The sequence below is a fragment of the uncultured Thiodictyon sp. genome (assembly GCF_903946935.1).
Classification (GTDB): Bacteria; Pseudomonadota; Gammaproteobacteria; order Chromatiales; family Chromatiaceae; genus Thiodictyon.
Map to the genome: position 1 here is coordinate 1 of NZ_CAJAXH010000083.1, position 57,671 is coordinate 57,671.

General features: G+C 65.4%; 51 protein-coding genes, 1 other RNA gene and 1 pseudogene. 27 read left to right on the forward strand and 26 right to left on the reverse strand.

Annotation, left to right across the window (positions count from 1 at the left end; genetic code table 11):
* Window positions 1-714: 714 nt before the first annotated feature.
* The 14 genes from QZX93_RS07265 (at window position 715) to ptsP (ending at window position 11,943) form a co-directional block, all read left to right on the forward strand.
* Window positions 715-1,170 carry a hypothetical protein gene (locus tag QZX93_RS07265; RefSeq protein WP_295385210.1) on the forward strand — a complete coding sequence of 152 codons (456 nt, stop codon included), beginning with the start codon at window positions 715-717 and terminating at the stop codon, window positions 1,168-1,170.
* A gap of 193 nt (window positions 1,171-1,363) precedes the next feature.
* On the forward strand, window positions 1,364-2,383 hold the full coding sequence (locus tag QZX93_RS07270) for a KpsF/GutQ family sugar-phosphate isomerase (RefSeq protein WP_295385212.1): 1,020 nt from the start codon (window positions 1,364-1,366) through the stop codon (window positions 2,381-2,383).
* 51 nt (window positions 2,384-2,434) lie between these two features.
* Entirely contained in the window at window positions 2,435-2,956 is a 522-nt protein-coding gene (gene kdsC, locus QZX93_RS07275) for a 3-deoxy-manno-octulosonate-8-phosphatase KdsC (RefSeq protein ID WP_295385214.1), read from the forward strand.
* A 49-nt stretch (window positions 2,957-3,005) separates the two neighbouring features.
* A complete protein-coding gene (lptC, locus tag QZX93_RS07280; protein WP_295385216.1) occupies window positions 3,006-3,608 on the forward strand; it encodes an LPS export ABC transporter periplasmic protein LptC in 603 nt (200 codons plus the stop codon).
* Window positions 3,605-4,207, forward strand: coding sequence for a lipopolysaccharide transport periplasmic protein LptA (lptA, locus tag QZX93_RS07285; protein WP_295385218.1), 603 nt, complete (start codon window positions 3,605-3,607; stop codon window positions 4,205-4,207). The genes lptC and lptA overlap by 4 nt, the downstream gene beginning before the upstream one ends.
* The gene (gene lptB, locus QZX93_RS07290) at window positions 4,204-4,929 is read left to right on the forward strand and encodes an LPS export ABC transporter ATP-binding protein (protein ID WP_295385220.1); all 726 of its coding nucleotides are present in this window, start codon (window positions 4,204-4,206) and stop codon (window positions 4,927-4,929) included. Before lptA ends, lptB begins: the two co-directional genes overlap by 4 nt.
* Before the next feature lie 118 nt (window positions 4,930-5,047).
* Complete coding sequence (locus QZX93_RS07295) at window positions 5,048-6,535, forward strand: RNA polymerase factor sigma-54 (RefSeq protein ID WP_295385222.1); 1,488 nt, start codon at window positions 5,048-5,050, stop codon at window positions 6,533-6,535.
* Between the two features lie 34 nt (window positions 6,536-6,569).
* Entirely contained in the window at window positions 6,570-6,902 is a 333-nt protein-coding gene (gene raiA, locus QZX93_RS07300) for a ribosome-associated translation inhibitor RaiA (RefSeq protein WP_295385224.1), read from the forward strand.
* A 242-nt stretch (window positions 6,903-7,144) separates the two neighbouring features.
* Entirely contained in the window at window positions 7,145-7,594 is a 450-nt protein-coding gene (locus QZX93_RS07305) for a PTS sugar transporter subunit IIA (protein ID WP_295385226.1), read from the forward strand.
* Between the two features lie 29 nt (window positions 7,595-7,623).
* Window positions 7,624-8,604, forward strand: a complete 981-nt coding sequence (gene hprK / locus QZX93_RS07310; protein WP_295385228.1) for an HPr(Ser) kinase/phosphatase — start codon at window positions 7,624-7,626, stop codon at window positions 8,602-8,604.
* A 54-nt stretch (window positions 8,605-8,658) separates the two neighbouring features.
* Complete coding sequence (gene rapZ / locus QZX93_RS07315; RefSeq protein ID WP_295385230.1) at window positions 8,659-9,516, forward strand: RNase adapter RapZ; 858 nt, start codon at window positions 8,659-8,661, stop codon at window positions 9,514-9,516.
* Window positions 9,513-9,920 carry a PTS fructose transporter subunit IIA gene (locus QZX93_RS07320; protein WP_295385232.1) on the forward strand — a complete coding sequence of 136 codons (408 nt, stop codon included), beginning with the start codon at window positions 9,513-9,515 and terminating at the stop codon, window positions 9,918-9,920. The genes rapZ and QZX93_RS07320 overlap by 4 nt, the downstream gene beginning before the upstream one ends.
* 5 nt (window positions 9,921-9,925) lie before the next feature.
* The gene (locus tag QZX93_RS07325; RefSeq protein WP_295385234.1) at window positions 9,926-10,195 is read left to right on the forward strand and encodes an HPr family phosphocarrier protein; all 270 of its coding nucleotides are present in this window, start codon (window positions 9,926-9,928) and stop codon (window positions 10,193-10,195) included.
* Complete coding sequence (ptsP, locus tag QZX93_RS07330) at window positions 10,192-11,943, forward strand: phosphoenolpyruvate--protein phosphotransferase (RefSeq protein WP_295385236.1); 1,752 nt, start codon at window positions 10,192-10,194, stop codon at window positions 11,941-11,943. The genes QZX93_RS07325 and ptsP overlap by 4 nt, the downstream gene beginning before the upstream one ends.
* A 247-nt stretch (window positions 11,944-12,190) precedes the next feature.
* Here the strand turns inward: ptsP and QZX93_RS07335 are convergent, their stop codons facing one another.
* The 5 genes from QZX93_RS07335 to QZX93_RS07355 form a co-directional block, all read right to left on the reverse strand.
* Window positions 12,191-13,327 carry a hypothetical protein gene (locus QZX93_RS07335; RefSeq protein ID WP_295385238.1) on the reverse strand — a complete coding sequence of 379 codons (1,137 nt, stop codon included), beginning with the start codon at window positions 13,325-13,327 and terminating at the stop codon, window positions 12,191-12,193.
* Between the two features lie 8 nt (window positions 13,328-13,335).
* Window positions 13,336-14,349, reverse strand: coding sequence for a hypothetical protein (locus tag QZX93_RS07340; RefSeq protein WP_295385240.1), 1,014 nt, complete (start codon window positions 14,347-14,349; stop codon window positions 13,336-13,338).
* A 27-nt stretch (window positions 14,350-14,376) separates the two neighbouring features.
* A complete protein-coding gene (locus QZX93_RS07345; protein WP_295385242.1) occupies window positions 14,377-14,601 on the reverse strand; it encodes a hypothetical protein in 225 nt (74 codons plus the stop codon).
* Window positions 14,602-16,527 (reverse strand): site-specific DNA-methyltransferase, encoded by a 1,926-nt coding sequence (locus tag QZX93_RS07350; RefSeq protein WP_295385244.1) that lies wholly within the window; start codon window positions 16,525-16,527, stop codon window positions 14,602-14,604.
* A gap of 140 nt (window positions 16,528-16,667) precedes the next feature.
* Window positions 16,668-17,606, reverse strand: a complete 939-nt coding sequence (locus tag QZX93_RS07355) for a M23 family metallopeptidase (protein WP_295385246.1) — start codon at window positions 17,604-17,606, stop codon at window positions 16,668-16,670.
* Window positions 17,607-17,799: 193 nt separating this feature from the next.
* Here QZX93_RS07355 and QZX93_RS07360 point away from each other — a divergent pair, with 193 nt between their 5' ends.
* Window positions 17,800-18,222 (forward strand): DciA family protein, encoded by a 423-nt coding sequence (locus tag QZX93_RS07360; RefSeq protein WP_295385248.1) that lies wholly within the window; start codon window positions 17,800-17,802, stop codon window positions 18,220-18,222.
* Between the two features lie 143 nt (window positions 18,223-18,365).
* Here the strand turns inward: QZX93_RS07360 and lpxC are convergent, their stop codons facing one another.
* The 16 genes from lpxC to rnpB all read right to left on the reverse strand — a co-directional run bounded on the left by lpxC (window position 18,366) and on the right by rnpB (window position 35,964).
* The gene (gene lpxC / locus QZX93_RS07365; RefSeq protein WP_295385250.1) at window positions 18,366-19,277 is read right to left on the reverse strand and encodes a UDP-3-O-acyl-N-acetylglucosamine deacetylase; all 912 of its coding nucleotides are present in this window, start codon (window positions 19,275-19,277) and stop codon (window positions 18,366-18,368) included.
* A 323-nt stretch (window positions 19,278-19,600) separates the two neighbouring features.
* The gene (gene ftsZ, locus QZX93_RS07370) at window positions 19,601-20,770 is read right to left on the reverse strand and encodes a cell division protein FtsZ (RefSeq protein WP_295385252.1); all 1,170 of its coding nucleotides are present in this window, start codon (window positions 20,768-20,770) and stop codon (window positions 19,601-19,603) included.
* A gap of 157 nt (window positions 20,771-20,927) precedes the next feature.
* Window positions 20,928-22,163, reverse strand: a complete 1,236-nt coding sequence (gene ftsA, locus QZX93_RS07375; RefSeq protein WP_295385254.1) for a cell division protein FtsA — start codon at window positions 22,161-22,163, stop codon at window positions 20,928-20,930.
* A 46-nt stretch (window positions 22,164-22,209) separates the two neighbouring features.
* Window positions 22,210-23,286, reverse strand: a complete 1,077-nt coding sequence (locus tag QZX93_RS07380; protein WP_295385256.1) for a cell division protein FtsQ/DivIB — start codon at window positions 23,284-23,286, stop codon at window positions 22,210-22,212.
* Window positions 23,279-24,217, reverse strand: a complete 939-nt coding sequence (locus QZX93_RS07385) for a D-alanine--D-alanine ligase (RefSeq protein WP_295385259.1) — start codon at window positions 24,215-24,217, stop codon at window positions 23,279-23,281. Before QZX93_RS07385 ends, QZX93_RS07380 begins: the two co-directional genes overlap by 8 nt.
* Window positions 24,218-24,319: 102 nt before the next feature.
* The gene (gene murC, locus QZX93_RS07390; protein ID WP_295385261.1) at window positions 24,320-25,750 is read right to left on the reverse strand and encodes a UDP-N-acetylmuramate--L-alanine ligase; all 1,431 of its coding nucleotides are present in this window, start codon (window positions 25,748-25,750) and stop codon (window positions 24,320-24,322) included.
* Window positions 25,747-26,826, reverse strand: coding sequence for an undecaprenyldiphospho-muramoylpentapeptide beta-N-acetylglucosaminyltransferase (gene murG / locus QZX93_RS07395; RefSeq protein ID WP_295385263.1), 1,080 nt, complete (start codon window positions 26,824-26,826; stop codon window positions 25,747-25,749). The genes murC and murG overlap by 4 nt, the downstream gene beginning before the upstream one ends.
* The gene (gene ftsW, locus QZX93_RS07400) at window positions 26,811-28,019 is read right to left on the reverse strand and encodes a putative lipid II flippase FtsW (protein WP_295385265.1); all 1,209 of its coding nucleotides are present in this window, start codon (window positions 28,017-28,019) and stop codon (window positions 26,811-26,813) included. Before ftsW ends, murG begins: the two co-directional genes overlap by 16 nt.
* Window positions 28,016-29,368, reverse strand: coding sequence for a UDP-N-acetylmuramoyl-L-alanine--D-glutamate ligase (murD, locus tag QZX93_RS07405; protein ID WP_295385269.1), 1,353 nt, complete (start codon window positions 29,366-29,368; stop codon window positions 28,016-28,018). Before murD ends, ftsW begins: the two co-directional genes overlap by 4 nt.
* Window positions 29,368-30,450 (reverse strand): phospho-N-acetylmuramoyl-pentapeptide-transferase, encoded by a 1,083-nt coding sequence (gene mraY / locus QZX93_RS07410; RefSeq protein ID WP_295385271.1) that lies wholly within the window; start codon window positions 30,448-30,450, stop codon window positions 29,368-29,370. Before mraY ends, murD begins: the two co-directional genes overlap by 1 nt.
* Window positions 30,451-30,506: 56 nt before the next feature.
* Window positions 30,507-31,859, reverse strand: coding sequence for a UDP-N-acetylmuramoyl-tripeptide--D-alanyl-D-alanine ligase (murF, locus tag QZX93_RS07415; RefSeq protein ID WP_295385328.1), 1,353 nt, complete (start codon window positions 31,857-31,859; stop codon window positions 30,507-30,509).
* Entirely contained in the window at window positions 31,859-33,610 is a 1,752-nt protein-coding gene (locus QZX93_RS07420) for a penicillin-binding protein 2 (protein WP_295385274.1), read from the reverse strand. The genes murF and QZX93_RS07420 overlap by 1 nt, the downstream gene beginning before the upstream one ends.
* Window positions 33,597-33,887, reverse strand: a complete 291-nt coding sequence (gene ftsL, locus QZX93_RS07425) for a cell division protein FtsL (protein WP_295385276.1) — start codon at window positions 33,885-33,887, stop codon at window positions 33,597-33,599. Before ftsL ends, QZX93_RS07420 begins: the two co-directional genes overlap by 14 nt.
* The gene (rsmH, locus tag QZX93_RS07430; protein ID WP_295385278.1) at window positions 33,884-34,816 is read right to left on the reverse strand and encodes a 16S rRNA (cytosine(1402)-N(4))-methyltransferase RsmH; all 933 of its coding nucleotides are present in this window, start codon (window positions 34,814-34,816) and stop codon (window positions 33,884-33,886) included. The genes ftsL and rsmH overlap by 4 nt, the downstream gene beginning before the upstream one ends.
* A gap of 7 nt (window positions 34,817-34,823) precedes the next feature.
* Entirely contained in the window at window positions 34,824-35,279 is a 456-nt protein-coding gene (gene mraZ / locus QZX93_RS07435) for a division/cell wall cluster transcriptional repressor MraZ (RefSeq protein ID WP_295385280.1), read from the reverse strand.
* A gap of 301 nt (window positions 35,280-35,580) precedes the next feature.
* Window positions 35,581-35,964: RNase P RNA component class A (rnpB, locus tag QZX93_RS07440), an RNA gene on the reverse strand.
* A gap of 76 nt (window positions 35,965-36,040) precedes the next feature.
* Here rnpB and QZX93_RS07445 point away from each other — a divergent pair.
* Both QZX93_RS07445 and QZX93_RS07450 read left to right on the forward strand, forming a co-directional pair.
* On the forward strand, window positions 36,041-36,466 hold the full coding sequence (locus QZX93_RS07445; RefSeq protein WP_295385283.1) for an acyl-CoA thioesterase: 426 nt from the start codon (window positions 36,041-36,043) through the stop codon (window positions 36,464-36,466).
* Between the two features lie 208 nt (window positions 36,467-36,674).
* Window positions 36,675-37,880: an ammonium transporter gene (locus QZX93_RS07450; RefSeq protein WP_295385285.1), complete on the forward strand. Its 1,206-nt coding sequence runs from the start codon at window positions 36,675-36,677 to the stop codon at window positions 37,878-37,880.
* 240 nt (window positions 37,881-38,120) lie between these two features.
* On the opposite strand, the gene QZX93_RS07455 is transcribed toward QZX93_RS07450, so the two are convergent.
* Entirely contained in the window at window positions 38,121-40,799 is a 2,679-nt protein-coding gene (locus QZX93_RS07455; protein ID WP_295385287.1) for a bifunctional acetate--CoA ligase family protein/GNAT family N-acetyltransferase, read from the reverse strand.
* Between the two features lie 148 nt (window positions 40,800-40,947).
* Between QZX93_RS07455 and QZX93_RS07460 the strand changes: the two genes are divergently transcribed.
* The gene (locus QZX93_RS07460; protein WP_295385290.1) at window positions 40,948-41,877 is read left to right on the forward strand and encodes a histone deacetylase family protein; all 930 of its coding nucleotides are present in this window, start codon (window positions 40,948-40,950) and stop codon (window positions 41,875-41,877) included.
* Window positions 41,878-42,178: 301 nt separating this feature from the next.
* Here the strand turns inward: QZX93_RS07460 and QZX93_RS07465 are convergent, their stop codons facing one another.
* The 4 genes from QZX93_RS07465 to QZX93_RS07480 all read right to left on the reverse strand — a co-directional run bounded on the left by QZX93_RS07465 (window position 42,179) and on the right by QZX93_RS07480 (window position 46,565).
* The gene (locus QZX93_RS07465) at window positions 42,179-43,030 is read right to left on the reverse strand and encodes an ion transporter (RefSeq protein ID WP_295385291.1); all 852 of its coding nucleotides are present in this window, start codon (window positions 43,028-43,030) and stop codon (window positions 42,179-42,181) included.
* A gap of 188 nt (window positions 43,031-43,218) precedes the next feature.
* Window positions 43,219-43,962, reverse strand: coding sequence for a Crp/Fnr family transcriptional regulator (locus tag QZX93_RS07470; RefSeq protein ID WP_295385293.1), 744 nt, complete (start codon window positions 43,960-43,962; stop codon window positions 43,219-43,221).
* 6 nt (window positions 43,963-43,968) lie between these two features.
* Window positions 43,969-44,817, reverse strand: coding sequence for a response regulator (locus QZX93_RS07475; protein ID WP_295385295.1), 849 nt, complete (start codon window positions 44,815-44,817; stop codon window positions 43,969-43,971).
* Window positions 44,814-46,565, reverse strand: a complete 1,752-nt coding sequence (locus tag QZX93_RS07480) for an ATP-binding protein (RefSeq protein ID WP_295385296.1) — start codon at window positions 46,563-46,565, stop codon at window positions 44,814-44,816. Before QZX93_RS07480 ends, QZX93_RS07475 begins: the two co-directional genes overlap by 4 nt.
* Window positions 46,566-47,147: 582 nt before the next feature.
* On the opposite strand from QZX93_RS07480, the gene QZX93_RS07485 reads away from it, so the two are divergent.
* From QZX93_RS07485 to QZX93_RS07525, 9 genes and pseudogenes are all read left to right on the forward strand, one after another.
* Window positions 47,148-47,579, forward strand: a complete 432-nt coding sequence (locus QZX93_RS07485; RefSeq protein ID WP_295385298.1) for a hypothetical protein — start codon at window positions 47,148-47,150, stop codon at window positions 47,577-47,579.
* Window positions 47,580-47,582: 3 nt separating this feature from the next.
* On the forward strand, window positions 47,583-48,812 hold the full coding sequence (locus QZX93_RS07490; protein WP_295385300.1) for a biotin/lipoyl-binding protein: 1,230 nt from the start codon (window positions 47,583-47,585) through the stop codon (window positions 48,810-48,812).
* A gap of 63 nt (window positions 48,813-48,875) precedes the next feature.
* Window positions 48,876-49,739 carry a polyphosphate kinase 2 gene (gene ppk2 / locus QZX93_RS07495; RefSeq protein ID WP_295385302.1) on the forward strand — a complete coding sequence of 288 codons (864 nt, stop codon included), beginning with the start codon at window positions 48,876-48,878 and terminating at the stop codon, window positions 49,737-49,739.
* Window positions 49,740-49,883: 144 nt separating this feature from the next.
* On the forward strand, window positions 49,884-51,377 hold the full coding sequence (locus tag QZX93_RS07500) for a DUF1254 domain-containing protein (RefSeq protein ID WP_295385304.1): 1,494 nt from the start codon (window positions 49,884-49,886) through the stop codon (window positions 51,375-51,377).
* 137 nt (window positions 51,378-51,514) lie between these two features.
* Window positions 51,515-52,603 (forward strand): AraC family transcriptional regulator, encoded by a 1,089-nt coding sequence (locus tag QZX93_RS07505; protein WP_295385308.1) that lies wholly within the window; start codon window positions 51,515-51,517, stop codon window positions 52,601-52,603.
* 223 nt (window positions 52,604-52,826) lie between these two features.
* Window positions 52,827-53,675, forward strand: coding sequence for a hypothetical protein (locus QZX93_RS07510; RefSeq protein ID WP_295385311.1), 849 nt, complete (start codon window positions 52,827-52,829; stop codon window positions 53,673-53,675).
* 54 nt (window positions 53,676-53,729) lie between these two features.
* Window positions 53,730-54,266 (forward strand): hypothetical protein, encoded by a 537-nt coding sequence (locus QZX93_RS07515; protein ID WP_295385315.1) that lies wholly within the window; start codon window positions 53,730-53,732, stop codon window positions 54,264-54,266.
* A gap of 141 nt (window positions 54,267-54,407) precedes the next feature.
* A complete protein-coding gene (locus tag QZX93_RS07520) occupies window positions 54,408-56,843 on the forward strand; it encodes a mechanosensitive ion channel domain-containing protein (protein WP_295385318.1) in 2,436 nt (811 codons plus the stop codon).
* A 665-nt stretch (window positions 56,844-57,508) separates the two neighbouring features.
* Window positions 57,509-57,667, forward strand: a pseudogene (locus QZX93_RS07525) (transposase); the annotation flags it as partial.
* Window positions 57,668-57,671 lie beyond the last annotated feature (4 nt).

Below are 57,671 nucleotides of genomic sequence, written 5' to 3' on the forward strand. Positions count from 1 at the left end.
ATGGCCGTATTACGTCCGCAGTAAGGGGATAACCGAGGAAAACTGCGTTTTTAGCCGAAAATCGCCTCTTTTTTTGCCAAAAAAAGCCATCCAACGGCCTCAGGCGGTGGTGACGGTGGCTAAGTCCGACAGGCTGCTAGCACGCTCATCGCCCGCACCCGGCCTCGCTGCCTGTTCGTGTTCCTACGGTCGTGTCGCCGCGTAGCCCTTCTTTCAGCCTGGCCTCGCGGCTTCCACCTTGGGTTTCGCTACGCTTCTTGTCACTCGATGCGGTTACCTCCTTTCAGGTAACAAGTACCTGCCCATGCCGGGCACACTAGGGTCCGCTGCGCGGACCTTCGCCGGTTGGGTTCGCGCGGGGCTTCGGTCCGCACAGCGGACCCTACCCGGTCGCGCAGCGGTGCGGGCGGCGGCGATTCATCCTCAATCCGGCAGTTGCTCACGCCAAGGCGCCAAACTCGCGGCGAGCACTCGGAAGGCCTCGGGTCCGGCGTTGGGATAGAGCGTCTTTCCGACGCTTCGTGGTCGGTCCCCGATGACCGCCGTCCCCGATTAGCGCCGTGGTATCTTGGGCAACCGAAAACCCCTGGTCTGCCTCAATGGTTCCACTAATTTCCCAAGATTTTCCAAAGGGTGTTCCCGCGGTACGTCCCCCATTTCCCTTCTCGAATGAGACCGCCTATACCGTCCCTGTCGTCTCCGGAGACCCTATTGATGACCATGCCAACCCGTCTAGCGGACAAGATCGAGCAACTGAAGACCCTGCTCGTCAATGCCGAGGATTTTTCAGTCATCATGAATTATTTTCTCGACGACCTGGTGCCGGATCCGGCCTTCCGGGCGAAAGGCAAGCCGCTGAAGGACAAAACCATCGAACAGCGGTTTCGGGGGGTACTCGGAATCCTGCAAGAGCGGTTGGCGATCCAGTCCGCGGGTCCGGCACAGATGATGGCCGCGCTATGGCTCAAGGATTTCGCGCTTGCCCATGGCGCCTTCGCGTTGGGCAACCGGTTGGGCATGGTCTTTTATTTCCGCGATTTGGATATGGGGCTCTGCGCGCTCGGCGCACTGGACGGCTCGATGGAGGTCATGTTCTCGCGCTTCTCGGTCTACGATGGCGTCGATCCCTCGAAAAGCTTCCATATCGATCGATCCAAGCGCCGCCATTGAGATCGCCACCGGCTAAGTAGAGGGCCTGCCGCCCCGGTGACGAGGGCACAATTGGCGCACCGGGGCTGATGATCGCGCCGGCACGCCGGGTCAGCCACCACGTCCAAGCAAGATTTCACCCGGCTCTTGGTGTAAGGTTGCGCCGGGCCTAAGCTGGCGCCCACCGACCACCCCGTCGAGCGAGAATTTTCAGATGACCGAACCCCGCCGACTCGGCACCCGCAAGCACGCTCTGGCCGCCGGCCAGGAGACGCGCATCCGTGACCTGGGCCGCGCCGTGATCGCGACCGAGGCCGCGGCCGTCGCCGCCTTGAGCGAGCGCATCGATGCCGCCTTCGTGGAGGCGTGCCGATACCTGCTGGCGTGTGAAGGGCGCATCGTGGTGCTGGGCATGGGCAAGTCCGGGCACATCGGCGGCAAGATTGCCGCCACCTTGGCCAGCACCGGCAGCCCGGCCTTTTTCGTCCACCCCGGGGAGGCGAGCCACGGCGACCTGGGGATGATCACCCCCAGGGACGCGGTCCTGGCCCTGTCCAACTCCGGGGAGACGGCGGAGTTGCTGACCATCCTGCCGATCATCAAGCGCCTGGGCGTGCCCTTGATTACCATGACCGGGCGCCCCGACTCGACCCTGGCCCGGGAGGCCGACATCAACCTGGACGTTAGCGTCGCGCGCGAGGCCTGTCCGCTCGGTCTGGCGCCGACCTCCAGCACCACGGCCACACTGGTTATGGGCGACGCCCTGGCGATCGCGCTGCTGGAGAGCCGCGGCTTCACCGCCGCGGACTTTGCCCGCTCGCATCCGGCGGGCGCCCTGGGCCGACGCCTGCTGCTGCACGTCGGGGATATCATGCACCGCGGCGACCGGATACCGCAGGTCCCCCTGGGCAGCACGCTGATGGCGACCCTGGAGGAGATGTCGCACAAGGGGCTGGGGATGAGTGCGGTGGTCGATGGGCAGGGGCGGCTCGTCGGGGTCTTCACCGACGGCGACCTGCGCCGCGCACTCGACCACGGGGTCGATGTCCACCACACCGCAATCGACACGGTGATGACCCGCGCCGGGATCACCGTCGCCCCGCAGATGCTGGCGGCCGAGGCCTTGGGGCTGATGGAGTCGCGCTCGATCAACGGGTTATTGGTGATCGACACCGAGGGCCGGCCGATCGGTGCCTTGAATATGCACGATCTGCTACGCTCCGGGGTGGTATAACGGATGCGCCACACGCGCCATGTTAGACACCGGACTTAAGGTTAACGGCTGATGCAAGACATTCTCGAACGCGCCGCCCGGGTGCGCCTGGTCATCTTCGACGTTGACGGGGTGTTGACCGACGGACGCCTCTATCTCGGCGATCACGGGCAGGAATTCAAGGTATTCAATGCACGCGACGGTCACGGCATGGTGATGTTGCAGGAGACCGGCGTACCGCTGGCGGTCATCTCAGGGCGCCGCTCGGAGGCCGTGCAGACGCGGATGCAGGACCTGGGGGTCGCCCATGTTTACCAGGGGCAGCGCGAGAAGCTGCCGGCCTACGAGGAACTGAAACAGACCCTGGGACTGACGGATGCGGACATCGCCTACCTGGGCGACGATGTCATCGATCTGCCGATCATGCGCCGCGTGGGCCTGGCGATCGCCGTGGCGGACGCCCACCCGGTGGTGCGTCGGCACGCCCATTGGTGTACCGCCGCCCCCGGCGGCCGGGGCGCGGCCCGGGAACTGTGCGAGTTGATCATGGCGGCCCAGTGTACCCTGGACCCCATGATCGACCGCTACTTGTAGACCCGGCTCCCGAGCAGGTCCCCGAGGATGAGCAGCGAGGTGACGAACCGTGTGGACGACACGACAGGGCCGGCTGGCGATCCTCTTCGCGGTGCTGGCAACCCTGACCTGGTGGGTGCTGCATAACATGATCGAGCAACCGGCCCAGCGGGTACGTGAGCGCACCCCCAAATACATCGTCTCGGACTTCACCGCCGTCGAGACCGACGCCACCGGACGGCCGGCGCGGCGCCTGGCCGCGCGGCAACTGCGCGAGTATGTCGAGGAGGACCTGGGCGAACTCGACCTGCCGCGACTGACCCTGTTCGACCGCGACGGCGGCCCGCCCTGGGAGATCAGCGCGCAACTGGGGTTCTTGTTGAACCACAACGAGGAGATACATCTGCTCGAGCACGTCAAGGTGGACCGGGTCGGCACCGCCACGTCCCGCTCCTTCCGGCTCACCAGCAGCGAAATGCGCGTCTGGCCCAAACGTGAATATGCCCAGGGCGACCAGCCGGTGCGCCTCACGAGCGACCGCGATTGGCTCACCGCCCCCGGCATGCGCCTGTGGTATGCCCACCCGTCCCGGGCCGAATTTCCCGGGCGGGCCCACATCTTGATCGCCCCAACGCCACCGGCGGCGGGGCATTCCCCGGAGACCACCCGATGAGCGCCCGGCCGACGACCGCCGCCCTAACCTTGCTGGTCGAACTCGGCCTGAATCTGGGGCTCGGCTTGGCGCTGGGCCTGACCGCGCTGGGCGCCGCGGCGCTGCAAAGCGACAGCCAACAACCCATGCTGATCGAGGCCGACAAGGTCGAGGTCGACGAGGCGCAGGGCACCAGCCTCTATTTGGGTCAGGTCCAGGTGGACCAGGGGACCACGCGCCTGTTGGCCAATCAGGTGACGGTCCACCACCGTAAAGACCACAGCATCAAGTACATCATCGCCCGCGGCGAGCCGGCTTCGTACCAGCAATTGATGGACGGCGACAAGCACGAGGAGATGCTGGCCTTTGCCAAGCGCATGGATTACGACGCCGACCGGGACGAACTGGTGTTGACCGGTGAGGCCTTAGTGATTCAAGGCACCGACCGGGTGGCCAGCGAGCGCATCGTCTGGGATCGGGCCAACAACCGGATGCAAGCCGGCGGCACCAGCCGGGCGAAGATCGTGTTCACACCAGGGGAACAGAAGAACGGCCAACCGAAGGCCGCGGCGCCAGCGCCCCCCAAGACGCCCCCGCCAGCGACCAAGAAGGGCCCATGAGCACACTGCGCGCCACCCATCTGCGCAAGCGCTACCGCAGCCGCGAGGTGCTGCGGGACGTGAGCGTGGAGGTCAACGCCGGCGAGGTGGTCGGGCTGCTCGGGCCGAACGGCGCCGGCAAGACCACCTGCTTTTATCTTATCGTCGGGCTGATCCCGAGCGATCATGGTCGGATCGAACTCAACGGCCGCGACCTCACGCAATTGCCGATGCACGCCCGGGCGCGGGCGGGCTTGAGCTATCTGGCGCAGGAGGCGTCGGTGTTCCGCAAACTCTCGGCGCGCGACAACATCCGGGCGATCCTGGAGACCCGCCGCGATCTCGATCCCGACCAACAACGCGAGCGCTGCGAACAACTGCTCCAAGAACTGGGGATCGCCCATGTCGCGGCGTCCCAGGCGTTGAACTTGTCCGGCGGCGAGCGCCGCCGCCTGGAGATCGCCCGGGCGCTGGCCGTCGACCCGGTGGTGATGTTGCTCGATGAACCCTTCGCCGGGGTCGACCCGATCGCGGTCGGCGACATCAAGGCCATCGTCTCGCACCTGCGCGAGCGTAACATCGGCGTCCTGATTACCGACCATAACGTGCGTGAGACCCTCGACATCTGTGACCGCGGCTATATCATCAGCGGCGGGACAGTGATCGCCGCCGGCACCCCGGCCGAGCTGCTCGCCGACCAGCAGGTGCGCGAGGTCTACCTCGGCACCGACTTCTCGATGTGAGACGCATGCACGGTGTTGGGCCCGAATCCATTCCGCCACGGCGCCCGGATAGGCTAGAATCAAATCAGGCACTCAATTTGCTAGCCCCGACCGATCCACACCAGGCGCAGCCCCCTCAATGAAGCAGTCCATCCAGCTTCGACTCGGCCAGCATCTCTCGATGACGCCCCAGCTGCAGCAGGCCATCAAGCTGCTGCAACTCTCCAGCCTGGAACTCCAACAGGAGATCCAAGAGGTGCTGGATAGCAATTTCATGCTCGAGGAGGGCGACGAGGCCGATCGCTTCCAGGCCGCCGACGCGGCCGACACCCGGCTGGTGCAGGACGCCACGCCCGAGCCGACCGCCACGCTCCAGGAGCAGACGATCGAGCGAGAGGTCCAGGGCGAGTCCAGTGAGATGCCGGACGAGCTGCCGGTGGACACCCAGTGGGACGACGTCTACGAGAACACGCTACCGAGTGGCGGCCAGGGCGGCGACGACGCGGATTTCGACCCCTTCGCGCAGCGCAGCCGCCCGGAGACCCTCCACGACCACCTGATCTGGCAGCTCAATCTGGCCCGTCTCAGCGCGCGGGACGAGGCCATCGCCCTGGTGGTGATCGACGCCATCGACGGCGACGGCTATCTGCGCACCAACTGCGAGGACCTGGTAACCACGCTGGACGACCCACACCTCACACCCGAGGAGGTCACCGCCGTCATCCACCGGGTCCAGTCCTTCGACCCCGCGGGGGTGGGCGCACGCGACCTGCGCGAATGCCTGTTGCTGCAACTGCGCCAGTTGCCGGAGTTGGCAACCGCCCCACAACGGGACCTGGCCATCGCGATCTGCGAGCAGGGCTTCGAGCACCTGCCGCGTAAGGACGTGGCGGCCCTGGTGCGCCTGCTGGCCCAGCCCGAGGAGGCCATCCGCACCGCCCTGGCGGTCATCCAACACCTCAATCCCAGGCCCGGGACCTTGATCGCAGACACCCCCGCGGAGTACGTTGTGCCCGATATCTTCGTGCGGCGCACCGCCGGCGTCTGGCAGGTGGAGCTGAATCCCGAAACAACGCCTAAACTGCGAGTGAACGCCGACTATGCGCGGCTGATCCGGCGCAGCGACCAGAGTGCGGACAGCATCGCATTGAAGAGCCACCTGCAAGAAGCACGCTGGTTTATCAAGAGCTTGGTTAGCCGAAACGATACTGTCCTGCGGGTTGCGGCCAAGATCGTGGAACTGCAACAGGACTTCCTCGAACGCGGGGAAGAGGCGATGAAACCACTAATTCTGCGCGATATTTCAGAGGCACTCGACCTGCATGAGTCCACCGTGTCGCGGGTCACCACGCAGAAATACATGCATACCCCACGGGGGACCTTCGAGTTCAAGTTTTTTTTCTCGTCCCATGTGAACACGGCGGCCGGGGGCGAGTGTTCATCCACGGCCATCCGCGCCCTGATCCGCCGGATGATCGCCGGCGAGCCGACCCGTACACCATTGAGTGACAGCCGGATCGCCGAGGAACTGGCCGATCAGGGCATCAATGTTGCGCGACGCACGGTCGCGAAATACCGCGAGGCGATGGGTATCCCACCCTCGAACGAACGCAAACGCCTGGCTTGACAGGCGGTTTGAAACCACAGGAGCAGACCGAACTATGCAAATCAACCTGACGGGTCACCATATCGACGTGACCGAAGCCCTCAAGGCGTACGTCGATACCAAGTTCGAGCGACTCGCTCGCCATTTCGACCACGTCATCAACGCCCACGTCATACTGAGCGTGGAAAAGTTGTCCAAGAAGGCCGAGGCGACGATGAACGTGAACGGCAACAAACTGTTTGCCGACTCGGTGCATGAGGACATGTATGCCGCCATCGACACCCTGATCGACAAGCTTGACCGACAGATTCTGCGCCACAAGGAGAAGAAGTCCAGCCACCGTCCGACGGCGGCCGGCATCGCCAAGAGCACCAGCGAGCCCGAATAGGCGCGAACCCGCCAACGGCTGGGGTCACAACCGGATCGACACCGCGGACTGAGCCGTTCGCGGTGTCCTTGGTTGTCACCCCGGGCGATCGCCGCCAACGATCGCTGCCCACAGTGACGAGCGCGTGCGGCCTGCACGACCAAGAGGAATCAGCCGACATGACCCGCACCCACTTTCGCGACTCAGGTCGTTGCGCCAGCCCGGCGGCCCGGTGTCGCCCCCATGGCCGGGAGCGGTAGCCGATGTTACCCCCCGACTTCATCAATGCGGGCCGCATCGCCCGCGGCCTTGAGATCGCGAGCAAGAAGCGTCTGCTTGAGACGCTGGCACGCCTCCTGGCCACCGACCATCCAGGGCTGGAGCCGGACGCGGTCTTTGAGCGGCTCTTGGAACGCGAGCGGCTGGGCAGCACCGGACTCGGGCACGGGATCGCCCTGCCCCATGCCCGTATCAAAGCCATACCCCAATCCCTGGGGGCGTTCGTCTCACTCACGCAGGGGGTGGATTATGATGCGGCCGACGGCGAGCCGGTCGACTTGGCCTTTGCGCTGCTGGTACCCGAAACCGCCACCGAGGAACACCTGCAACTCTTGGCCGAATTGGCTGGCCGCTTCAACGACCCCGAGCTGCGGCGGCGGCTGCGCCAGGCGGATAACGCCGCGGCGATCCTGAACCTCTTTGGCGTCGCCTAGCGCGCGACACCGCAGCAGACGGACCCACCATGGCCGATAGCCTCCAGTCCCTGATCCGGCAGACCGGGCACCGCACCCGCCTGCGCTGGCTAACCCCTGAACCCAGCGACCGGCGGCCCGTGCGCATGGACGACCCGATCCTCGCGGGCCAGGCCCTGGTCGGGTCGCTCAACTGTATCCACCCGAATCGACTCCAGGTCATCGGCCGCGCCGAAGTGGCCTACCTGGCAGGGCTGGGTGCTACCGCCTTCGCGGAAACGATCAAGAAACTCTTCACCGATCGTCCCACGGCGGTGATCTTCTCCGACGGCATCGAGCCGGCGGCGGCCTTTTGGGACTGGGCCGAACGCACCGATACCCCCTTGATCGGTTCCCCCGTTTGCGACGACGAACTGATCAATCAACTGCGCTACTACCTGACCCATGCCCTGGCGGAACGCAAGACCATCCACGGGGTCTTTATCGAGGTCTTGGGGATGGGGGTCCTGCTGGCCGGGGACCCGGCGGTCGGCAAGAGCGAATTGGCGCTCGACCTGATCAGTCGCGGACACCGCCTGATCGCCGATGACGCGCCCCAGTTCGCCCGCGTCGCCCCGGAAAAACTGGAGGGGAGCTGCCCGGATGCACTGCTCGACTTCTTGGAGGTGCGGGGCTTAGGCATCCTCAATATCCGCGCCATGTTCGGGGAGGGGGCAGTGCTCCGCCGCAAGACATTAAATCTAATAATAGACTTGAAGCCGCTTGACCTGACCCAGCTGGACCGCATCGACCGACTCGCCGGCAGCCTGTCCGCCAGCACCATCTTAGGGGTGGCCGTACCACGGATCACCATGCCGGTGGCCCCAGGGCGCAACCTCTCCATCATTGTCGAGGCGGCGGTACGCCACCAAATCCTGCGGATACGGGGCTATGATGCGGGGGTGGACTTCATCGACCGCCAGGCGCGCGCACTGAGCAACGACCGCCCGGACCCACCGAAGGGCCCGCCCGCGGGACCGAACAATCGCTGAAACCCCGCGCCGACCATGTCTATCTACCCGCGGACCTCACCATGAGACTTTACTATGCGACTGGTTATCGTCAGCGGACTCTCCGGTTCGGGCAAGAGCGTCGCACTGCACACCCTGGAAGACCTAGGGTTCTACAGCATCGACAACCTGCCGCTCTTTCTACTCAAAGACCTGGCCTTGGGGCTCAAGGATGCGGTGGATGAGGTCTTCAGCAACACCGCCGTGGGGGTGGACGCCCGCAGCAACCCCGAAGAGCTGAAAAATCTGCCCGACCTGATTGCCGCCGCTCAGGCGCGCGGCGTGCATTGCCAGGTGGTCTTCCTCGACGCCCACACCGACACCCTGATCCGCCGCTTCAGCGAGACCCGCCGCCGCCACCCGCTGACCCGCCAGGAGCGCTCGCTCGCCGAGGCAATCGCGCTGGAGCGCCAATTGCTTGAGCCGATTCGCCAGGTCGCGGACATCCTGATCGACAGCACGCTCACCAATGTCCATGAACTGCGGGACCTGGTGCGGGTACGCCTGGCCGGCGATGCCTCGCCCAAGGCCTCGATCCTGCTCCAGTCCTTCGGCTTCAAGCATGGCGTGCCACAGGACGTCGACTTCCTGTTCGACGTGCGCTGCCTGCCCAACCCCCACTGGCAACCGGCGCTCAAGCCACTGACCGGACGCGACGCAGCGGTGATCGAGTTCCTGGAGGCGAGCCCTGACGTCATCGCCATGCGCGCGGACATCGCCGCCTATTTCGACCGCTGGGTGCCGCTGTTCGAGACCGATGGCCGCTTCTATCTCACCATCGCAGTCGGCTGCACCGGCGGCCAGCACCGCTCGGTCTATCTGGTGGAGGCCCTGCGCGAGCACTTCGAGCAGATGGGCCATAAGGTGATGGTCCGGCACCGGGAACTGCCATGAGCGTCGGGCTACTGCTGATCACCCACCGCCCCCTGGGTAGCGACCTGTTGCGGGTCGCAACCGAGATCTTTGGCACCTGCCCCACCCGCACCGGGTCGCTGGAGGTGGAGAACGACGCCTCCGGCGAGCAGGTGCTGGCCGAGGCACAACGGCTCGCCGAGCGGCTCGATACGGGTGACGGGCTCTTGGTCCTCACCGACATCTATGGCGCGACCCCGGCCAATCTGGCCATCTCACTGTGCGCGAACCACCCCCGGCGCCGGGTCCTGGCTGGGGTCAACCTACCCATGCTGCTGCGCGCGCTCAATTATGCCGGGCTGGACCTCGAAGCCCTGGCCGACAAGGCCCTGGCGGGGGGCCGCGAGGGCGTGCGACAGTGTCCCGGACCGGACGGGCAGGAATAAGACTAATGGTTCATCTGGAAATCCAAATCGTCAACAAACTCGGGCTACACGCCCGCGCGGCGGCCAAATTGGTCAACTGCGCGACCCGCTTCGCCAGCCTGATCGAGGTCGAGCGGCGCGGCCAGCGGGTGAACGCCAAGAGCATCATGGGCATCATGATGCTCGCCGCGAGTCGCGGGACCTGGATCGTGGTAGACGCCACCGGGGAGGACGAGGAGGACGCGGCGGCAGCGATCACGGCACTGATCAGCAACCGCTTCGGGGAGGACGAATGACCATCGCATTCCAGGGTATCGGGGTGGCGGCGAGCCAGTCGGTCGCCATCGGCCCCGCCTACCTGACCGGTCACGGGCTCTCCAGCGCCACCCCGACCCCGATCCACCCCGACCAGGTCGGGGGCGAGCTCAACCGGCTCAATCAGGCCGTGGCCGCGGCCCGGCGGGCGCTCAAGCTGGTGCGCGCCCAGGTCCCACGCGCGACCCCGCTCAATATCGCCGAATTCATCGACGCCCATCTCCTGATGCTGGAGGACGTGGCCCTGGTGGACGAGGTGCGCAAGATCATCCGTGATCAACTCTACTGCGCCGAGTGGGCGTTGCAGATGCAGCGCGACACCCTGGTGCGCGTCTTCGACGCGATGGATGACCCCTATCTGCGCACCCGCCGCGATGACGTGGAGCACGTCGTCCACCAGATCATGAGCTTCCTGCAGGGCGCCCAGTTGCAGTTCGACCCCGACGCCCGCGACCTGGCGGGGTGCGTGGTGGTGGCCCGCGACCTGATGCCGGCCGACGCCATCGTGCTGCGCCATCGGGGCGCCGCCGCCTTCGTCACCGAGTATGGCGGCCCGGTGTCGCACACCGCCATCCTGGCGCGCAGCCTGGGCGTCCCGGCAGTGGTCGGGGTGCATAACATTACCCGCTATGTGCGTCAGGGCGAACCCCTCATCGTCGATGGCGAGACTGGCACCGTACTGGCGGACCCGGACGCCGCGACCCTGGACTATTATCGCGAACGCCTCGACGCGATCGAGGCGCGCCGGCAACACCTGCACACCCTGGTGGACCGCCCGACGGCGACCCGCGACGGCACCGCAATCGGCCTGCTGGCCAACCTGGAGTTGCCGGAAGACGCCGCGAGCGCGCGCCTCAACGGCGCGGCCGGCGTCGGGCTGTACCGCACCGAGTTCCTCTATATGAACCGGGACGACCTCCCGGACGAGGAGGAACACCTGGCCACCTACGCCACCATTGTGACGGCACTGGCGGGCCTGCCGCTGACCATCCGCACCCTGGATCTCGGCCTGGACAAGCGCAGCGAGGCCCTGGGGGACCTGGGGACGGGGGCCAGCAATCCGGCCCTGGGACTGCGCGGCATCCGCCTGTGCCTCAAAGAGCCTGGACTGTTCCGCCCCCAATTGCGGGCGATCCTGCGCGCCAGCGCCCTGGGGCCGGTGCGGGTCATGCTGCCCATGGTCACCAACATCCAGGAGATCGAGGCGGTCCTCGCCCTCCTCGCCCAACTCAAGGAGGAGCTGACCCGCGAGGGCCTGGCCTTCGACCCCGCGCTGCCGGTCGGGGCCATGGTCGAAGTACCAGCCGCGGCACTGGCCGCCCGCTCGCTGACCCGACGCCTGGACTTTCTCTCCATCGGCACCAACGACCTGATCCAATACAGCCTCGCCATCGACCGGCTCGACGAGGCCGTGAGCTATCTGTTCGACCCGACCCACCCCGCCATCCTGCGCCTGATACAGATGACCATCGAGGCCGGTCATGCACTCGCCACCCCGGTCGCCATGTGCGGCGAAATGGCCGGGGACCCGCGCTTCACCCGGCTCCTGCTCGCGCTAGGGCTGCGTCACTTCAGCATCCAGCCGGGCGCCCTGCTTGCCGTGAAGGAAATCATCCTCGACACCGACCTGGGCGAACTGGAGGCACAAACCCACGACCTGCTAGCCCGACTCGACGACGCCGAACCGGGGGAGTTGCTTGATGCGCTCGATACGCTGAATCGGCTATAGCTTCCGACCTACGCGGGGCTTGCGAATTGGAGGCCTTGATCAAGATTCCGGCCACTTGGGCTCGCCGAGTGCGTAGTCAGGCCATCTTGGCCTGACACCGTCAGGGCTGGAAGCCCTGACTACGCACGCCGCTGGCCGGGATTATGATCGACGCCGAATTGGAGGACGAGGCTTTACGGTGAAAGTCGGGCCGGGAGCGCGCTCCAATCCGGCGATGCATCCCACCAAGGTGCGCCGAAGGCGGATATCAACCGACCTGCGGCCGGCTGGCGCGCAACCATTCCCGTAGCTCGCCCAGATCGTCCAGATCGACCTCGGAGCCCAAACTCCCGTCATCCCTGACCCATCGCAGCCGCTGCTGATCCTTGGTCAGAAACAACACCTTGCCATAATAGCTCGGGACATGCCTCGCCTTGCGCGCGGCATCCTTGACGTTCTCCTTGGTTTCGATCAGGCGGATCAGCGGCCGATCGCCCGGAAAATGCTCCAGGCAGACAACAAAGTCCGGATGGAAAAAATTACGATGCTCACCGCGCACCAATCGAACCGAATAGCTCTTGCGATCCGGATTACGATGCCACCAGGCCACGAAGGGACTGCGATCAAGCGCCTGCGCAAAGGCGCGTTCTTCGCCGTTGAGCACGCTGCTGGCGTCGTATCGGCCAGTCAAAAAACCCGCGCCGGCCAGCGCCCAACGGTGCTCCGCCAACCACGCCCGGTCATCCAGCAGCAGGGTTTGCTCCACCTCGGCCAGTTCATCGCTGCTGGGCGGAAAGCAGCCATAGATATTATGGCGCGAGCTGCGCAGCGGTAGGGCATCCGGGAACAACATCGCATCGGGTAAAGGGCCTGCATCCAGCGTTTCCGCCTTCTCCGCGATGGCGGCATGAATCGCCTCGGCCAGGGTATCGGTACGCTGTTTCGCAATCCAGTGCGCGCAGTCGCGTGCCAGTTTTTTCCGGCTGCTTTCATCTGGCCGCTGGGCCTCATCCAACGCGTCGAATACCGCTTCCAGCGCCGGGACCATGCGCATGGCGAGGACCTCGAGGATCACCAACAGGTCCGCATCCTCGACCTGCGGCAGCGTGCGCAGCGCCTGCAATGCCTCCCGTGCCAGGGCATTGCGATCGGTGACGATCGGTACCTCTTCGTCGCGGCTCGCCCGCGTGGTCAGTTCGGTATGGCGTTCGATCTCGCGCAGGCGGTTTTTCGCCACCTTGATCGCATCGGCGCTGAGTCTTGGCGAAATCTCCAGCCGCGCAGCCACGCCACGGGAAATCTCATCCATGCCGAGCAGTTCCGGTCGTCGTTCGCATTTGAGCGCGGGCGGCAGATTGATCGCCGTGGTGCTGCGCGGATACAGCCGCAGGCCATGTTCGTGCAATAGCGATGTCAGCTCACTGCGACTGGCCGGCGCATCGGCAGCCCGACGCTTCGCCACTCCTTTCGCCGGCGGGAGCAGCACCGTATCGAGGTCGTCGCCAGCCGCGGAGCCTTGGCCGGCAAACAGATCGCCTTGGATGGGATCGCCGGCACCGCGGGGCGACACCGTCGGCGAACCTTCGACCGGCTGTCGTTCGTCGTTGCCTGGCAGCGGAAACTCAACACGAAGGCGCGCGGTGCGTCGAAGCCAGTACCGGCCGACTGCTTGAAGATCAGCACCTCCTTACTCGGATCATTGGCAATCGCCGCCATCAGCACCGGGTCCGGCGCATCGGCCGAATGCTTGCCGATCGCGCCGATCGGCACCTTGCAGAGATGGATCAGATCATGTTCGGCCTCTTCCACCGCCTTATCGCCATTGGCCACCTGGACCAGCAGCAGCGGTGTCAGTGCGATACCGGCAGCCGCGAGTTCGCCCTTCAATCGCTGGTTCCGCTGCCAGGCCTGACGCAGCACGGTGCGCTTGAGATCCGCAATGCCCTGCGCACTCTGGCGCAGGTCATAGACCACCGCCTCGATATATTTCTTGTTCAGCCGCGCCTTCACCACATCGTCGCGGCTGACGGTGAATGATTCAAAATCGGATTTGCCGGCGCTGGCGAGGAAATCGAGTAGCCGCTGATCCCTAGGCGTGGCGGTCGCCATCGTCAGATAATCCGGCGCCAGCCATTGTGCGAACTTGCCGAACTCGGTGGCCTTATCCAGTGCAATGTGCGCCTCATCGACCACCATCCCGATGCGCAGCCCCTTAGCGCGGGCGCGCGCCACCAGCTCGGCCAACGTGCGGGTGTCATCGTCGCTATCGGCATCATAGCCGCGGTTACGCCACTGCGCCTTGGCCACCGCCTGGACGGTGGAAATGGTCACCTGGCCCGCGGCCGGCTCCTGATTGCGTCCATGGATCAGCAGTTGCGGCGACAGATCGACCGCATTGGTCACCAGGGCCTCCAGCGTTTGCGCCACCAGGTTGACGAAAGGGACGAACCAGAATCAAAGTATTTCGCTATCGGCGCTGACATTGCCGAGCACCCGCGCCAGCATGAAGGTCTTGCCCGAACCGGTGGGCGCACGCAGCAGACAGGGCGGGCGGGTAGCGCGCAGCAGTGCGCGCGTGAGACCGGCGATCAACCTGGACTGAAACTCTTCCGGTTGCAGCGTGCGGCCCTGACCGGTGGTCAGCAATACGTTCATCGAGGGTGCAGGTAGGCTGGTCATTTACTGCGTCCGCAAGGTGGTCTGCCCGCGCAGCAGCGCATCCAGCAGGCTATAGCTGTTGACCTGGATGCCGCGCTCCTCAAGCAACTGGCGCACCGTATCGGGACGCGCAGAATAGATCGCCAGGCGCTCGGCCGGCCAGGCGGCCAACCTGGCGATGACAGCGTCATCGACCGTGGCGCAGAGCAGCACCGCGAGTCGGGCGTCGCCGGCGATCTGGCACACCTGAGGGTCGATGGCATCGGCGCGAATCGCCCCACCGAGCTCGCGCAATGCCAGCAATTGCGCGGCATGGGCGGCGGTGGCGTCGCCCGCGACATCCGCCAGCTCGATGCGGTCGAGTTGCAGATAGGCAAAGGCGCCGCCCAGCCCGGCCTTGCCGCCATAGCCCTGTAGCACCCGGCGCAGGCGTTCGGCACAGACATCGCGGCATAGGTTCTTAGCCGGTTCCTTGGCGGTGGCCTCGGTACTGGAGCACAGGATGAAACGCCGATCGCCGCCGTCGTCGGCATTCAACTCCAACACCGCATGGCCAGTGGTACCGCTGCCAGCGAAAAAATCGAGGACCAGGTCGCCGGGGCGCGTGGCCTGCTGCAGCAACCCTTTGACCAGAGACAATGGCTTAGGATAGGAAAATGCCTTGCTGCCAAGGATGGCCTTGACCTCCTCGGTCGCTACGCCACCACGTGTACTGCGCAGCATTTCCAACTGGGCGGCATCGTCTTCGTCGCTCGTCGGCAAGGTTTCATTCATGCCCGCGATCCAACTGCATAGCGGGGCCAAGCGATCCTCTTGCGGCCTGGCTCTCCAATGCTCTTTGCGCGATGGCCGCCCCGGTGCGATCGGTTTGCCGATCCAGAAGTCGAGATCGGGCAGGTCTTCACGCAGTAGGGGCGTTTTTTTCTTCGGCAGCATCGGGCCTTGACCGGCGCGAATGGCATCGAGCAATGCCTCGCGACTGGCATAGCACATCACGTCTTCTGGCCGGCACGGTGGAAAGTAGATCAACGACTTGGCGATCAGTTGTTCGATCGTGTCACTGCGCAGCGACCGTCGGGCGGCAGCGCTGGCGTCTTCATCGCCGTTGAAACGCTGCATGATTTCCGTTTCCGACGCATAAGCCCAAACGCGATTCGGGTCGCACGGATACCAATAACCAGTCCCCGGGTCCCGGATCGGATAGTAGGTGTTTTCGCGCTCAATAAAGGTATGGGCCTTCGTCAGCGGTTGCGGGGACCATTCACCGCGCGGGTCCTGGTCCGGATTGCGGAACTTGCCGCGGTCGGTTTGCCGACCGTTGAACTTGAAGCCGGGGTTGGCATAGACCAGCACATGCTCATGCACATGGCTGAAGCGGTAGGATAGGTCGTTGCCAGTGTCTTTGGTGCGCCAAACCAGGCTACCCAGCCGCCGCCCTGGCAGGACTTCGTCCATCAACAATTCGAGGCGCGCGCGGTTCTCATCGTTGATCGACACCATGATGACACCATCGGGTGCGAGCAGGTCGCGCGCCAACGTCAGCCGACGATAGAGGAACTCCAGCCATTGGGAATGGCGCCAACGGTCGTTGGCGCCCACATAGCGGTCGTTGTAGACCCAGTCTTTGTTGCCGGTATTGTATGGGGGGTCGATATAGATGACGCGAATACGGCCACGGTGGGTGGCCAGCAACAGACGCAGCGCGTCGAAATTGTCGCCCTCGATAATCAGATTGGAGCAAGACGCGGCGCCATCGGCCCAGCGCGACCACTCCGGCACGAGGCGCGGAAAGACCAGGTTGGCATTGAGCGCCGCATCGCGCTCGATCGCATTCGCTTCCCAATAGAGGCCCAGTTTCTGCCGAGTCAGATGCTCGACCAAGAGCCGGCGCAGTTGCTGCGCATCGAGCCCTTCAAGTTGTGTCAGCAGGGATGTCGGGAGACTCATATCGGCGTCCTTCCTTACTGCTTATTTTCCCTTAAGCTCCGCTTGGGAATGAAGCCTCGACACTGCGCGTGTCAGCGCCCTCGATAGCACCGCTGACGGCCACCGAGTGCCGACCTCTGCGAGGTCGGCGCTTGGCCCGATCAGCCGGGGTTGCCCGGGTCGCTGGAATGGCCACCGGCGAACAGCGCGCCCGGGGCCTGGGAGCCAGTGAACTGCATTGGGTTCTCGTGCTCGCCGTCCTTCAGGACCTCGAAGTGGACATGGGGTCCGGTGGCACTCCCGGTCGACCCGACCGCGCCAATCACCTGGCCTTTGCGGACTTGCTCCCCTTCATGGACCGCGTTCGAGGAGTTATGGCCGTAACGGGTACTATAGCCGTTGGCATGGCGGATCTCGATCAGATTGCCATAGCCATGGCGGCGTCCGCTGAAGGCCACCACGCCATCGGCCACCGCCACCACCGGACTGCCCGAGGGTGCGGCAAAGTCGACGCCTTGATGGAAGATGGCCCGATGCCGGATCGGATGCACTCGCATCCCATAGTTAGAGCTAATGTATCCCGTGCGAATCGGCCAACCCGAGGGCACGGATTTGGCAGTGAGCTCCCTCCCTGGGATCGCCTCTTCAAGGATCTCCAGCTTACGCTTGCGATCCTTGAGCAGGCTGACCATGCTTCCCAACTCGCTCGCGATCTCCCTGATGGTGTAGTCTTGGGCCGGACCACCCTCGGGCCCACCCTGAGGCGGGGGATTGCGGAAATCGAACTCTTGCCGATCGAGCCCGGCCATGCCGGCGACACGCTCACCCAGGGCATTGACCCGCATCAGCTCCGCCTGCATATCACCGAGACTGGCGGTGATGGCCTCGATCTGCGCAGGGTCTGACGTCGCTGGTATGGTCGCAAGGTTTTGCGTCATGCCGTGGCCCTGGATCGGGTTCGATGCGTTGGTTTGGGCAACACCGGCCTGCTTACCAACCCAGAATCCGATCCCAGCCCCGGCGACGGCACAGGAGAACACCGCGGAAAATGCCACAACGGCCTGCCCGCGAACGGTCTTTCTACGATCGAGGTGGTACATTGATAACCTCTGGCTGTGAGTAGGACGACTGTGAGTCTGGTTTATACTACGGACGGCCGGCCAAGGCGATTCATCAGGTACGCCGAGCGCTTGATCTCGGTTTGTTTTTTCTACAGGCAAAGGTAATACCTCGCAAATTATGGCAAGACAACGGGCCAGTCACACACGGGCCGCTCATGTGCGGGATCTTCTCATGGCCAGCCCCGCGGTGGCGCACTGCCTAGAATTACAACAACGCGAGGATGGTCTGCTGACCCGGGTTCGCGAACTGCTGGCCCCCGCGGCACGGCCCCATTGCATCCAGGCGAGTGCCACTGACGGTCAACTGACGGTCACGGTGGACTCGGCGGCCTGGGCGACCCGACTGCGCTATGCGGCCCCGGACCTGGCCCGGGGTCTGGCAGACGCCGGGGTCGTGGCGGTCAAACTGCGCGCCCGCCCGCAGGATCTCGGCACGCGCCGTCAAACGCCGCGGCGCCTGGACCCATTGACACCTGCCGCGAGCGAACATCTGCTGGCAGCGGCGCAGTATACGGCCGACGCAGGGATTGCGGAGGTCTTCCGCCGCCTGGCGGCCAGGCGCCGCGAGCGGGACCTGGGCGAGCCGTTCGCCTAGCAGCCTGTCGGACTTGATGGCGTAACCGATTGATTAAACAGGAAAACGACTTTTTGGCGCAAAAGATGAAACTCTTTGCAGTCAATCGGTTGCATCACTAAGTCCGACAGCCTGCTAGGCAAACGGCTGGTTCAGCGGTGCGCTCAAGCAAACGACAGGGGCTGCGCATAGCTGATGGGGCCCGGCCTGGCATCCTCGAACACCGCCTCCTCCCAGGCCGTCTGTTCGGCCATGAGGGCACGCAACAGCTGATTGTTGAGTGCATGCCCGGACTTATGACCTTTGAAGGCGCCGATCAGGGTATGGCCCAAAAGATAGAGATCGCCGATCGCGTCCAATATCTTGTGCTTGACGAACTCGTCCTCATAGCGCAACCCCTCCTCGTTCAGCACCCGGAACTCGTCCACCACCACCGCGTTGTCCAGGCTGCCGCCTTGGGCGAGCCCCTGTTGGCGCAGTGCCTCAATGTCGCGCAGAAAGCCGAAGGTCCGGGCGCGGCTCACCTCCTTGACGAAGGATGAGGTGGAAAAGTCCATGGTAGCCCGCTTGGTGCGGTCGTGGAAGGCCGGATGGTCGAAATCGATCGTGAACTCCACGCTGAACCCGTCGTAGGGCTCAAAGCGGGCGTATTTGTCGCCATCGCGCACCTCAACCGGGCGTTTGATCCGGATAAAGCGCTTGGCACGATTCTGCTCTTCCACCCCGGCGGACTGAATCAGGAACACGAAGGGACCGGCACTGCCATCCATGATCGGCACCTCCGGGGCACTCACGTCCACATAGGCGTTATCGATGCCGAGACCGGCGAAGGCGGACAGCAGGTGCTCAACCGTGGAGACCCGCACGTCACCATTGACCAGGGTGGTCGAGAGCCTGGTATCTCCCACGTTATGTGGGCATGCGCGGATCTCGACCGGTTGCTCCAAATCCACCCGCCGGAAGACGATGCCGGTATCGGGGGCCGCCGGGCGCAGCGTGAGGTACACCTTCTCGCCGGTATGCAAACCGACGCCGGTGGCACGGATCACGTTCTTTAGTGTACGTTGCTTGACCATCGTGCGGGCTCCCTAGTCCCCTACCCCTACCGCGGCGATCTACCCCGGCGCCGACCATCGACACCGCGGCTAAGACCGCGCCTCGGCCCGAACGATTTCGGGCTTGAGGGGTAGCTTAGGGTTTTCCCGAAACTTTATCAAGAGCTCTGTGCAACATACCGAGAGTCGTTTGTTTTTGCTTACAATATACCTAAAGGGATTTCCCTAGTGCCGCGTGCTGGTTCGGATTCTTGGCGAACCGATACCTCCCCACGCGAACCGCGGGGCCGTCCCTGGCCCCACGCATCGGCAAACCTCAATCGCCAATCCTATGAATCGCCTGCTCAATCCGCCTGGCGGCGCAGGAAGGCGGGGATGTCCAAATAGTCCAGATCGTGCTCCACCGCCTCGGCGGTGTTGCCGCCGGCAGTCGCCGCCTTGCGGTAAATCGCCGGGCGCCGCTCGATCTCGCCATAATCGGGACCGGTCTCCTCACCGTCCGCGGCGACCAGGCGCACGTGCGGCGCCTCTTCGCGATTGGGCCGTACCGAAATCCGACGGGCGCCCAGGCCGGTGGCCACGACGGTGACCCGCAACTCGTCCTCCAGTTCTGCATCGATGGCGGTGCCGATCACCATGATCGCGTCATCGTCGGCAAAGTCGCGAACCGTGTTGCCGACCTCGTCGAACTCGCCGATGGTCAGGTTATTGCCCGCCGTGATGTTGACCAGGATACCCTTGGCCCCGGCGAGGTCGATGTCTTCCAACAGGGGACAGCGGATGGCAGCCTCCGCGGCCTCCCGCGCCCGATCCGGGCCGACGGCGGCGCCGGTGCCCATCATGGCGACCCCCATATCCGACATCACGGTCTTCACGTCGGCAAAGTCGACATTGATCAGGCCAGGGCTGGTAATCAATTCGGCGATGCCGCGGGTGGCATTCAACAGGATGTCATTGGCGGATTTGAAGGCCCCGAGCAGGGTCATATCCTTGCCGAGCACCGCCAACAGCTTCTCGTTCGGGATGGTGATCAGCGAATCCACATGCTTGGCCAACTCGGCAATGCCGTCCTCGGCAATGCGCCGCCGCTTACTCCCCTCAAAGGGGAACGGCTTGGTCACCACCGCGACCGTGAGAATCCCCAGCTCCTTGGAGACCTCGGCGACCACCGGGGCGGCACCGGTGCCGGTACCGCCACCCATGCCGACGGTGATGAAGACCATGTCGGCACCGGACAAGGCCTCGGCGATGCGCTCCCGATCCTCCAGCGCCGCCTGCTTGCCCACCGCCGGGTTGGCCCCGGCGCCAAGCCCCTTGGTGATCCCCGAGCCGAGTTGCAAGATGGTCTTCACGCGTGACGCCTTGAGGGCCTGCGCGTCGGTATTGGCACAGATGAAGTCCACCCCCTCAATGGAGGACTCGACCATGTGATTGACCGCGTTGCCGCCCCCACCGCCGACGCCGATTACCTTGATAACGGCGGATTGGTTATGGGTATCCATCATTTCGAACATCGCTCTATCTCCCCAATCTGTTTGTCGCATAAAAACCTGAAACCCCATTCGGCCCCACCCCCGGCAGGACCGCCCCCCCGACTGGCACCGACCGCCACGGCCAGCACCCCGGGGCCGCAGGCCGCGGCCCCAAAAACCTTGAGCAGCTGCGTGCCGCTCAGAAATTGCCCTGGAACCAACTGCGCATCCGCGCCAGCACCCCCTTGACCCCGCCCCCGGCGTTGAGTTCGGGGCGTTTGGCGAAGCGATGTTGGCGGGCATAGATCAAGAGCCCCACGCCGGTGGCGTAGACGGGATTGCGCATCACCTCGGCCATGCCAATCACATACTGCGGCACCCCCAGACGCACCGGCATGTGGAAGACCTCCTCGGCCAGCTCGATCAGGCCCTGCATCTTGGCGCTGCCGCCGGTGAGTACGACGCCGCCAGCGACCACGTCCTCGAAGCCGCTGCGCCGCAATTCGTTGCGCAGCAGGGTGAGCAGCTCCTCGTAGCGCGGCTCCACCACCTCCGCGAGCGTCTGGCGCGACAGGCGCCGCGGCGGGCGGTCGCCGATACTCGGGACCTCAATGGTATCGCCGCCCCCGGCCAGCTGGGTAAGCGCACAGGCGTGCCGGATCTTGATCTGCTCGGCGTGCTGGGTCGGGGTGCGCAGGGCCACCGCGATATCGTTCGTGACCTGATCGCCGGCGATTGGAATCACGGCGGTATGGCGGATTGCCCCGTCGGTAAACACCGCCATGTCCGTGGTACCCCCGCCGATGTCGACCAGGCAGACGCCCAACTCCTTCTCATCCTCGCCCAGTACCGAATAAGCGGCACTGAGCTGCTCCAGCACCAGGTCGTCGACCTCCAGGCCGCAGCGGCGGATGCACTTCAAGATATTCTGGGCCGCGCTGACCGCGCCGGTGACCATGTGGACACGCGCCTCCAGACGCACCCCGCACATGCCGATGGGCTCGCGGATCCCCTCCTGGCCATCGATGATGTATTCCTGGGGCAGGATATGCAGCACCTGCTGATCGGCCGGGATGGCGACGGCGCGGGCGGTGTCGAGCACCCGGTCAACGTCGGCCTGACTGACCTCGTGGTCTTTGATCGGGGTGCTGCCGTTGGAGTTGAGGCTGCGGATGTGACTGCCCGCGATGCCGGCGTGGACCGAGTGGATCTCACACCCAGCCATCAGCTCGGCCTCCTCCACGGCGCGCTGGATGGACAGGACGGTGGATTCGATGTCAACCACCACACCCTTCTTGAGTCCGCGGGAGGGGTGGGTGCCGATACCGATGATCTCGATCTGGTCATCGTCCTTCAGCTCACCCACCAGGCAGGCGATCTTGGAGGTGCCGATGTCCAGGCCCACCAGCAGATTTTTGTCGTTGCGTCGTGCCATTCCGTTTTTCACCGCGTGTGTGTATGTTGACTCGTGCCGTGGTTGCCTAATGGCGTGCCGGGAGCGCCTGGGTCAGTGCGCGGGCCGGCCCTCGCGCGTCGACTGGGGCCCCTGACGGCGGCGGTTTTTGACGGGTCCGCGCCTTGGCCGGGGTGGCGCTCGGGTGCGCCGCAACCCGCGCTTTCGGCGTCGGGGCACTGCCCGGCGTGGTGCGCGGGTGCGCTCGCGTGGCCCGCTGACGTGCCGGAGTGCGCTGGCCTTGGGCCTCGGTCTGAGCCCCGGCCCGCCGCTTCGCGCCCTTTGGCACCGGTCCCTGATGGCGGACCTTGCGGTCCGGGCGCGCCTGGGAGGGAGGCACCGGGTCCGGCTCCGCATTGCCGGCCCATTTGACTGCAAAACCGTTGTTGTAGCGCAGATCCACCACCTTGGCCCGGCCAGCGGCCTCTAATTGAGAGGCCGCGCCGATGAAGCGCGTCAGCCGCCGCTCGATGTCGGCGGTACCGAGCTCCACCCGGGTATTGGAGACCAGGTCCAGGCGCCAGGCGCCGCGGGAGTCGACAGCGAGCGTGTCGATGAGCTGGCCGGCCAACATCAGGGTGTCGCGCCATTTTAGATAGCGCTCGACCAGTTCCCGGGCGCGCGATTCGTCACCGTCGAGCAACGGCAGGCCGGCCGGCACCGGGCCGCTGGGACGAAAGATGACGCCCTCGGCGGTGACCAGTCCGTCGCCCTTCCAGCGTGCCACCGGGCGATGCTCGATGACACGCACCTGGAGCCGATCGGGCCAAACGCGACGAATGCTGGCGCCGCCGACCCACGGCAGCCCCTCGGCGGCCTGCTTCAGATCCCGGAGGTCGGCGGTGAGAAAGCCGCCTTGCAGGCGTTGGATCAGGGTGTCGCGTAACAATTCGGAGGAGTGATGGTGCAACTCGCCCTGAACCTCGATGGTCCGCACCGGCAGGAGCCGCGGTTCCCAATAGCCAAAGGCCCAGACACCCCCGGCCATCGCCAGCAGCAACAGCACCCCGCTCAAGGCGCGCAGGCGGCTACGCCGGGGCAGCGGCGCCGGTGCCGCTGGCGGGGCCGTCTCCAACGGCAGGGCCTGGTGAGTCGGTTCAGCCACGATCGAGGCTCGTCTCCAGGATGCGCAGGACCAGCGTCGGGAAGTCGAGGCCGGCCGCGCGCGCGGCCATGGGCACCAGGCTATGGTCAGTCATGCCGGGGACGGTGTTGATCTCCAGCAAATAGGGCTTTCCAGCGGCGTCGACCATGAAGTCGACCCGACCCCAGCCGCCGGCACCGACGGTGTCGAAGGCCTCCAAGGCCAGTTGGCGAAAACGCTGCTCGTCGCGCTCGGGCAGACCGCAGGGGCAGCGATAGCGTGTACTGTCCGCACGGTATTTGGCGTCGTAGTCATAGAAGGCGTGGGGCGTCTCCAGCCGGATAATGGGCAGCGCCTCACGCCCGAGGATGGCACAGGTGTATTCGGCACCGTCGATCCAGCGCTCAGCGATCACCAGGGGATCATGCACCCGCGCCACTTCCCAGGCGACGGCCAGGGCGGCGGGGTCTTCGACCCGGGCCATGCCGATACTCGACCCCTCGCGGGCGGGCTTGACCATCAGCGGAAAGCCGAGGGCGGCTGCGGCGGCCAGGTCCCCGGAATTGCGCAGCAACACCGAATCGGCCGTGGGCAGACCGGCACCCGCCCAGGCGAGCTTGGTGCGGTATTTGTCCATTCCCAGCGCGGAGCCGAGCACGCCGGAACCGGTGTAGGGCATCGCGATGGTCTCCAGTGCCCCTTGAATGACACCGTCTTCGCCACCGCGGCCATGCAGGATGATGAAGGCGCGGTCGAAACCGCCGGCGCGCAACTGTTCCAACACGGTGATGTCAGGGTCCAGCGGATGGGCGTCGACGCCACGCTCGCGCAGGCCGGCCAGGACCGCGTTGCCGCTGGTGAGCGAGATCTCGCGTTCCGCGGCCTGCCCGCCGAGCAGGACGGCGACTTTACCGAAGCGGTCGAGATAATCTTGATTGCTGAGTGATGACATTTTTCACTAATAATTGATTTTGGAGTTCCGATTGACGATCGATCACCATCAGCCTTCAATCTTCATGCAGGTGCCGACACCGCTCGCCGCGTCGATCGGACATCACAGGCTCGCTCCGGTCAGCACGGCGGGTAGGCGCGCGGCCAGTGTACCGATGTCGCCGGCGCCCATCAGCAGCATCAGGTCGCCATCCTCCAGCAGGTTGGGGAGGAGCTCGGGGACGGCGTTGGGGTCTTGGGCGAACACCGGGTCGACGATACCGCGGGCGCGGATGGCACGGCTCAAGGAGCGACCGTCGGCGCCGACGATCGGTGCCTCGCCGGCGGGATAGACGTCACACAGGACCAGCAGGTCAACGGTGGAAAGGACCTGGACGAAGTCCTCGAACTGCTCCTGGGTACGGGTGTAGCGGTGCGGCTGGAAGACCAGCACGAGTCGGCGGCCAGGCCAACCGTCGCGGGCGGCGGCAAGGGTGGCCGCCAGTTCGCGGGGGTGGTGCCCATAGTCGTCGACGAGGGTCAGCCGACGGCCGGCCTGGTCGGTCAAGTCGGTGACGACAAAGCGGCGGCCGACCCCCTGAAAACCGGCCAGGGCGCGGCGGATGGCGTCTTCGTCGACCCCCAGTTCCAGGGCCACGGCAATCGCCGCCAATGCGTTGAGCACGTTGTGGCGTCCGGGCAGATTCAGTTCGAGGGCCAAGGGGGCCCGCAGGTCCTTGCTATGGACGTCGAAATACATGCGCAGGCCATCCTGGCGGACATTGTCGGCGCGTACATCGGCCTGCGCGCACATACCATAGGTACGCACCGGACGCGGCACCAGGGGCTCCAGGGCACGCACCTCGGGATCGTCGATACACAGGACCGCCAGGCCGTAGAACGGCAGGTGATGCAGGAACTCCATGAAGGTGTTGCGCAGGCGGTCGAAGTCGTTGCCGTAGGTCTGCATGTGGTCGGCATCGATGTTGGTCACGATCGACACCATGGGCTGGAGATAGAGGAAGGAGGCGTCGCTCTCGTCGGCCTCCGCCACCAGGTATTTGGAGGTGCCCAGCTTGGCATTGGCACCGGCACTGTTGAGCAGCCCGCCGATGACGAAGGTGGGATCGAGGCCGCCCTCGGCCAAGACGCTCGCCACCAGGCTGGTGGTGGTGGTCTTGCCGTGGGTACCGGCAACGGCCACACCGTAATAAAAGCGCATCAGCTCGGCGAGCATCTCGGCGCGGCGCACGATCGGGATGCGCCGCGCCCGGGCCTCGGCGATCTCCGGGTTGGACTCATCGATGGCGGTGGAGACCACCACCGCATCGGCGTCCGTCACCTGGGCGGCGTGGTGACCGATGTAGACCTGGACACCCAGGTCACGCAGGCGCCGGGTGGTCGCGCTCTCGCGCCGATCGGAGCCGGCCACCTCGTAGCCCAGGTTGGCCATGAGTTCGGCGATGCCGCTCATACCGGCGCCACCGACACCGATGAAGTGCAGGCGCCGGACTCGGCCCATGTTGGCGGCGGTGTGGCTCAAATGGGGATTCATCGGCGGGCGAGCTCCAAGCAGGCGGCGGTGATACGGGTGACGGCGTCGGGGGTGGCGCGGGCGCGGGCGGCCTCGGCCATCGCCAGGAGTCGGGCGCGGTCGGGGAGCAGTTGCGCCAGCAGCGCCGCGAGACCGGCGGGGTTGAGGTCCGGTTGCAGGATCAGGCGCGCCGCCCCGCAGTCGACCAGGAAGCGGGCGTTACCGACCTGATGGTCGTCAACCGCGTGTGGATAAGGCACCAGCACCGCACCCAGGCCGGCGGCGGCCAGCTCGGAGACGGTCAGCGCCCCGGCACGGCAGACGACCAAATCGGCCCAGGCATAGGCCTGCGCCATGTCGTCGATGAACGCCGTGACCGCGGCCTGGACGCCGGCTTGTGCATAGGCCGCGCGCGCCAGTTCCAGCGTCTGCGCTCCGGCCTGGTGGCGGACCTGCGGACGCTGCTCCACCGGGAGCCGGGCCAGGGCCGCGGGGAGGACCTCGTTGAGCGCCTTGGCGCCGAGCGAGCCGCCGACGACCAACAGCCGCGCCGGCCCCGTGCGGGCGGCAAAGCGCACCGCGGGCGGCGGCAGTTCAGTGATGAGACGCCGCACCGGGTTACCAGTCACGATGGCCTGCCTGGCCCTGGGAAAGCTGCCCGGGAAGGCCTCGAAGACCCGGGTCGCCACCCGGGCGAGCCACTGATTGGTCATCCCCGGGACCGAATTTTGTTCGTGGATCACCAGGGGTATCCGCAGGACGCGGGCGGCCAGGCCGCCCGGGCCGGAGACGAACCCGCCCATTCCCAGCACCAACGCGGGGCGGCGACGGCGCAGGATGGCCCCCGCCTGCCAGAGGGCGCCGAGCAGGCGCACGGGGCCGATCAGTGTTTGAACGAGCCCCTTACCGCGCAGGCCCGCGACACTTAACCACTCAAGCTCGAAGCCATACTCAGGGACCAGGCGCGACTCCATGCCACGCTGCGTGCCGATCCAGAAGACCTGTACGCCCTGTTCACGCAGGGCCGCAGCCACCGCCAGCGCGGGGAAGACATGCCCACCGGTACCCCCGGCCATGACGCCTATGCACGCAGCCATGGGACCCCCCGCGGATTCCTGGATTCGGCCTCGCTTTGGCGCGTGGTGGCGTCGATACGCAGCAGGATGGCGATGGCCATGCAGCCGACGATCAGGCTGTTGCTGCCGTAGCTCAGGAAGGGCAAGGTCAACCCCTTGGTGGGGAGCATCCCCGCGTTGACGCCAATGTTCACGAAGGCCTGCAGGCCCAGCCACAGACCGATCCCCTGGGCGGTATAGGCGGCGAAGCGACTCCCCGCCGCCTCCGCCCTGGCACCGATGCGAAAGGCGCGCCAGGCGATGAAGGCGAAGGTGGCGATGATCGCCAGCATCCCGACCAGCCCCAATTCCTCGGCGATGACCGTAGCGATGAAGTCGGTGTGCGCCTCGGGGAGGAAATATTGCTTCTGGATGCCGTTGCCGAGCCCCACCCCCAGCCACTCGCCCCGCCCGAAGCCGATCAGGGCCTGGCTCAACTGGTAGCCGGAGTTGAAGGGGTCCTCGAATGGATTGAGGAAAGAGAGTATGCGCCGCATCCGATATTCGGAGGTCATGACCAGGACGGTGAGCCCGACCAGCACGGTGCCGAACAGGACCGCAAAGGGCATGACGCTGACGCCACCCAGGAATAAGAGCCCCATGACGGTCGCCAGCATTACCGTGGTGGTGCCGAAATCCGGTTGCTTGAGGATCACCGCGGCGGTGAACCCGATCAGGATCATGGGGCGGATGAAGCCGGACAGCTTGTTGGCAACGTCATCGGCGTGACGCACCAGATAGCCGGAGATATAGAGCACCGCGAACAGCTTGATGAATTCCGAGGGCTGGAGATTCAGCGGCCCCAGCGCGATCCAGCGCGTGGCACCGTTGACATTGCGGCCGATGCCCGGGACTAGGACCAACAACAGCACCCCAACCCCACCCAGGAACAACCAGACCCCCATGCGCTCCCACCAGCTGACCGGAACGGTGAAGGCCAGCAACCCGGCCACCACTGCCATGGTGAGCGCAATCGCCTGGCGGGTAATGAAAAAGAAGGGGTCTTTGCAGCAGGTATCGCCGATGGTCATGGAGGCGGAGGCGACCATCACGAAGCCAAAGGACAGGAGGCCCAGAGTGACCATCAGCAGCGGCACATCCAAGGCCGGCCGGCGCTCGTTGCGGCGCCGTACCCAGGTCTCGGAACGCTTGTTTCGACGGGTGGCCGCGCTCATACCGCCACCCTGCGCACCGCGTCGGCAAAGACCCGACCACGGTGTTCGTAGTTGTCGAACATATCAAAGCTGGCGCAGGCCGGGGAGAGCAGCACCGCATCCCCAGGGCGGGTAAGCGCAGCGGCCTTGCCGACTGCATCGGCCATGTCGCCCGCCGGGATCAAAGGGACTAGGCCGCTTAAGACTTGTTCGATCAGGGGGGCGTCGCGCCCGATCAGGACCACCGCCCGGGCCGCCCGCGCAACCGCCGCGGCGAGCGGCGTAAAATCCGCGCCCTTGCCGTCACCGCCAGCGATCAAGACCACCCGGCCCGCGGACCCCGGGGAGACCAGGCCATCCAAGGCGGCGACCGTGGCCCCCGGGTTGGTGCCCTTGGAGTCGTCGTACCAGCGCACCCCGCCATGATCGGCCACCAGTTGGCAGCGGTGCTCCAGACCGGGAAAGGTCCGCAGCGCCGCCAACGCGGGGGCGAGCGGCAGGTCACAGGCATCCGCCAAGGCCAAGGCGGCCAAGGCGTTGGCCAGATTGTGCCGACCAGGGATCAGGACCTCGGCCGCCGGGATCAGTCGCTCCTCGCCCCGGCACAGCCAGTGACCCGTGGCGGACTCGACCAAACCGTAATCGCCCGCCGCCGGCACCCCGAGGGTAAAGCCAATCTCGCGGTCCGGGCGGCGCGTCATGGCCATGACCCGCGGGTCATCGCGATTGACCACGGCCACCTCGGCCCGGTCATAGATGCGCGCCTTCGCCTGCCGATAGGCGGCCAGGTCCGCGTAGCGGTCCAGGTGATCGGCACAAATGTTGAGCACGACCGCCGCCCGGGCGCAGAGCCCCGGCGTGGTCTCCAGTTGAAAGCTGGAGAGCTCCAGCACATAGAGTTGTGCCTGAGCGTCCAACAGGTCCAGCACCGGCTCACCCAGATTGCCGCCGACCCGCACCACGCGCCCGGCGCGCCGTGCCATCAGACCCAGGAGGGTGGTCACGGTACTCTTGCCGTTGGAGCCGGTGATGGCACAGATCGGCGCCCGGGCGGCCTGGGCAAACAGCTCCACATCGCCGATCACCGCCACCCCGCGGGCGCGGGCCTGCTCAATCAGAGGCGTGGCCACCGGCACCCCGGGGCTCACCACCAGTCGCTCGGCGGCGGCGAAGGCCGTGGGATCGAAGCCCCCGACGAACAGGGCCACCTCCGGCAGGTCGCGACGCATCTGCTCCAGCCCGGGCGGATTGGCGCGGGTGTCGGTCACGGCCACCCACACGCCCTGCGCGCGCAGATAACGGGCACAGGAGACACCGGTCTTGCCCAGACCGACCACCAGAGTCTTCAAGTCGGTGCGCTGCTCGCTCATCAGCGGATCTTCAGGCTCGCCAGCCCGATTAAGACCAGCACCACGGTGACGATCCAGAAACGGACGATCACCCGCGGCTCCGGCCAGCCCTTGAGCTCGAAGTGATGGTGCAGCGGGGCCATGCGGAAGATGCGTTTGCCGGTGAGCTTGAAGGACATCACCTGCAACATCACCGAGACGGTCTCCATCACAAAGACCCCGCCCATGATGAACAGCACCAACTCCTGACGCACGGCCACCGCAACCACGCCCAAGGCCGCGCCCAGGGCCAAGGCACCGACGTCGCCCATGAACACCTGGGCCGGATAGGCGTTAAACCACAGAAAACCCAGCCCCGCCCCAACCAAGGCGCCGCAGAAGATGAACAATTCGCCGACCTCCTTGACATGCGGGATGCGCAGATAGGCGGCGATCTCGAAATGACCGGCGGCATAAACGAAGATGGCCAGTGCCCCGGACACCAGCACGGTGGGCAGGACGGCCAGCCCGTCCAGCCCGTCGGTCAGATTCACGGCGTTACTGGAACCCACAATGACGAAATAGGCCAGCAGGATGAACCAGGGACCGAGCTGGAACGAGACATCCTTCAGATAAGGGACCAGTAGAGCGGTCTCCGCCGGCGTCTGGGCGGTGAAATAGAGGGCCAGCGCCGCGGCCAGGCCGAAGAGCGTCTGCCACAGGTATTTCCAGCGGGCGGCCAGACCGCGCGGGTTCTTGAGGACCAGCTTCTTGTAATCGTCCACCAGCCCCACCGCGCCGAAGGCGAGCGTCGTCAGCAAGACGATCCAGACATAGCGGTTGTTCAGATCCGCCCACAGCAGGGTGCTGATACCGACCGCCACCAGGATCAGTGCCCCGCCCATGGTCGGCGTACCGGACTTGATCAGGTGGGTCTGCGGGCCGTCGTCGCGCACCATCTGGCCGATCTTGAAGGCGCGCAGCCGACGGATCATCGGCCGGCCGACCAAGAGCGAGATGGCAAGCGCGGTCAAGGTCCCCAATATCCCGCGCAGCGTGAGATAGCGGAACACACCGAAACCGGTCTCGAAGCGCATCAGCCATTCGGTGAGATAAAGCAACATTTTATTTGGAATCTGGGATTTAATATTTAAGAAAATTGAAGATCATCAATCATCAACTAGAAATGATTACACAGGCCATCAACCACCCTATCCATCCGCGCCGAACGCGAGCCCTTGACCAGGATCAGCGCGTCGGCAGTGAGGGACTCGCGTAGCTGTGCGATGAGTGCCGCTTGATCGGCGAAGTGCTGCGCCCCGCTGCCGAAGGCGTCCGCCGCAGCGGCACTGCTGGCACCGACCGTGAACAGCCGCTCCACGCCCGCGGCGCGGGCGTGGATACCCGCCTCACGGTGCAACGCCAAGGACTGCGGACCCAACTCGCCCAAGTCCCCCAACACCAGCCAAGGGCGCCCCGGCAGCCCGGTCAAGACCGCCACGGCGGCGGCCAGTGAGTCGGGGTTCGCATTATAGGTGTCGTCGATAACGCGCACCGCGCCGCCGGTACGCGGGCACAGGCGCCCGGGAACCGGCGCCAGGGCCAGCAGGCCAGCGTACACCGCATCGAACCCAACCCCACAGGCGCGGGCAGCCGCGGCGGCGGCCAGGGCATTGGTCACGTTGTGCATGCCCGCGAGGCGCAGTTCCATGGGATAGTCGGTGCCGCCCGCGTGGGCGACAAAGGTGGTACGGAACCCGTCCGCATCCCAGCGCACCGCAATCGACCGACGTGCCGCCCACAGGTCCGCCGGCTGGTCGAGGGCGAAGGTCTGCACCGTGCGGCCGGCTGCCAGCTCCCGCCACAACGCCGTGTAGGGCGAGTCGCCGGGGACCACAAAGACCCCGTCCGCCGGCAGCCCTTGGGCGATCTCGCCCTTGGCGCGGGCCACCCCGGCCAGACTACCGAAACCCTCCAGATGCGCCCGCCCGGCATTGGTGATCAGCGCCACCGTCGGCCGGCCAATGGTGGTCAGATAGGCGATCTCACCCGGATGATTGGCCCCCATCTCCAGCACCAGAAAGGACTCGTCCCGGGCACGCAGCAGCGTCAAGGGCATCCCGATGTCGTTATTCAGATTGCCTGCGGTCGCGCGGGTCGGCCCCACCTGGGACAGGATCGCGGCCAGCATCTCCTTGACCGTGGTCTTGCCGTTGCTGCCGGTGATCGCCGCCACCCGGCAGGGGATGCGATCACGCCAGGCGGCGGCCAGCCGCCCTAAGGCCAGCCGGGTATCCTCCACCACCCATTGGGGTAAATCGAGCGGGAGTTCGCGGTCCACCAAGGCGGCGGCGGCGCCCCGCTCGCGGGCAGCGGCCACATAGTCGTGGCCGTCAAAGCGCTCACCGCGCAGCGCGACGAAGAGTACACCGGTGCAATCCCCGCGACTGTCGGTAGCGACCGAAGAAAAAGGCGCATCCGCGCCGGGGAGATACCCGCCGACCCGCTCGGCGGCAGACGTGAGGGTCCACATCATGGGGCCGCCCGCCCGCTGGCCAGCAGCATGGAGGGCGCGGGCTCATCCGGGGGCACATTGAAGAGCCGCAGCGCCCCCTCCATCACCTTCGCAAAGACCGGGGCGGCGACCAAACCGCCGTAATAGGCACCCCCGCGGGGCTCATCGATCATGACCACCATCACCAGCCGGGGATTGCCGGCTGGGGCCATCCCGGCAAACAGGGCCTGATAGCGACCGGCCGAGTAGCCGTGGCGCCCGTTCGCCTTCCTGGCAGTACCGGTCTTGCCGCCGACCCGATAGCCCGGGATGGCCGCGCGCTTGGCGGTCCCCTTGTCGGAGACCACGGTCTCCATCATCGCGCGCACGGCGCGGGCGGTCTTCACACTCATGATGCGCGTCCCCGCCGGGACCTGATCGCGCTTGCGCAGGGTCATCGGGCGCTTGACCCCGTCCGCCGCCACCACCGCATAGGCCTGGGCCAATTGGAGCGCAGTCACCGAGAAACCGTAGCCAAAGGCCATGGTGGCATGATCGAAGGGCCGCCAACGTTTGAAGTAGCGCAAGACGCCGTTGGACTCGGCCGGGAATTCCACCCCGGTCGGCTTGCCGAAGCCAAGCGCCTGGTACTGCTTCCACAGGTCCTCATAGCTCATCATCTGGGCGAGCTTGACCACGCCCACGTTGCTGGACTTGGTGATGATACCGGTCACGTCCAGATTGCCGTAATTATGCACGTCCTGCACGGTATTGCTGCCCACCCGCAGGGGCCCAGCCGCGTTGACGCGCGTGGTCGGGGTCACCAGACCACGCTCAAGTACCGCGGCCACCACCAGCGGCTTGACCGTGGAACCCGGCTCCATAACATCGGTAATCGCGCGGTTACGCCGCCGGTCGGCGTCGCGTCCGCTCAGGTCGTTCGGGTTATAGCCGGGCTGATTGACCATGGCCAGCACCTCACCGGTCGCCACATCCAGCACCACCGCGGTCCCACCCACCGCCTTGTTCTCCGCCACCGCCGCCTTCAACTCGCGGTAGGCGAGGAACTGCAACCGCCGGTCCAGGCTCAATGTCAGGTCCTTGCCCGGCCGCGGCGGGCGCACCTGTTCGACCTCTTGGACGATCCGCCGCCGCCCGTCCTGAAGCACTCGGCGCAGGCCGGGCTCGGCGCGCAGCAGCTTGTCGTAGGCCGCCTCCATACCCTCCTGACCATGGTCTTCGATGTCCGTGAAGCCCAGCACATGGCCGAACACCTCAACCCCGGGATAGAAGCGCCGGTACTCGGTCTCGAACTCCAGCCCCTCCAGCGCGCGGCTCGCGATCAGCGCACGCACGGCGTTGGCCTCATCGATACTGACCCGCCGTTTGAGATACATAAAGCCCCGCTCGGCATTGGCCTGTACGCGCTCGCGCAGCTCCGCGGGCTTCTGCCCGAGGCAGCGGGCCAACTCAGGCATGACCTCGAGGCGGGGCACCAGCTTGCGCGGATCGGCCCAAATGGTCTCGACCGGGGTACTGACCGCCAAGGACTCGCCGTTGCGATCCAGGATCATGCCGCGGCGGGCCGCGATCTCACCGAGCCGCAGATAGCGACGCTCACCTTCCCCGCGCAAGAACTCGGTCTCGATGACCTGACGGTAGAACACGGCGCAGGCGACCATCAACAGGGCGGCCGACAGGCCCCACATCAGCACCCGCCGACGCACTCGCGGGTTGGGTACACCGCGACGCCGCTCGCTGGGTCTCACCCGGCGCCTAGGGGAAAGCATGGTCCGCCTCCTCAATCAACATCACGTCACCGACCCGGGGGAGATACATCCCCAATTCGTCGCGCGCCTTGCGCTCCACCCGCACATCGGTCGACAGCGCAGCCTCTTCCAGGCGCAGTCGATTCCACTGCAAGTCTAATGCATCACGCTGGGCACGAAGGTCCTGAAGCTGAGAAAAATTAAGTCGAGTCAGGTACTTGGTATGCACGACCCAAACCCCGGAGGCGGTGATCGCGACCAGCAGCAAGAGCACCGTCGCCAGGTGCGCCCGGTTCATGGCAGGCGCTCCGCCACCCGCAGGATGGCGCTACGCGAGCGCGGATTGGCCGCCACCTCAGCGGCATTCGGACGGGTCGGCTTACCCACCAGACGCAGGCGCCCGCAGGACTGTGCCGCCGTGACCGGGAGGCCCTTCGGCAGCCGGGGCCCCTGGGCCTCGTCGCGCATAAAGCGCTTGACGATCCGATCCTCCAATGAATGGAAGCTGATCGCCACCAGGCGCCCGGCCGCGGCCAGTAGGTCGCAGCCCTGGGCCAGCGCCCGGGTGAGTTCGCCCAGTTCGTCGTTGACCTGGATGCGCAGGGCCTGAAAGGTACGGGTGGCGGGGTGCTTGCCGGGCTCCCGGGTAGGTACCACGCGCGCCACCAGGTCAGCGAGCGCGCGGGTCGTGAGCACGGGCGAGGCCACGCGGGCGGCCACGATGGCGCGGGCAATACGAGCGCCGAAGCGCTCCTCGCCGAACTCATAGAGCACCGCCGCAATCTGCTCGGCATCGGCGCGCGCCAACCAGGCGGCGGCTGACTCCCCATGCGCGGGGTCCATCCGCATGTCCAGCGGTCCCTCGGCGTTGAAGCTGAAGCCGCGCGCCGGGGTGTCGAGTTGGGGCGAAGAGACCCCCAGGTCCAGCAAGATACCCGCAACGCCGCCCTTGACACCGGCCCCCCGCACCGCGCCCGTCAGGTCGCCGAAGCGCGACTGCATGACCGTCAGGCGGGGATCGGCAGCCGCCAGGGAGCGGGCCGCGGCGATGGCCTCCGGGTCGCGATCGATGGCGACCAGACGACCGGCAGTCCCCAGGCGCGCCAGGATCGCGCGCGCATGACCGCCACGCCCGAAGGTGCCGTCGACATAGATGCCGTTGGGGTCTATCGCCAGGGCCTGCACGCTTTCCTCCAAAAGGACCGATCGATGGGGTGCATCGCTCACGACGCGCTCAGAACTTCAACTTGCCGAGTGACGACGCCATCGCCATCTCGCTGGTGACCGGATCGCTCAAGGCCGCCTCGTTTTTGTCTTTCCATCGCTGCTCATCCCAAATCTCGAATTTCACGCCCAGGCCGACCAGGGCCACGCGCCGGTCCAACGAGGCGAACTCACGCAAGTGCAAGGGCAGCAGGATGCGACCCGCAGCGTCCATCTCGACGTCCTCGGCGTTACCGAGATAGAGCCGACGCACGGACAAGGCGGTCTCATCAAAGGCTGGCAAATCGGCAAACTCCTTCTCGATCACCTCCCAAGCCGGCTGGGGGAACAGCAGCAGACAGCGCGCCCGGTCCACGGTCAGGACCAGGTTGGAATCGCCCACGGCCAGCAGACGCTCGCGCTGCCTGGCCGGAATCGCGAGACGCCCCTTGGCATCCAGACTGAGATAGGCGGACCCTCGAAACACGCGACCCCCTGTGACGCCCTTTTTTTCCCGTTTGCCCCACTTTGTCCCACTTCGCTCCCATATTAAAGAGCCGGGCGCCTAGCGTCAAGCCTGTCTCATCGTGCTTTTTTGTTAAGCCTCAGCGGCTTAAGAGGGAGTCTGAAATGTACTCTAAAGATGGACAAAAGCAGTCCATCTTATTGGCATGAGGAAACATTCAGCGGGAAAGACGCGGCCGGGGCCTCGCCGGTGCGGACCGGACGGATGCGGCTACGCGGTGCCCGGGGGCACCTGGAGCGCTGGCACTGCGGGGTGGGGGGAGGTGGGGAGCCGGCCTGTAAGCCGGGTTCTGTCGTGGACAGCCATTCATCTGGGACGCCTGTCGCCAGGCGCCTCGAGCGACCTACCCGGGGACACGCGCGGGCCGCGCGCCGCGGCCGTGAGGCCGCCTGTCCCTCTATTTGGTCTTGCTCCGGGTGGGGTTTACCCTGCCACCGATGTTGCCACCGGCGCGGTGCGCTCTTACCGCACCATTTCAACCTTACCGCTCGTGTTCCGGCGAACCGAAGCACGAGGTTGGCGGTATATTTTCTGTGGCACTTTCCGTGGGCTCGCGCCCCCCAGGCGTTACCTGGCACCCTGCCCGATGGAGCCCGGACTTTCCTCCCCGCCCACGGTGGGACGGAGCGGCTGCCCAGCCGACTCCCCGCCGGTAGTCTAACCGATTCCGGGGACGAACCCGGTGATTTCCAGAAATGACACGCCTTGTCGAGGAACCGTCCATGCTTGTTGAACCCTACGCCTACAGCCTACGCATCCGGCTTCACGATACGGACGCGGCCGGGGTACTGTTCTACGGTCACCTGTTCCGGCACGCACACGATGCCTACGAGTCCTTCATGGAGCAGCTTGGCTTTCCCTTACGTGACCTGATCGGGGCCGGAGATGCTGGCCCCAAGGTTCGGTTGCCGATCACCCGGGCGAAGGCGCGCTACGAGCGTCCGTTGCGACTAGGCGACCGGGTGCAGGTGGAACTGCGGGTCGCGGAAGTACGCCGACGCTCGTTCGCGATTGCATACCGCTTTCTCGATGAGCAAGGGTACACCTGCGCCACCGCACAGACCCTGCATTGCCTGGTCAGTGAAGACGACGCTGGACTGCCCGCTAAGATGCGTGACGCACTGACGGCCTGCATTGAGGTCCAGTGATCCAACTCAGGGCGTGCGCTGGCGCCTGCCGCCCCGCGCTGGTGCGCCGCCGCCCCCTTCCGGGGCACGCCACCCCTCCCCTGCCCGGCGGCGCCTTGACCCGGCACACACGGCGGCACCTCGCCCCTGCCGGACACCTCTCGGCACAGTTCGTGCTAACACTCGCACCAATATTGCACGAGACCACATGCTACTGAGGTAAATTTCGATGGAGACAGTGAAGACCGGCAGCGACGTCTTCTTCATCCTGATCGGCGCGGTGATGGTGCTCGCCATGCACGCGGGCTTCGCCTTTCTGGAGTTGGGGACGGTTCGAGCCAAGAATCAGGTCAATGCCCTGGCGAAGATCATGAGTGACTTCGCCATCTCGACCATCGCCTATTTCTTCGTCGGCTACTGGATCGCCTACGGGGTCAATTTCTTTTCAGACGCCGCGGCACTCCAGGCCCAACACGGCTTCGCTCTAGTCAAATTTTTCTTCCTCTTGACCTTTGCCGCCGCGATCCCGGCCATCGTCTCGGGCGGTATCGCCGAGCGGGCGCGCTTTCACCCGCAGTTGCTCGCCTCCTTCGTGATCGTCGGGCTGCTCTATCCCTTCTTTGAGGGCATGGTCTGGAACGGCAACTTCGGAATGCAGACCCTCATCGAGCAGGTCTTCGGCGCACCCTTCCACGACTTCGCCGGTTCCGTCGTGGTCCACGCGGTGGGCGGCTGGATTGGGCTGGCCGCCGTGCTCCTGCTCGGCCCCCGCCAAGGGCGTTATCGCACCGACGGCGGCATGACCGCGCACCCGCCCTCCTCCATTCCGTTCCTGTCGATCGGCGCCTGGACCCTGACCGTAGGCTGGTTCGGCTTCAATGTGATGTCCGCCCAGACCGTCGATGCGGTGAGCGGGCTGGTGGCCGTAAACTCGCTGATGGCCATGGTGGGCGGCATCCTGGCAGCGCTGGTCGCCGGCAAGAACGACCCGGGCTTCCTGCACAACGGGCCGCTGGCCGGCCTGGTGGCGGTGTGCGCCGGCTCGGACCTGATGCACCCCATCGGTGCCCTGATCACCGGGGCGGTGGCCGGCGGGCTCTTCGTCTATGCCTTCACCCTGACCCAGAACAAATGGCGCATCGACGACGTACTGGGCGTCTGGCCGCTGCACGGACTGTGCGGCCTGTGGGGCGGGATCGCCGCGGGGATTTTCGGGCTCAAGGCCCTGGGCGGGGTCGGCGGGATCACCTTCGGCGGCCAACTGGCGGGCAGCCTCGCCGGGGTCGCGATCGCCTTCGGCGGCGGTTACCTGATCTATGGCGGCATCAAGGCGGTCATGGGCCTGCGCCTGAGCCAGGAGGACGAGTACCTGGGCGCCGACCTGAGCATCCATAAGATTACCGCCCAACCGGACTATAACCGCGGGGAGGTTTGAGGCACCCCATGCAGCGGCGCCGACAAGGGCTCCAGCCCCCGTCGGCGCTGTACTATTGACCAATAGCCAGCCCAGTCAGTCAACCTAAATCCGGAAATGGCTCACGCCAAGGCGCCAAGCTCGCCAAGAAAGACAAGGGTCTGCATTAAATATCCAGATCACCCGCCGGACCCAACGCCACCGCACCGAAACACACTGAAAAACCTTGGCGCCTTGGCGTGACAACAGCATTTTCCAACGTCACAAGACCTTGGTGACCAACTTGACGGCCGGGTCTTCCAGATCGGCATCGATACGGAAGCCCAGGGACTTCATCAGGGCCAGCATGCGGGTGTTGGCGGTGAGGACCTCACCCTCCATGACGCGGAAGCCGCGCCGACGCGCGTTGGCCATCAGCGAGCGCATAAGCCGGGCGCCGATCCCCAGATTGCGCCAGGTATCCGAGACCACGACCGCAAACTCGCACGCCTCGCCCCCCGGGCGGGAGTTATAGCGCGAGATCCCCACCGCCGACTCCTCTGCCCCGGTCCCGATCACCCCGATCAGGGCCATCTCACGGTCATAGTCGATGTGCGTGAAGCGCACCAACATCTCCGGGGTCAGCTCCTTGATGGCCTGCATGAAGCGGAAATATTTGGTCTGCTCGGACAGCCCGCGGACAAATTCCTGGGTCATGTCGGCGTCCTCCGGGCGGATCGGGCGGATCACCAGATCCTTGCCGTCCGGCAGTTGGACCCGCTCGATGAGACTGACCGGATAGGGGTGGATGGCCATGTGGCCATAGGTGGTCTGCTGCGGCGGGCGGTAATTGACCCGGATTCGGGCATCCACCGCGAGCACCTCCTTGTCGTTGCCGATCAATGGATTGATCTCCATCGAGAGGATCTCTGGCAGCTCGCAGACCATCTCGGAGACACGTTGAAGGATCTGCGCCAGGGCCACCTTATTCATTGAGGGGATCTGCTGGCGCGCCTCCATCATCCGCGCCACCCGGGTGTGCTCGATCATAGTCTGGGTGATGAAGGCATTGAGCGGCGGCAACCCCAGGGCGCGGTCCTCCTGGAGATCGACCTCGGTGCCGCCGGCCCCGAAGCTGATGACCGGGCCAAAGATCGAGTCACGCTTGACCCCAACCGCCAACTCCCGGGCAGCGTGCTTGGCGACCATGCGCTCCACCGTCACCCCGTCGACCCGGATATCCGGGCGCAGGCGTTTGGCGCGCTCCACGATCTCGGTATAGGTCCGACGCACCGACTGGGCGTCGGCCACATTGAGCACCACCCCATCCACGTCCGACTTGTTCTCCAGGTCCGGGGAGTTGATCTTGACCACCACCGGAAAGCCCAGGGCCTCCGCCGCCATCAATGCCTCGTTGGGGCTGTTGGCCCGCACCGCGTGCATGGTGGGGATGCGGAAGGCGGCGAGGACCGCCTTGGCCTCGATGATGCCCAACAGCTTGCGCCCCTCGGACATCACCCCCTCGATGATCAGGCGCGCGCCCTCCACATCCGGCGGCTCCTGGTGCGACAGCGGACCCGGGGATTGCATCAGCAACCGCTGATTGCGCAGGTGCCTGGCAAGAAAGGAGAAGGCCTTGATGGCCGTCTCCGGGCTCTCATAGTGCGGGACATGATACTCGGCGAACAGGGCCTGGGCCTCGGCCACCCGGTTGCCGCCCATCCAGGAGACGAGCACCGGCTTTTTGTTCTTCTTCATCGCCTCGATGACCTGCTCCGCGGTCGCCGTCGGCTCACCGAAGCCCAGGGGCGCAAAGATCACCAGCACCCCGTCCACCTCCGGGTCGGCGAGACAGGCATCCAGGGCGACCCGATAACGCTCAGGGGAGGCATCGCCGATGATGTCCACCGGGTTGCCGTTGGACCAGTAACTCGGCAGGGCCTGTTCCAGGGTCTGGCGGGTGGTCTCCGAGAGCGGCGCCAGGGTCAGCCCCAGGTCCTGGGCGCGATCCGCCGCCAGCACCCCGGGCCCACCCCCATTGGTAATGATGACGATGCGCTCACCGGCCAGGCGCCGCCCGGTCCCGAACACCTGAGCGGCGTCGAACAACTCCTCCAGGTGCTCCACCTGTACCACCCCGGCACGCTCGGTCACCGCCCGAAAGACGTCCTCCGAGCCGACAAAGGCGCCGGTGTGTGAGCGGATGGCCCGGGTGCCGGCCGCGTGCCGACCGGCCTTCACGACCACCACCGGCTTGAGCCGCGCCACCGCCCGCAGACCGCTCATAAAGCGGCGGGCGTTACGGATGCCTTCTACATAGAGCAGGATGCACTGGGTGTGGCTGTCGAGGGCCAGAAAGTCGAGGATGTCGCCAAAGTCCACGTCCGCCGCCGCCCCCATGGAGACCACCGCGGAGAGCCCGAGCTGGCGCCGGTCCGACCAGTCGATCATGGCGCTACAGATCGCCCCCGACTGGGCCACCAGGGCGACATTGCCGCGTCGCGGCATGTCGTGACCGGCGCTGGCATTGAGCCCATGCTGAGGGCGGATCACCCCGTGACAGTTGGGCCCGAGCAGGCGGATGCGGTTGCGCCGCGCCGCCTCGACCAATCGGTCCTGCATGGCCGCACCCAGGTCGCCCCGCTCACCGAACCCGGCCGAGTAGACTACCGCCACCTGCACCCCGTAGCCCCCGCACTGATCCAGTATCGCCCCGACCTGATTGGCTGGGGCGGCGATCAGCGCCAGGTCCACGTGTTTGTCGAGCGTGCTCAAATCCTTGTAGCATGGCAGCCCAGCCACTTCCGTGTACTTGGGATTGACGGCATAGGTGTGCCCCTTGAAGGTCCCGGCCAGGATGTTGCGATAGACCTGACCACCGACAGAATCCGCGTTGTCGCTGGCCCCGAAGACGGCCACGGCACCGGGGGTGAACAACTGATCGACATCGGACAAATGCATGAGGGGGCTGCCCTCCCGGGCACGATTCGGTTTAAGCTGCGGCCTGCTCGCGCGGCGGCGCCGCGCGGCATCGGGGACAATCATCAACAAGTAGCGCGCGGGACGCCGAGGCTAGCGTGAGCCGGACCCCGCGCCTTGAGGACCGACCATGAACCTCGCCTTCATCTCCCACGAGTGTTGCCGGGAGCACCAAATGGGTGCCTTCCATCCGGAAGGCCCTGAGCGTCTCCATGCGATCTCCGACCGCATGATCGCCTCCGGCATGGAAATGCTGGTCACCCATTATGACGCCCCGGAGGCCACCCTGGAGCAACTGGCGCGGGTTCACGACCGGGACCACATCGAGCGTATCTTCGCGGCCGCACCATCCGGCGACGCACTGGCCTGGCTGGACGGCGACACCGCCATGAACAAGGGCACCCTGCCCGCCGCGCTGCGTTCCGCCGGGGCGGCCATCCTGGGGGTCGATCTGGTCATGGGCGAAAAACATCATGCCGCCTTTTGCTGCGTGCGCCCGCCGGGTCACCACTCGGGGCGCGCCAGCGCAGCGGGCTTCTGCTTCTTCAACAACGTGGCGGTCGGCGCCGCCCATGCACTGGAGCATCACGGGCTCAAGCGGGTCGCCATCGTCGACTTCGACGTTCACCACGGCAACGGCACCGAGGACATCTTCACCGGCGAGCCCCGGGTGCTCTTCTGCTCGAGCTTCCAGCATCCGTTCTATCCGGGCAGCGGCGCCGACACCAACGAGCCCAACATCATCAACCTGCCCCTGCCGCGACTCACCGGCGGGGCCGAGTTCCGCGCCGCGGTGGAGCGTGCCTGGCTGCCGCGCCTGGATGCCTTCGCCCCGGAGATGATCTTCATCTCCGCCGGGTTCGACGGACACGCCGAGGACGACATGGCGCACTTCAACCTGCGCGAACCGGACTATGCCTGGATCACCCGGGAGCTGCACAACCTGGCAACCAAGCATGCACACGAGCGGATCGTCTCCTGCCTGGAGGGCGGCTATACCCTGTCGGCCCTGGGCCGGTGTGTCAGCACCCATGTCGACGAGCTGATCGGACACGCGTGAGCGCTGGGAGGCGCCGGGCGTTGCTGCACTGCAACATCAGGATAGGCGGGAACGGTCGCGGATGCAATGCCGCTGCGACCGAGCCCGACCGGATATCGTGAAAGTCGACGCCCCGGTGGGAGCGGCCTGTGGCCGCGACAAAGCCTGGCGGGCCTTGATCGTCATTCCGGCCGGGACCCCGGAATTTAGATCTGGAATGGCAACCTCTCGGCCGCCACGGGCTCGCAGAATATATCGGACTGGCCGGAACGACGATCAAGAGTGGAGCGCGCTCCCGGCGCGACTTTCGCGCTAAATACGCTTAAGGCAACTCGTCGTCCCGATTGGTTTTGGTAACCTCCGTTCGCTCCTCGTCGTAAGGTCGCCCACAGGTCGGGCAGATATCGCCGTCATCGCATTTTGCGCTTTTGTACCGGGAAAATTCATCGACAAAGCCGGCACTGATGATTCCGGCCGGTAATGCGACCATGCCAACTCCAAGAATCGAGATGAGGCCGGCGATGATCTTGCCGAGTGTGGTGACCGGGTAGATGTCGCCATAGCCGACCGTGGTTAGGGTGACGACCGACCACCACAGGGTAGCGGGGATACTGTAAAAAACTTCCGGCTGACTCTCGCGTTCGACTAAAAACATAAGAGAGGAGGAGATTGCAAGCAGGACGAATAGGATGAGGCCGCTGATCAACAGCTCTTCTAGCTTACCGGAGATCGCACGCTGGATAATGTAAAATGCGTGAGAATAGCGGGCGAGCTTGAGTATCCGCAGTATGCGAAAGATCCGAAAGGCACGCATCGTCCGCAGATCGACGCCAAGGAATGGCAGATAAAACGGCAGGATCGCCAGGAGATCGACCAGGATCAGCGGCCGAAAGAAAAACCGGATGCGTCCGGATACGGGTGCAGCATAGCGCGCAGTCGCGGTGCATGACCACATCCGGCCCAGATATTCGACGGTAAAGACTGCCACCGACAATGCCTCGAAACCGTCCAGGTAAGGTCCCGCGCTGCGATAGACCGATGGGACGCTGCCCAGGGCGACCCCAATCACGTTAAAGACGATCAGAAAGATCAGTACGAGGTCGACCACTCGACTCATCCGGTCCCCGTCCCCGGCTGGCTCGAGCAACTCCCAGACCCTGCGCTTATCGATCATCAAGGGCTATCCTCGGCATCTAGGTCATACCCCGCTGACGGGACTTGGGCACTGATTCACTTGATTGCACATCGCAACGGGCGCCTTCGCCTAGGCGAACCGCGAATCTGCGACCATAACTATGCCCCAGGGACCGGCAAGATTCCAGACTTTTTGGAGACGCTCGTCTTCATCCTTGAAAAGGGGCATCACAGCGCGGCCAGCCCCTCCTGGCGGTACTGCACATCGCCCAGCAGACGGCCCAACTCCCGCTTCACCACGCCATAGCACTCACAGGCCCGCGGCTCCAGCCCTTGGCGGTCGATCACCGTGATGTGACCGCGGCGAAAGCGGATCAGGCCGAATTGCTGCAACTTGCCGGCGGCCTCGGTGATGCTTTCGCGGCGCACACCCAGCATGCTGGCCACGAGCTCCTGCGTCATCACCAGTTCACGCTCCGGCGCGCGGTCCAGCGTCAGCAACAGCCAGCGGCTCAATTGCTGCTCGATCGAATGGTGACGGTTGCAGGCTGCGGTCTGCGCCATCTGCGTAATCAGCGCCTGGGTATAGCGCAGCAACAGGCGCCGCAGCAGACCGGCTCCGTCGAAGGCCAGCTGCAGCCGGCGGCGCTCCAGGCGGTAGGCATGACCGGCCGTCTGCACGAGCGCCGAGCTCGGCATGGAGTCCCCACCCAGCAGGAGGCAAATGCCGACCATGCCCTCGTTGCCCACGCCGGCGGTCTCCACCGCCGCACCGCTGGCGGTGACATAGTGCAACGAGGCCACGGCACTGGTGGGAAAATAGACATACCGCAGACGCCGGCCGGGCTCATAAAGCATCTCGCCCAACGCCAGCGGGCAGGGTTCCAGGTCCGGCAGGAGTGCCGCGAACTCGCCGTCGGGCAGCGACGCGAGCAGGTGGTTCTGGTTCGGATTGTGGCGGGTTGATGGCATGGCGCTTCAACCACGGGGCAACACAGGCGGCGGTATCCGCGGCGTGGTTTCCACGCCGATGCCGCGATAGCCGACAAAACGTCCCGCCGTGGTGAACACCGGCTCGCCGCTGACCCGGTAGTGCTGCTGCGAACCGTCGGTATTGACGCGACTGAACGGGAAGTCAAGGAATGGCTGACGCTCGGCGATGGTGGTGCGCAACGTGGTGCGCTCGGCCTCGTTCCAGCCCCTCGCGGGGGCATCGTCGACGGCGCCTGCCGCCCCCTCGTCACCGATACCCAGCATCTCCATCACCGGGCCTGAAATCCGCGTGAAATGGCCGGTCTCATCCTGTTCCCAGTACCAGTCTGACGCCAGCTCGGTCAGGCGGCGGTAACGGGCCTCGCTCTCGCGCAGCTCCAAGGTGCGGCGCTGCACCGTCTGCTCCAGCACCAGGTTGTGCGCCTCAAGTGCGCGGTACAGCAGCCTCACCTCCAGCATGTTGTGGATGCGCGTCTTGATCTCCAGCAGGTCGAATGGCTTGCTGATGAAATCCTTGGCGCCGGCCTGCAGGGCGCGCAGCTTGTGTCCCGGCTGGGCGGTGAGCACGATCACCGGCAGATAACGGTCGGTGTCCTGCGCCTGTAACTGCGCCATCACCTGGAAGCCGTCCATGACCGGCATCAGCAGGTCGAGCAGGATCAGGTCGTAGTCGTTGCTTTGATGCAGCGCGCAGACGCTCAACGGGTCCATGGTCGCGGTTACGCTGGTATAACCCGCGTCGCCGAGCAGGGTCAGCAGCAGTTGCACATTGGCATGTTGATCGTCGACGATCAGGATGCGGGCGGTGAGTATGTCCTGTTCCAACAATTTCATGCGTTATTTCCCATGCCTGCGGGCTGACCAGTGGCCAGCGCGTGTTTAAAGGCCAAGTCCAAGGTGTCCATGAACTCGCCCACCTTGATCGGCTTGGTCAGGTAGCGGAAGAAACCGGACTGCAGACCCTTTTCGATGTCGCGCGGCATGGCATTGGCGCTCAGTGCGATCACCGGGATGCGCGCCGTGGCCGGCTCCTCCGCCAGGATGTGCAGTGCCGTGATACCGCTGATACCCGGCAGGTTGATATCCATCAGAATCACGTCAGGCATGAAGGCGCGAGCCATCTCCACCCCACGCTGGCCGTCGCGCGCACTCAAGAGCCGGATGTCGGGCCGGCGCTCCAGCAGGCATTCCACCAGCATCAGATTGGCGGGGTTATCCTCCACACAGAGCAGGGTGTGCAATACGCCGTCGGCGACCACCGCGACCAGGGCCACCGGCGGGGTTTCCACCGGTTCGGCGGCCAGACACAACGCAGCCGTCGCGTTCAGCTCGATCCAGAAGGTGCTGCCCACACCGACCGTGCTCTCGACCCCGATGGTGCCGCCCATCAACTCCACCAGACGCTTGCAGACCACCAGACCGATACCGGTCCCCTCCTGGGCACCGGCCTCCTGACCCAGACGGTTGAAGGGCTGGAACAGTTGTGCCAGCTTGTCGGGCGCCAGCCCCTCGCCCGTGTCCTGGAGACTGATCCGCGTGCGCTCATCCGCCGCCGCGCTACAGCGCAGGTCCACACGCCCACCCACCCGGTTGTACTTGATGGCGTTGGACAGCAGGTTGACCAGCACCTGCTTGACGCGCGTGCGGTCGGCGCGCACCAACCAGGGCCCGTCCAGCGCCGGGAAATACACCCGGATGCCGCTCTGTTGGGCCTGCGGCTCGATCATGGCCTGGCAGTCGGCCAGCACCTCGGCGAGCGACATGGGCTCGGGGGAGAGCGACAGCCGGCCGGATTCGATCAGCGCCAGGTCCAGGATCTCGTTGATCAGCGCCAGCAGATACCAACCGGCCTGCAGGATCTGGTCGATACAGTCCTTCTGGCGCGGTGTGGGCGGCGGTACACCGGTTTCCATCAGCTGGGCGAAACCGAGAACGGCATTCAGCGGCGAACGCAATTCGTGGCTCATGCTGGAGAGGAAGTCCGACTTCGCCAGATTCGCCTGCTCCGCCGCCACCTTGGCCTTCTTCAGCTCCAACAAACTGTCTTTCAACACCGCATCCAGGCGCGTGCGCTCGGCCTCCACCTGCTGGCGTGCCGTGTTGTCGGTGCCGATCAACAAATAGCCGATGATGGCATTGGCCGCGTCCTGCAGCGCCGTCACCGACACCACGGCCGGCAGCCGGCTGCCGTCCTTGCAGATGTAGGTCAACTCATAGACGTCCTCGATACCGCGCCGCGCCTTGAACACCAGCGCCTCGAAGCCAGGCGCGATGGCGGTGTCCCGCTCGATGCTGAGCGCCGCGGCCCGCGCCACCAGCTCCTGGGGGTCGGAAATGTCCGCCGGCGTGATGCGGTTCACCACCTCATGGGCCGCATAGCCCAGCATACGCTCGGCACCCACATTGAAGATCTGGATGACACCGCGCTCGTCGGTGGCGATGCTGGAGAAGTTGGCGCTGTTCAGGATCGCGTTCTGCAGGGCGCCGGTCTTGAGCAGCGTCTTCTGCCGCTGGTCTTCGCTGATGGCAGTCGCTACACCAACCCTGCCCGCGACTGGGGCACCTCGTCTGTTTTTGCGCATGGACAATGCCCGATTCGATATCAGATGGGGGTGTGCAACGACAGCCGCTGTGCCGTGGGGCATCAGGGCAACGACAACCGCGCTGACCGGAGGGGTGCGGCACCGCGTGATGGATGCCGGAAGCAATAGTCACCGCCGCGGGTTCCGCGCGTCGGTGCGCTAACGTACGGGCGGACGAGATCGCGAGCGCCCGCTGGCACCGGATTGACTCGGTTGGCAGTTCCATTACAGACGCCAGCCACCGATAATCGCAGGCTGACGCTACCCATCAAACAGACAACCTCATGATCGACATCAGCGCCGGGACCACCCGGTTGACATGGGGCTTAGCCCGGGCCACCGCCGTCCTCGCCGCGGGCGGCGCCTGCGTGAACTCCGCACACCGGGCCCGACGGGCACGACGCAAGCCATAGGGTCCGCTGTGCGGACCGATCGCCCTTGAGGATTTGCGGAACTGGCGCGTAACGCGCTCGCCCGGCCGAACGGCGAAGGCCTACCCCCCATTCCGCGGGGCGGCGCTGATAGAATCCCACCCGCCACGGGGCGCCTAACCTTAAACCACATCGATTAGGAGATACGCGGATGGTCGAATCGCTACACCCGGAGGCAACACACCACTTGCCCGTCTTCGTCACGGCGCCGGGTGAGACCGATGTGCTGTTCGTGGCGATGGCCATTTTTCTGTTGCTGGCCGTGGTCAGCATCGGCGTCCTCTATTTCAAGCTCCATGCGCTGCCGGAGCAGATGGCGCATCGCGGCCAGAAGGTGCAGTTCGAGATCGTCGCGGTGCTGGCGCTGTTGGCGCTCTTCACCCACAACCACGCCTTCTGGGTCGCCGGGCTGCTGCTCGCGCTGGTGCCCTTGCCGGACATCCTGACGCCGCTGTCATCGATGGCCCGCTCGCTGGAGCGGCTCGCCGCCGGCGCTGAACCCCCGGTGCCGGCGCCGCCGGTACGGGAAACGCCGCCGCCGGTACCGGCGCAGGCCCCGCCCCTTGCGCCGCCGGAGGTTTGAACCATGGTCGAGTTATTGCTTTGTTCGATGCTGACGATCCTGCCGGACTTCCTGTTTCGCCGTTTCGTGCAAGGCAAGCGGCTGGGACGCGAGATCACCCTGTTCACGATCTGGTTCGAGCTGCGCTGGGGGATCACCCTGTGCCTGATCCTGACGCTCAGCCTGATCACGACCATCTTCTATTTTCACCCCGCGACCAAGGCCGCGAACTCGGTCTTTCGCACCGTGACCATCATGCCGGAGGCGGCCGGCCGGGTGGCGGAGACCTTCGTCGAGCTCAATCAACGGGTGACGGCCGGTCAGCCACTGTTCCGCCTGGACAGCACCAAACAGGAGGCGGCGGTCGAAACGGCCCGCCGCAAGATTGCGGAGGTCGAGTCCGCCATGGCCGGGGCCAAGTCCAAGCTGGCGGAGGCGGACGGTCGCATCGGTCAGGCGCGCGCGGCGCTCAAGCAGGCCAGCGACGAACTCAAGGCCCGGGAGGACCTGCAGCGCCGCAGCCCGGGCTCAGTCGCGGTACGCGATATTGAACGGATGCGCGTGCAGGTTACCAACCAGCAAGGCGCCGTCGAGGCCGCCCTGGCGAGCCGCGCCGGCGCCCTGTCGGAGCTCGAGTCCAAGCTCCCGGCCGAGAAGGCGAGTGCCGAAGCGGCGCTCGCCGAGGGCGAGGTCGACATCAAAAAGACCTTGGTGGTGGCCGCGACCGACGGCACCCTGCAACAGTTCGCCCTGCGCCCGGGCGATGTGGTCAACCCAATGCTGCGACCCGCCGGGATCCTGGTGCCGGCGCGCCGGGCCACGGCCCTCATCGCCGGTTTCGGGCAAATCGAGGCCCAGGTGATGAAGGTCGGCATGATCGGGGAGGTGACCTGCATCGCGATGCCCTGGCGGATCGTCCCGATGGTCGTGACCGAGGTCCAGACGGTCATCGCCTCCGGCCAGGTCCGGGCGACCGACCAGCTGGTCAGCGTCGAGAAGATGGCGGCTCCCGGCACCATCACGGTCATCATGGAGCCGCTCTATGCGGGCCAGCTCGACGACCTGCCCCAGGGCGGCTCGTGCATCGCCAACGCCTATACCAACAGCTACGCGGCGCTACAGTCGCCGAATCTCGGCGTCCTGCAGCGGTTCGGGCTCCACGCCATCGCTACCGTCGGCCTCGTGCATGCGATGATCCTGCGTATTCAGGCGCTGCTCCTGCCGATACAGGTCCTGGTCTTCGGCGGGCATTGACCCAGTCCCCGCGGGACCGCACCGGGGCAGACCAGACACCCTCTTTGAATTCGGAGATGATGAATGAAGTCCAAGTCAGGCAAGCACAAGGTCAAGGCCGAGAAGGTTGAGTCAGAACAGGCCCAGAGCGGCGAACCCGAAACCGACGAGAGGCGCAAGCTGACGCGCAAGGTCTATGACAAGACGCTGGTGGGCTTGCATGTCGAACTGGTCAAGCTCCAGCAGTGGGTCGTCCACCAGGGACTCAAGGTCTGTATCGTCTTTGAAGGACGCGACGGGGCGGGCAAGGGTGGGACCATCAAGGCCATCACCGAGCGCGTCAGCCCGCGGGTCTTTCGGGTCGTCGCGCTGCCCGCGCCGACGGAGCGTGAGAAGAGCCAGATGTATGTGCAGCGCTATCTGCCGCACTTACCGGCCGCCGGCGAGGTCGTGATCTTCGATCGCAGTTGGTACAACCGTGCCGGGGTGGAACGCGTCATGGGCTTCTGTACCGAACAGCAGGTGGAGAAATTCCTGGCCGGCACGCCGCTCGTGGAGAAGACGATGGTGGAGTCAGGAATCATACTGCTCAAATATTGGCTGGAGGTAACCCCCGAAGAGCAGACCCGCAGACTTTCCGCGCGCATCGACGACGGGCGCAAGACCTGGAAGCTCACGGCAATGGATCTCAAGTCCTATGGCCGCTGGTACGACTACTCACGGGCGCGCGATGCGATGTTCGCCGCTACCGATACCGAATTCGCCCCCTGGTATGTCGCGCACTCGGATGACAAGAAGCGTGCGCGGCTCAATATCATCACCCATCTACTCGGCCAGATCCCCTATCAAGACCTGCCGAGGGACAAGGTGGATCTGCCGAAGCGCCAGAAACCGGACGACTACCGGGAACCCGATTATCCATTCAAGTTCATCACTGAAACCTATTGATTAGGCGACGCCGTCGATCAACTCATAGGCTTGAAAATCGCCGCGATAAGTCCATTTCAGATTGCCCACTTGGATCGCCCACAGTCTGTGCGGCGGCGCAAGCATCCGGTGTATAAAACGTACGAGTGAGAGGGTCTGACGAAGATGAAGCAAGCACTGCTCGGCGCGCTGGTCGCTGTGGCGATCGGCACGACGCCTTCGGCCCAGGCTTTCAAGATGACGACGCCCTTCGCACCGGGTATCGCCGTGCCCGATAAGATCGAGTCCTCGATCGGGACCTTGAACCTGGACTATGGCTACCCGTCGGCCGATACCGTTGACAAGATCTACGACAACCTGGACCGCTCGCGGGCACTCCAAGCCTATCTGCTGGCGATCCCGATCGTCAATCAGGCGGGCATGCGCGATTCACTGCGCACGTTCGGGCCTGATAACCAGACCGACGTAATCTGGGAAGACCTGGTCGACCCAAGGACCGTCGAACTGACGGCCAACGACAATACGATCTACAACTTCATCTGGGTGGACACCAGCAAGGGACCATTGGTGGCCGAGATTCCGCCCAAGGTGCTGGGGCTGGTCAACGACTTCTGGTACAAGTGGGTAACCGACGTTGGCATCACCGGGGCCGACAAGGGCGAGGGCGGCAAGTACCTGCTGTTGCCACCTGGATTCAAGGGCGACATCCCGCCGGGGTATCACGTCGTGCGGCCGAGTACCTTTGGTAGCTGGCTCATATTTCGCGCCTTCGTCGTGGACGGTTCAACCCGACCCGGTGTTGACTCGGTTAAGCAGCACCTGAGGATCTATCCCTTGGCCGAGGCCGCGAACCCGCCGCCAATGAAGTTCGTCAATGCCTCGGGGATTCCATCGCACTTCGTCGCACCGGGCGACTACTCGTTCTGGGGCCTGTTGAACCAGGTCATCCAGGAGGAGCCGGCGGCGGGGTCCGATCCCACGACCTTGGGCCTGTTCGCCTCGATTGGCATCGTCAAGGGGCAGCCGTTCAATCCCGATGAGCGGATGAAGACGATCCTGACCGACGCCGCGAGCATCGGCGCCGTGACTGCGCGGACCATCGCCTTCAAGATACGTTCGAAGGAGGCGTATTTTTATCCGGAGAGTGCGTGGCGCCTGCCGTTCTTCGGTGGCTACAAGTTCGAGGTGGCGCCCGGTGTCAGCAACTTGGACGGTGCCGCCTTCTACTATTACTTTGCCACCGGCGTCACACCGGCGATGGAGCAGATGATGGTGGGCCGGGGATCGCAATATCCCTGGTCGGTGCAGGATGCGCGCGGCAATCCCTTTGATGGCGGCAAGACCTACAAGCTGCGCCTGCCGCCGAACATCCCGGTCAAGGATTTCTGGTCGGTGATCGTCTACGACAACCAGACCCGCTCGATGGTGCAGGCCGACCAGAAGGCCCCGAGTGTCAGCAGCCAGAACACGGGGGTCAAGGTCAATGCAGACGGTTCGGTGGATGTCTTCTTCGGACCCAAGGCACCAGTGGGCATGGAGCACAACTGGGTGCAGACGATTCCTGGCAAGGGCTGGTTCATGATCCTTCGCCTCTACGGTCCGCTGGAGCCCTGGTTCAACAAGACGTGGCGACCGGGCGAAATCGAGCTGCAACCCTGATCGCAGTACAAAAACACCTTCAACGGGCGCCTCGGCGCCCGCGTCGAACAGCTCGAGGCCATTGCGCCGTTGCCCGATCCGATCCGCAAGCCAAGCGCTGGCATCTGCGTCCGTGCCCGGACTTTTTGAGAACTTATGTGACACAGCAGGACACCGACACCCCAGGCGGCCCCCTCCCCGAGCCCCTGCCGGCCGGCCAGACACTGGTCGGCGAGGGCAACTTGAGGATGGCCCCCCTGCTCGTGCTGCCGACCCTCCTGGCCGAGCTGGGGCTCGCCGCCGCGCCCATCATCGGTGCGGCAGGGATCGACCTGGCGCTCTTCGACGACGCGGAAAACACCATTTCATTTCAAGACCTCGGTCGTCTGCTCGCCACCTGTGCCGAGCAGACCGCCTGCCCCCATCTGGGGCTCCTGATGGGCCGCCAATCGGGCCTGAGCGTCTTGGGTGGGCTCGCCCCGCTGGCGCGCAGCGCCCCCGATCTGGGCCGCGGACTGCGGACCATGATCCGCTACCTGCACCTGCACGACCAGGGCGCGGTGCCGACCCTCTGGGAGGACGGCGACACCGCCATGCTCGGGTATGTCATCCACCTGCCGGACGTCCCGGCGACGATGCAGATCTACGACGCGGCCGTCGCGATCACCTACAACATTCTCAAAGAACTCGCTGGCCGCACCTGGGAGGCGAGTGAGGTCCGTCTGCACCGCCCCCCGCCGACGGATCTGCGTCCCTACCGGGGCCATTTTCGCACACGGTTGCGTTTCGGCACCGAACACTCGGCCGTGGTTTTTGATGCGGCCTGGCTGCGGCGGCCCCTGGAGGGCGCCGATGCCGCCGTCCACCGGCAGGCCCTGCGTGAGGCCGAGGCCTTGGACGCGGCCGTCGACACTGGCCTGGCGGGACGCGTGCGGCGGGTCCTGCGCGGGCTGGTGGTCGGCGGAGCCGGTCTGGAGGGGACCTCCTTAGAGTCAGTGGCCAAGCTGTTCGCCCTGCACCGGCGCACCCTCAACCGACGGCTGCGCGACCAGGGAACGAGCTTCAAGTCACTGATCGAAGAGACCCGCTACGAAATCGCCCGGCAGTTACTCCGCGATACCCGACTACCTCTGCTGGAGGTGGCGCTCACCCTCGGCTATAGCGATGTCACGGCCTTCACCCGCGCCTTTCGCCGCTGGTCCGGGACCTGCCCCAGCGACTGGCGCGTTAAGCACCGGCAGCCCTGACCCCGCGGGCAGAGCCGGGCCATGATCCGGCAACCCGCCAGCCGCCTGGGTTAAGAATGTCGCAAACTGTCTGCCTCAGACCGGGCCGATTCAGGATACTTGACAAACCAATAAATGCGCAGAATCTCTGCCGGCCAGCGGCAGGGCCTCCGCGCGGCACGAACACTGTACGAAACACTCAACCACTGGGCGCGCGATCCGGCCCGAGCGAGGAGAGACACAGATGATCGGCAGGCACCTGAGACACGCCCGGCGCGCCCTGTCGCTCGCCGCACTGGGACTGCTGGCCGGGACGGCAGCCGCGGCCCCGAGCGCGACGGACGACGGCCGCTGGCACTTCAAACTGACGCCCTATGGCTGGTTCCCCGCCATTTCCAGCAGTCTCGACACCGTGGTCACCGGTTTGCCGGGGCTCAACGGGGGGACGGCGCGGCCGGTCAATGTCAGCAGCACCATGAGGCCGAGCAATTATCTCAGCAACCTGCAGATGGCCTTCATGCTGATGGGTGAAGCCCGTAAGGACCGCTGGCTGGTCTTTACGGACATCGTGTACACGAGCATGAGCAGCCAGACGACCAAGGTGCGCCGCATCACCGGGCCGCTCGGGAACCTGACCGCGCAGATCGCCGGCACGGCCAGCACCGATCTGTCGAGCACCATCCTCACCTTCGGCGGCGGCTACGCGCTGGTCAACAATGACCGCTGGAACATGGACCTGCTGGCGGGTGCGCGGTATATGAACCTCACCACCGACCTCACCCTCACCGTGCTGGACGCCCGCGGGCGCTACCTGCTCGACCGCAAATCATCCACAGACAGAGGGATCTGGGACGGCATCGTCGGCGCCAAAGGCGAGGTCCGCTTGGGGGACAGCCGCTGGTTCGTCCCCTATTACGCAGACATCGGCGCCGGCAACTCCAACTGGACCTGGCAGGGCCTCCTGGGCTTGGGCTATCGCTACGATTGGGGCGCGGTGACCCTGGCCTGGCGCGCGCTGGGCTACCAGTTCAACCAGAATAGTGCGAATTTGACCCTATCCGGACCGGCGTTGGGCGTCAGTTTCGCCTGGTAACACCAGCGCCGGCTCCAACCGACTGCATCCTGCCACCACCCGAGGAGATCGACGATGACTACCAGACGCCATCTTATTGCCAGTGCCGCCCTGCTCGCGCCGCTCGCACTCACCCTGCGTGGCGCCCAGGCCGCCGAAGACGAGGCGGCACAGCCCAAGAGCCAGGAGAAGGCGCAGTTCCTGTTCGTGCAGAATGCCGAGGGCATCGAGTACGCGGACGGACGCCTCACACTCAAGGGTGTCAGTCCGATCACGGTGCTTTTTTCCGACCGCCCGGAGCGGCTCGCCGGGCATATGAAGACCGCCGACTTCGTCCCCTTCTGGGGTGAGGGCGCGGACAGCTTCAAGTCGGACCCGCCCAACGCCAACCTCTCGGTGCTGGAGGGCGGCGAGATGGCGAACACGGTGTTGGAGTTGCGGGACCCCCGGCTCACCGGGCACGACCTGAGCTACGCGGTCAAGGTCTTGGAGGGCGAGCCGCCGACGCGCGGGGGCGCCGCCTCGCTCTTCATCGACATCATCGGCCGGCCGCTCACGCCCATGTCCTTCGCCGGCGCAGACCGGCGGATGTGGCGGCGCGCACGCTATTAGGCGATCGGTCCGCGCAACGGACCCTACGGCTTGCGTCGCGCCCGTAGGCTCCGCTGCGCGGACCAACGCCCTCGCGGTTAACGCGGTGCCCGGGTAGGCCCAAGGCCGGCCGCACCGGCTTTGGCGCGTCATAGAGAGCCAATGAGAACCCGACGACGGCTGAGTTTCAGTTCTGCGCTCTTGGGGCCAGCGGCCTGGCTCCTGCTGTTGCTTTGCCTGCTCGCCCGGCCGCTGGGTGCTAACACGCAGGCGCCGGGGCCAGCCGTGGCCGCGTCCACGGCACCGATCCCGCTCGCGCAGATCGCACCCTCCGCCACCGCGGTCGCCCAGCTCCTGCGCGGCTACGCGGCGGACCTGATCCCCGGCGGCGAGCTCGAACACATCCGTGCGACCCTGCCCGAGGTCAGCGCCCGGCTGGAGAGCGACCTGGCGCAGACCCTGGCCCTGCTGCGGGAGCAACCCTCGCTGGAGACGCTCCAGGCGCAGGAGCAAGGCTGGTCCGCCCGTCAACTCGCCCTGACGGCCTGGCTGGAGACCCTCACCGCGCGCGCCACCAGGCTCCAAGGCGCGGCGACCCGTCTCGCCGAGTTACACGGAACCTGGACCCTGACTCGGCAAACCGCACAGGCCACCGCAAGCCCGCCCGCCCTACTCCAGCAAGCCGACGACACCCTCGCGAGCCTCGCGACGGCACAACCGCTGTATCGCGCCGAGCGCGACGAAACGCTCGCCCTTCAGGCCGCGGTCGCCCGCACGGTCGCCCAGTGCGAAGACGTCAGGACGCGCGTGCTGGAGGCCCAGGAAGGCAGCGTGAGCGACGTCTTCGCCCGCCCCGGCCGCCCCCTGTGGGACCCCGCGCTCTGGAGCCAGGGGCTGGCCACACTGCCGGAGCGCGCGCACCGGATCGGCGCGACACTCCGTACACAGTGGAGCCGGTATCTGCACGACCCGGCAAAACGGCTGCCGCTGCATCTGGCGATCTTCTTCGCCACCCTGATCGCGCTGCGCGCGGCCCGGGGACGACTGCGACGGGACGCCGCGGGCGAGGACATCGCACGCATCGCCGTCGTCTTCGACCGCCCCATCGCCGCCGCACTGATGGTCGCACTCGTGTTTGCGACCAGCCTCCCGTCACCCGCACCGCCCGAGGTCAAGAATCTGTTGGGGGCGCTCGCACTGGTGCCGATGATCCTGCTTGCCCGCCCCTTAGTGGACGCAGCGATCCGCCCGGGGCTCTACACCCTGGGGCTGCTGTTCGCGCTGGATCGGGTGCGCTACACCTTCGGCGGCGTCCCGCCCGTGGTCGATCAAGCCATCCTGTTCGCGGAGTCGCTCGTCGCGGGGGGCATGGCGCTGTGGCTGCTCCGGAACCTGAGGGCGCGCCAGCGCAAGGCGCCGCCGGCGGACCTGCACTGGGTCTGGCGGCTCCTGGCAGTGACGGCCCTGGCCGTGTCGACAGTCGGACTGGTCGCCGCGCTGGTGGGCAGCCTGCAACTCGCCCGGCTGACCGCGCCGGCGGCCCTGGTCGGGGCCGCGTTAGCACTCCTGTTCTATACGGTCGTCGAGGTGATGAACGCCGTCATCGCCTTCGCCCTGCGGATATGGCCGCTGCAATGGCTGAACATGGTCCGCAACCACCGCAAATGGCTGGGGCTGCGCGCCCGCCGGTTGCTCATCTGGGGCGCGGTCCTGAGCTGGTGGTATCGCTATCTGGACTATCTGGGGCTGTGGGAACCGCTCACCGGGGGCATCGGGGACCTCCTCGCGGCCCGGCTGACGCTGGGCACCTTCAGCACCAGCGCCGGCGACCTACTGGCGTTCGCCCTCACCCTGTGGGTCGGCTATCTCTTCTCGGCGACACTGCGTTTTATCCTCGCCGAGGAGGTCTATCCGCGCAGCCGCCTGCCCGCCGGGACCTCCTACGCCACCTCGAGCCTGCTGCAATACGGCATTGCAATCCTCGCCTTCTTCATCGCCGTCGGATTCCTGGGCATCACACTCACCCAGGTGACGGTGTTCGCCGGGGCACTGGGGGTGGGCATCGGATTAGGCCTCCAGAACGTCGTACAGAACTTCGTCTCCGGGCTCATCCTGCTGTTCGAGCAACCGATCCATGTGGGCGATGCGGTCCAGGTGGGCGAATTGCAGGGACGGGTGCGCCGCATCGGCATCCGCGCCAGCGTCGTGCGCACGGTACAGGGGGCCGAGGTGATCATTCCCAATTCACAACTCACCTCCACTCAGGTGACCAACTGGACCCTGAGCGATCGGCAACGGCGGCTCGATCTGCCGGTCGGCCTAAGCTATGGCAGCGACCCCAGCCAGGTGATCGAGCTATTGGAAGGGATCGCGCGCACCCACCCTGACATCTTGTGCGATCCGCCGCCCCGCTGCTATTTCATGGGCTATGGCGACAGCTCGATCAATTTTGAGCTGAAGGTGTGGACCGAATACGATAAGTCATTCGACGTACACAGCACAATCACCACGGCGGTCTATCAGGCCGTCTACGCGGCCGGCCTCTGCTTCCCCTTCCCACAGCGCGAGGTCCGATTGTTGTCCGATAAATCGCAATAGCGGAGGCCCTCTATCCAATCGACCACTCCCACCCCGATCTCCGGCGCGGCACCCAGCCTTGATCGTCATTCCGGCCGGGACGCCGGAATCCAGGCCACGGACGGCAATCGCTCAACCAGTGCGGGATGCTCGCCGAACTCGGCTCTGTCGCCTTCGCCGCCGACCTGTATGGCAACCACCGCCGGGGCCGCGCATGCCGTCACCAACCCGCAGGCCGACAGCTATGGCGTCCCCAGGCTCAAGTATAGGGGACTCATTTGACATGTTTAGCACATCGGATAGCATGCGCCAGTTTTCCTTTATCCTGCAAGTCGGCCTTGATCATTATTACGGCAACCCCGCGAACATTCGTCGCGGCCCGGGGGCCGCTCCTACCCACGTAGGAGCGGCCCCCAAGCCGCGACGAGTTGCCACAGGTCTAGCCGGGGCGATGACCAAGGCCGGAATGTGGTATGGGACCCTAATCTCTTATCATGCCTATCCGGTTGACTCAGGAAGACACTACCGGTAGTGTTAGCCGCACCCGATCTCTTGCGATGTCTGAGGTGATCATGGCTTAAGCCAAAGTCCCGCACCATGATCCGGCCGCGCTGCCCGATGACGTTGAAGCCCGGGAACCACTCGCCGAGCAGCAGGGGCCGCGATCACTCCTGGAATTACAGTCCGTGAAAGGAAAGAAGACCGGCGCGTATCTGCCGATGGTCCACCTGATCGTCAGCAACTTGAAGCGGTGGCTGCTGGGAACGCACAAAGGCGCTGTACTGCATCACCACCTTCCCGCCTATCTTAACGAGTTCACGTTTCGGTTTAACCGGCGCTATTGGCGCG

Excerpts from the sequence above, each read along its gene's own strand:
- QZX93_RS07485 (WP_295385298.1), top strand. The coding sequence starts at position 47,148 with ATGGTCGAATCGCTACACCCGGAGGCAACACACCACTTGCCCGTCTTC.
- murD (WP_295385269.1), bottom strand. The coding sequence starts at position 29,368 with ATGAGCGAGCAGCGCACCGACTTGAAGACTCTGGTGGTCGGTCTGGGC.
- ptsP (WP_295385236.1), top strand. The coding sequence starts at position 10,192 with ATGACCATCGCATTCCAGGGTATCGGGGTGGCGGCGAGCCAGTCGGTC.
- ftsZ (WP_295385252.1), bottom strand. The coding sequence starts at position 20,770 with ATGTTCGAAATGATGGATACCCATAACCAATCCGCCGTTATCAAGGTA.
- raiA (WP_295385224.1), top strand. The coding sequence starts at position 6,570 with ATGCAAATCAACCTGACGGGTCACCATATCGACGTGACCGAAGCCCTC.
- QZX93_RS07295 (WP_295385222.1), top strand. The coding sequence starts at position 5,048 with ATGAAGCAGTCCATCCAGCTTCGACTCGGCCAGCATCTCTCGATGACG.
- ftsW (WP_295385265.1), bottom strand. The coding sequence starts at position 28,019 with ATGAGCGCGGCCACCCGTCGAAACAAGCGTTCCGAGACCTGGGTACGG.
- lpxC (WP_295385250.1), bottom strand. The coding sequence starts at position 19,277 with ATGGTCAAGCAACGTACACTAAAGAACGTGATCCGTGCCACCGGCGTC.
- QZX93_RS07350 (WP_295385244.1), bottom strand. The coding sequence starts at position 16,527 with ATGAGTCTCCCGACATCCCTGCTGACACAACTTGAAGGGCTCGATGCG.
- ftsA (WP_295385254.1), bottom strand. The coding sequence starts at position 22,163 with ATGGCACGACGCAACGACAAAAATCTGCTGGTGGGCCTGGACATCGGC.
- QZX93_RS07460 (WP_295385290.1), top strand. The coding sequence starts at position 40,948 with ATGAACCTCGCCTTCATCTCCCACGAGTGTTGCCGGGAGCACCAAATG.
- lptB (WP_295385220.1), top strand. The coding sequence starts at position 4,204 with ATGAGCACACTGCGCGCCACCCATCTGCGCAAGCGCTACCGCAGCCGC.
- QZX93_RS07465 (WP_295385291.1), bottom strand. The coding sequence starts at position 43,030 with ATGATCGATAAGCGCAGGGTCTGGGAGTTGCTCGAGCCAGCCGGGGAC.
- murC (WP_295385261.1), bottom strand. The coding sequence starts at position 25,750 with ATGAATCCCCATTTGAGCCACACCGCCGCCAACATGGGCCGAGTCCGG.
- QZX93_RS07470 (WP_295385293.1), bottom strand. The coding sequence starts at position 43,962 with ATGCCATCAACCCGCCACAATCCGAACCAGAACCACCTGCTCGCGTCG.
- kdsC (WP_295385214.1), top strand. The coding sequence starts at position 2,435 with ATGCAAGACATTCTCGAACGCGCCGCCCGGGTGCGCCTGGTCATCTTC.
- mraY (WP_295385271.1), bottom strand. The coding sequence starts at position 30,450 with ATGTTGCTTTATCTCACCGAATGGCTGATGCGCTTCGAGACCGGTTTC.
- QZX93_RS07500 (WP_295385304.1), top strand. The coding sequence starts at position 49,884 with ATGAAGCAAGCACTGCTCGGCGCGCTGGTCGCTGTGGCGATCGGCACG.
- QZX93_RS07360 (WP_295385248.1), top strand. The coding sequence starts at position 17,800 with ATGGCCAGCCCCGCGGTGGCGCACTGCCTAGAATTACAACAACGCGAG.
- QZX93_RS07325 (WP_295385234.1), top strand. The coding sequence starts at position 9,926 with ATGGTTCATCTGGAAATCCAAATCGTCAACAAACTCGGGCTACACGCC.
- murG (WP_295385263.1), bottom strand. The coding sequence starts at position 26,826 with ATGGCTGCGTGCATAGGCGTCATGGCCGGGGGTACCGGTGGGCATGTC.
- QZX93_RS07475 (WP_295385295.1), bottom strand. The coding sequence starts at position 44,817 with ATGAAATTGTTGGAACAGGACATACTCACCGCCCGCATCCTGATCGTC.
- QZX93_RS07355 (WP_295385246.1), bottom strand. The coding sequence starts at position 17,606 with ATGTACCACCTCGATCGTAGAAAGACCGTTCGCGGGCAGGCCGTTGTG.
- QZX93_RS07270 (WP_295385212.1), top strand. The coding sequence starts at position 1,364 with ATGACCGAACCCCGCCGACTCGGCACCCGCAAGCACGCTCTGGCCGCC.
- murF (WP_295385328.1), bottom strand. The coding sequence starts at position 31,859 with ATGTGGACCCTCACGTCTGCCGCCGAGCGGGTCGGCGGGTATCTCCCC.
- QZX93_RS07345 (WP_295385242.1), bottom strand. The coding sequence starts at position 14,601 with ATGACCAGCCTACCTGCACCCTCGATGAACGTATTGCTGACCACCGGT.
- QZX93_RS07455 (WP_295385287.1), bottom strand. The coding sequence starts at position 40,799 with ATGCATTTGTCCGATGTCGATCAGTTGTTCACCCCCGGTGCCGTGGCC.
- QZX93_RS07420 (WP_295385274.1), bottom strand. The coding sequence starts at position 33,610 with ATGCTTTCCCCTAGGCGCCGGGTGAGACCCAGCGAGCGGCGTCGCGGT.
- QZX93_RS07320 (WP_295385232.1), top strand. The coding sequence starts at position 9,513 with ATGAGCGTCGGGCTACTGCTGATCACCCACCGCCCCCTGGGTAGCGAC.
- QZX93_RS07450 (WP_295385285.1), top strand. The coding sequence starts at position 36,675 with ATGGAGACAGTGAAGACCGGCAGCGACGTCTTCTTCATCCTGATCGGC.
- QZX93_RS07445 (WP_295385283.1), top strand. The coding sequence starts at position 36,041 with ATGCTTGTTGAACCCTACGCCTACAGCCTACGCATCCGGCTTCACGAT.
- rapZ (WP_295385230.1), top strand. The coding sequence starts at position 8,659 with ATGCGACTGGTTATCGTCAGCGGACTCTCCGGTTCGGGCAAGAGCGTC.
- QZX93_RS07510 (WP_295385311.1), top strand. The coding sequence starts at position 52,827 with ATGATCGGCAGGCACCTGAGACACGCCCGGCGCGCCCTGTCGCTCGCC.
- lptA (WP_295385218.1), top strand. The coding sequence starts at position 3,605 with ATGAGCGCCCGGCCGACGACCGCCGCCCTAACCTTGCTGGTCGAACTC.
- QZX93_RS07520 (WP_295385318.1), top strand. The coding sequence starts at position 54,408 with ATGAGAACCCGACGACGGCTGAGTTTCAGTTCTGCGCTCTTGGGGCCA.
- QZX93_RS07265 (WP_295385210.1), top strand. The coding sequence starts at position 715 with ATGACCATGCCAACCCGTCTAGCGGACAAGATCGAGCAACTGAAGACC.
- ftsL (WP_295385276.1), bottom strand. The coding sequence starts at position 33,887 with ATGAACCGGGCGCACCTGGCGACGGTGCTCTTGCTGCTGGTCGCGATC.
- hprK (WP_295385228.1), top strand. The coding sequence starts at position 7,624 with ATGGCCGATAGCCTCCAGTCCCTGATCCGGCAGACCGGGCACCGCACC.
- QZX93_RS07490 (WP_295385300.1), top strand. The coding sequence starts at position 47,583 with ATGGTCGAGTTATTGCTTTGTTCGATGCTGACGATCCTGCCGGACTTC.
- QZX93_RS07480 (WP_295385296.1), bottom strand. The coding sequence starts at position 46,565 with ATGCGCAAAAACAGACGAGGTGCCCCAGTCGCGGGCAGGGTTGGTGTA.
- QZX93_RS07515 (WP_295385315.1), top strand. The coding sequence starts at position 53,730 with ATGACTACCAGACGCCATCTTATTGCCAGTGCCGCCCTGCTCGCGCCG.
- QZX93_RS07385 (WP_295385259.1), bottom strand. The coding sequence starts at position 24,217 with ATGTCATCACTCAGCAATCAAGATTATCTCGACCGCTTCGGTAAAGTC.
- ppk2 (WP_295385302.1), top strand. The coding sequence starts at position 48,876 with ATGAAGTCCAAGTCAGGCAAGCACAAGGTCAAGGCCGAGAAGGTTGAG.
- QZX93_RS07305 (WP_295385226.1), top strand. The coding sequence starts at position 7,145 with ATGTTACCCCCCGACTTCATCAATGCGGGCCGCATCGCCCGCGGCCTT.